The sequence below is a fragment of the Streptomyces sp. NPDC102279 genome, from assembly GCF_044766365.1.
Classification (GTDB): domain Bacteria; phylum Actinomycetota; class Actinomycetes; order Streptomycetales; family Streptomycetaceae; genus Streptomyces.
On sequence record NZ_JBIWLU010000002.1, the window covers coordinates 667,370 to 724,513 of the forward strand.

At 72.1% G+C, this 57,144-nt stretch carries 47 protein-coding genes and 3 tRNA genes; 23 read left to right on the plus strand and 27 right to left on the minus strand.

Annotation, left to right across the window (positions count from 1 at the left end; all coding sequences use genetic code 11):
* Positions 1-548 precede the first annotated feature (548 nt).
* The 8 genes from ACIRQH_RS06390 to ACIRQH_RS06425 all read left to right on the plus strand — a co-directional run bounded on the left by ACIRQH_RS06390 (position 549) and on the right by ACIRQH_RS06425 (position 11,415).
* Entirely contained in the window at positions 549-1,376 is an 828-nt protein-coding gene (locus ACIRQH_RS06390) for a cupin domain-containing protein (protein ID WP_388871086.1), read from the plus strand.
* Positions 1,377-1,383: 7 nt separating this feature from the next.
* Entirely contained in the window at positions 1,384-3,261 is a 1,878-nt protein-coding gene (gene asnB, locus ACIRQH_RS06395; protein ID WP_388871089.1) for an asparagine synthase (glutamine-hydrolyzing), read from the plus strand.
* A complete protein-coding gene (locus ACIRQH_RS06400; protein WP_388871092.1) occupies positions 3,258-4,292 on the plus strand; it encodes a PrpF domain-containing protein in 1,035 nt (344 codons plus the stop codon). Before asnB ends, ACIRQH_RS06400 begins: the two co-directional genes overlap by 4 nt.
* On the plus strand, positions 4,271-5,446 hold the full coding sequence (locus ACIRQH_RS06405) for an acyl-CoA dehydrogenase family protein (protein WP_404224501.1): 1,176 nt from the start codon (positions 4,271-4,273) through the stop codon (positions 5,444-5,446). Before ACIRQH_RS06400 ends, ACIRQH_RS06405 begins: the two co-directional genes overlap by 22 nt.
* On the plus strand, positions 5,434-6,837 hold the full coding sequence (locus tag ACIRQH_RS06410) for a dihydroorotase family protein (protein ID WP_388871098.1): 1,404 nt from the start codon (positions 5,434-5,436) through the stop codon (positions 6,835-6,837). The genes ACIRQH_RS06405 and ACIRQH_RS06410 overlap by 13 nt, the downstream gene beginning before the upstream one ends.
* On the plus strand, positions 6,834-7,361 hold the full coding sequence (locus tag ACIRQH_RS06415) for a flavin reductase family protein (RefSeq protein ID WP_358817775.1): 528 nt from the start codon (positions 6,834-6,836) through the stop codon (positions 7,359-7,361). Before ACIRQH_RS06410 ends, ACIRQH_RS06415 begins: the two co-directional genes overlap by 4 nt.
* Positions 7,362-7,499: 138 nt before the next feature.
* Entirely contained in the window at positions 7,500-7,958 is a 459-nt protein-coding gene (locus tag ACIRQH_RS06420) for a MarR family winged helix-turn-helix transcriptional regulator (RefSeq protein ID WP_388871101.1), read from the plus strand.
* Positions 7,959-8,214: 256 nt separating this feature from the next.
* Positions 8,215-11,415 carry an alpha-L-rhamnosidase gene (locus ACIRQH_RS06425; RefSeq protein ID WP_404224504.1) on the plus strand — a complete coding sequence of 1,067 codons (3,201 nt, stop codon included), beginning with the start codon at positions 8,215-8,217 and terminating at the stop codon, positions 11,413-11,415.
* Between the two features lie 174 nt (positions 11,416-11,589).
* On the opposite strand, the gene ACIRQH_RS06430 is transcribed toward ACIRQH_RS06425, so the two are convergent.
* Positions 11,590-13,497, minus strand: a complete 1,908-nt coding sequence (locus ACIRQH_RS06430) for an ABC transporter ATP-binding protein (RefSeq protein ID WP_404224568.1) — start codon at positions 13,495-13,497, stop codon at positions 11,590-11,592.
* 246 nt (positions 13,498-13,743) lie between these two features.
* Here ACIRQH_RS06430 and ACIRQH_RS06435 point away from each other — a divergent pair, with 246 nt between their 5' ends.
* From ACIRQH_RS06435 to ACIRQH_RS06445, 3 genes are all read left to right on the plus strand, one after another.
* Complete coding sequence (locus ACIRQH_RS06435; RefSeq protein ID WP_358817841.1) at positions 13,744-14,673, plus strand: lysylphosphatidylglycerol synthase domain-containing protein; 930 nt, start codon at positions 13,744-13,746, stop codon at positions 14,671-14,673.
* 106 nt (positions 14,674-14,779) lie between these two features.
* On the plus strand, positions 14,780-15,544 hold the full coding sequence (locus tag ACIRQH_RS06440) for a crotonase/enoyl-CoA hydratase family protein (protein ID WP_388871107.1): 765 nt from the start codon (positions 14,780-14,782) through the stop codon (positions 15,542-15,544).
* 360 nt (positions 15,545-15,904) lie between these two features.
* Positions 15,905-17,002: a mechanosensitive ion channel family protein gene (locus tag ACIRQH_RS06445; protein WP_388931847.1), complete on the plus strand. Its 1,098-nt coding sequence runs from the start codon at positions 15,905-15,907 to the stop codon at positions 17,000-17,002.
* Between the two features lie 56 nt (positions 17,003-17,058).
* On the opposite strand, the gene ACIRQH_RS06450 is transcribed toward ACIRQH_RS06445, so the two are convergent.
* A complete protein-coding gene (locus tag ACIRQH_RS06450) occupies positions 17,059-18,609 on the minus strand; it encodes a M1 family metallopeptidase (protein WP_404224506.1) in 1,551 nt (516 codons plus the stop codon).
* Between the two features lie 285 nt (positions 18,610-18,894).
* On the opposite strand from ACIRQH_RS06450, the gene ACIRQH_RS06455 reads away from it, so the two are divergent.
* The 3 genes from ACIRQH_RS06455 (at position 18,895) to ACIRQH_RS06465 (ending at position 23,596) form a co-directional block, all read left to right on the plus strand.
* On the plus strand, positions 18,895-21,114 hold the full coding sequence (locus ACIRQH_RS06455; RefSeq protein ID WP_388871115.1) for an NADP-dependent isocitrate dehydrogenase: 2,220 nt from the start codon (positions 18,895-18,897) through the stop codon (positions 21,112-21,114).
* 280 nt (positions 21,115-21,394) lie between these two features.
* Complete coding sequence (locus ACIRQH_RS06460; protein WP_404224508.1) at positions 21,395-22,456, plus strand: nitrous oxide reductase family maturation protein NosD; 1,062 nt, start codon at positions 21,395-21,397, stop codon at positions 22,454-22,456.
* A 102-nt stretch (positions 22,457-22,558) separates the two neighbouring features.
* The gene (locus tag ACIRQH_RS06465) at positions 22,559-23,596 is read left to right on the plus strand and encodes a methyltransferase (protein ID WP_358817783.1); all 1,038 of its coding nucleotides are present in this window, start codon (positions 22,559-22,561) and stop codon (positions 23,594-23,596) included.
* A gap of 95 nt (positions 23,597-23,691) precedes the next feature.
* Here ACIRQH_RS06465 and ACIRQH_RS06470 read toward each other — a convergent pair whose 3' ends face one another.
* The 7 genes from ACIRQH_RS06470 to ACIRQH_RS06500 form a co-directional block, all read right to left on the minus strand.
* Positions 23,692-24,024, minus strand: a complete 333-nt coding sequence (locus ACIRQH_RS06470) for a TcmI family type II polyketide cyclase (RefSeq protein ID WP_358817784.1) — start codon at positions 24,022-24,024, stop codon at positions 23,692-23,694.
* 27 nt (positions 24,025-24,051) lie between these two features.
* Positions 24,052-24,525 (minus strand): SRPBCC family protein, encoded by a 474-nt coding sequence (locus ACIRQH_RS06475; protein ID WP_358817785.1) that lies wholly within the window; start codon positions 24,523-24,525, stop codon positions 24,052-24,054.
* Between the two features lies 1 nt (position 24,526).
* Positions 24,527-24,787, minus strand: a complete 261-nt coding sequence (locus ACIRQH_RS06480; protein WP_355871026.1) for a phosphopantetheine-binding protein — start codon at positions 24,785-24,787, stop codon at positions 24,527-24,529.
* 29 nt (positions 24,788-24,816) lie between these two features.
* Complete coding sequence (locus ACIRQH_RS06485; RefSeq protein ID WP_358817786.1) at positions 24,817-26,070, minus strand: ketosynthase chain-length factor; 1,254 nt, start codon at positions 26,068-26,070, stop codon at positions 24,817-24,819.
* Positions 26,067-27,335 carry a beta-ketoacyl-[acyl-carrier-protein] synthase family protein gene (locus ACIRQH_RS06490; RefSeq protein WP_388871120.1) on the minus strand — a complete coding sequence of 423 codons (1,269 nt, stop codon included), beginning with the start codon at positions 27,333-27,335 and terminating at the stop codon, positions 26,067-26,069. The genes ACIRQH_RS06485 and ACIRQH_RS06490 overlap by 4 nt, the downstream gene beginning before the upstream one ends.
* Positions 27,332-27,814, minus strand: a complete 483-nt coding sequence (locus ACIRQH_RS06495) for a cupin domain-containing protein (RefSeq protein WP_355871017.1) — start codon at positions 27,812-27,814, stop codon at positions 27,332-27,334. The genes ACIRQH_RS06490 and ACIRQH_RS06495 overlap by 4 nt, the downstream gene beginning before the upstream one ends.
* Before the next feature lie 63 nt (positions 27,815-27,877).
* Positions 27,878-29,002, minus strand: a complete 1,125-nt coding sequence (locus ACIRQH_RS06500) for a SchA/CurD-like domain-containing protein (RefSeq protein ID WP_358817788.1) — start codon at positions 29,000-29,002, stop codon at positions 27,878-27,880.
* Positions 29,003-29,238: 236 nt separating this feature from the next.
* Between ACIRQH_RS06500 and ACIRQH_RS06505 the strand changes: the two genes are divergently transcribed.
* Positions 29,239-30,942, plus strand: coding sequence for an FAD-dependent monooxygenase (locus ACIRQH_RS06505; RefSeq protein WP_358817789.1), 1,704 nt, complete (start codon positions 29,239-29,241; stop codon positions 30,940-30,942).
* Positions 30,943-31,033: 91 nt separating this feature from the next.
* Here ACIRQH_RS06505 and ACIRQH_RS06510 read toward each other — a convergent pair.
* The 4 genes from ACIRQH_RS06510 to ACIRQH_RS06525 form a co-directional block, all read right to left on the minus strand.
* A tRNA-Pro gene (locus tag ACIRQH_RS06510) sits at positions 31,034-31,107 on the minus strand.
* Positions 31,108-31,221: 114 nt separating this feature from the next.
* Positions 31,222-31,989 carry an NPP1 family protein gene (locus ACIRQH_RS06515; RefSeq protein ID WP_358817790.1) on the minus strand — a complete coding sequence of 256 codons (768 nt, stop codon included), beginning with the start codon at positions 31,987-31,989 and terminating at the stop codon, positions 31,222-31,224.
* 273 nt (positions 31,990-32,262) lie between these two features.
* Positions 32,263-33,357: a maleylacetate reductase gene (locus tag ACIRQH_RS06520; RefSeq protein ID WP_388879776.1), complete on the minus strand. Its 1,095-nt coding sequence runs from the start codon at positions 33,355-33,357 to the stop codon at positions 32,263-32,265.
* Entirely contained in the window at positions 33,354-34,253 is a 900-nt protein-coding gene (locus tag ACIRQH_RS06525) for a dioxygenase (RefSeq protein ID WP_358817792.1), read from the minus strand. The genes ACIRQH_RS06520 and ACIRQH_RS06525 overlap by 4 nt, the downstream gene beginning before the upstream one ends.
* 244 nt (positions 34,254-34,497) lie before the next feature.
* On the opposite strand from ACIRQH_RS06525, the gene ACIRQH_RS06530 reads away from it, so the two are divergent.
* A complete protein-coding gene (locus ACIRQH_RS06530; protein ID WP_203659731.1) occupies positions 34,498-35,034 on the plus strand; it encodes an NUDIX hydrolase family protein in 537 nt (178 codons plus the stop codon).
* Positions 35,035-35,197: 163 nt separating this feature from the next.
* Here ACIRQH_RS06530 and ACIRQH_RS06535 read toward each other — a convergent pair.
* Positions 35,198-35,274: transfer RNA gene (locus tag ACIRQH_RS06535), tRNA-Pro, on the minus strand.
* A gap of 100 nt (positions 35,275-35,374) precedes the next feature.
* Between ACIRQH_RS06535 and ACIRQH_RS06540 the strand changes: the two genes are divergently transcribed.
* The 3 genes from ACIRQH_RS06540 (at position 35,375) to ACIRQH_RS06550 (ending at position 39,045) form a co-directional block, all read left to right on the plus strand.
* Positions 35,375-35,908, plus strand: coding sequence for a DUF309 domain-containing protein (locus ACIRQH_RS06540; RefSeq protein ID WP_388879773.1), 534 nt, complete (start codon positions 35,375-35,377; stop codon positions 35,906-35,908).
* A 54-nt stretch (positions 35,909-35,962) separates the two neighbouring features.
* Positions 35,963-36,733 (plus strand): precorrin-6A synthase (deacetylating), encoded by a 771-nt coding sequence (gene cobF / locus ACIRQH_RS06545; RefSeq protein WP_358817794.1) that lies wholly within the window; start codon positions 35,963-35,965, stop codon positions 36,731-36,733.
* Positions 36,734-36,960: 227 nt separating this feature from the next.
* A complete protein-coding gene (locus ACIRQH_RS06550) occupies positions 36,961-39,045 on the plus strand; it encodes an MDR family MFS transporter (protein WP_358817795.1) in 2,085 nt (694 codons plus the stop codon).
* Between the two features lie 129 nt (positions 39,046-39,174).
* Here the strand turns inward: ACIRQH_RS06550 and ACIRQH_RS06555 are convergent, their stop codons facing one another.
* From ACIRQH_RS06555 to ACIRQH_RS06570, 4 genes are all read right to left on the minus strand, one after another.
* Positions 39,175-40,758, minus strand: coding sequence for an alpha-amylase family glycosyl hydrolase (locus ACIRQH_RS06555; protein ID WP_358817796.1), 1,584 nt, complete (start codon positions 40,756-40,758; stop codon positions 39,175-39,177).
* 183 nt (positions 40,759-40,941) lie between these two features.
* The gene (locus ACIRQH_RS06560; RefSeq protein ID WP_358817797.1) at positions 40,942-41,715 is read right to left on the minus strand and encodes a sulfite exporter TauE/SafE family protein; all 774 of its coding nucleotides are present in this window, start codon (positions 41,713-41,715) and stop codon (positions 40,942-40,944) included.
* A gap of 88 nt (positions 41,716-41,803) precedes the next feature.
* Entirely contained in the window at positions 41,804-43,312 is a 1,509-nt protein-coding gene (locus ACIRQH_RS06565; protein ID WP_404224514.1) for a long-chain fatty acid--CoA ligase, read from the minus strand.
* Between the two features lie 118 nt (positions 43,313-43,430).
* Positions 43,431-44,618, minus strand: coding sequence for a thiolase family protein (locus tag ACIRQH_RS06570; RefSeq protein WP_404224516.1), 1,188 nt, complete (start codon positions 44,616-44,618; stop codon positions 43,431-43,433).
* A gap of 267 nt (positions 44,619-44,885) precedes the next feature.
* Between ACIRQH_RS06570 and ACIRQH_RS06575 the strand changes: the two genes are divergently transcribed.
* Both ACIRQH_RS06575 and ACIRQH_RS06580 read left to right on the plus strand, forming a co-directional pair.
* Complete coding sequence (locus ACIRQH_RS06575) at positions 44,886-45,230, plus strand: DUF3140 domain-containing protein (protein WP_358817800.1); 345 nt, start codon at positions 44,886-44,888, stop codon at positions 45,228-45,230.
* 148 nt (positions 45,231-45,378) lie between these two features.
* Positions 45,379-46,191: an SAM-dependent methyltransferase gene (locus ACIRQH_RS06580; protein ID WP_358817801.1), complete on the plus strand. Its 813-nt coding sequence runs from the start codon at positions 45,379-45,381 to the stop codon at positions 46,189-46,191.
* Between the two features lie 64 nt (positions 46,192-46,255).
* On the opposite strand, the gene ACIRQH_RS06585 is transcribed toward ACIRQH_RS06580, so the two are convergent.
* Together ACIRQH_RS06585 and ACIRQH_RS06590 are read right to left on the minus strand one after the other, a co-directional pair.
* Positions 46,256-48,109, minus strand: a complete 1,854-nt coding sequence (locus ACIRQH_RS06585; RefSeq protein ID WP_388879760.1) for an ABC transporter ATP-binding protein — start codon at positions 48,107-48,109, stop codon at positions 46,256-46,258.
* A gap of 274 nt (positions 48,110-48,383) precedes the next feature.
* A tRNA-Pro gene (locus ACIRQH_RS06590) sits at positions 48,384-48,457 on the minus strand.
* A gap of 178 nt (positions 48,458-48,635) precedes the next feature.
* On the opposite strand from ACIRQH_RS06590, the gene ACIRQH_RS06595 reads away from it, so the two are divergent.
* A complete protein-coding gene (locus ACIRQH_RS06595) occupies positions 48,636-49,337 on the plus strand; it encodes a transketolase (RefSeq protein ID WP_388935980.1) in 702 nt (233 codons plus the stop codon).
* 146 nt (positions 49,338-49,483) lie between these two features.
* Positions 49,484-50,395, plus strand: a complete 912-nt coding sequence (locus ACIRQH_RS06600) for a transketolase family protein (RefSeq protein ID WP_388879757.1) — start codon at positions 49,484-49,486, stop codon at positions 50,393-50,395.
* A 58-nt stretch (positions 50,396-50,453) separates the two neighbouring features.
* On the opposite strand, the gene ACIRQH_RS06605 is transcribed toward ACIRQH_RS06600, so the two are convergent.
* The 7 genes from ACIRQH_RS06605 to tdh all read right to left on the minus strand — a co-directional run bounded on the left by ACIRQH_RS06605 (position 50,454) and on the right by tdh (position 56,954).
* Positions 50,454-51,800 carry an MFS transporter gene (locus ACIRQH_RS06605; RefSeq protein ID WP_404224571.1) on the minus strand — a complete coding sequence of 449 codons (1,347 nt, stop codon included), beginning with the start codon at positions 51,798-51,800 and terminating at the stop codon, positions 50,454-50,456.
* 252 nt (positions 51,801-52,052) lie between these two features.
* Entirely contained in the window at positions 52,053-52,412 is a 360-nt protein-coding gene (locus ACIRQH_RS06610) for an MmcQ/YjbR family DNA-binding protein (protein ID WP_388879754.1), read from the minus strand.
* Between the two features lie 50 nt (positions 52,413-52,462).
* A complete protein-coding gene (locus tag ACIRQH_RS06615; RefSeq protein WP_388935994.1) occupies positions 52,463-53,029 on the minus strand; it encodes a GNAT family N-acetyltransferase in 567 nt (188 codons plus the stop codon).
* An 11-nt stretch (positions 53,030-53,040) separates the two neighbouring features.
* Entirely contained in the window at positions 53,041-53,622 is a 582-nt protein-coding gene (locus tag ACIRQH_RS06620) for a helix-turn-helix domain-containing protein (RefSeq protein WP_388879748.1), read from the minus strand.
* Between the two features lie 37 nt (positions 53,623-53,659).
* Positions 53,660-54,565, minus strand: a complete 906-nt coding sequence (locus tag ACIRQH_RS06625) for a LysR family transcriptional regulator (RefSeq protein WP_388879745.1) — start codon at positions 54,563-54,565, stop codon at positions 53,660-53,662.
* A 144-nt stretch (positions 54,566-54,709) separates the two neighbouring features.
* Positions 54,710-55,906, minus strand: coding sequence for a glycine C-acetyltransferase (locus ACIRQH_RS06630; RefSeq protein ID WP_358817843.1), 1,197 nt, complete (start codon positions 55,904-55,906; stop codon positions 54,710-54,712).
* Between the two features lie 19 nt (positions 55,907-55,925).
* Complete coding sequence (tdh, locus tag ACIRQH_RS06635; RefSeq protein WP_404224520.1) at positions 55,926-56,954, minus strand: L-threonine 3-dehydrogenase; 1,029 nt, start codon at positions 56,952-56,954, stop codon at positions 55,926-55,928.
* Between the last annotated feature and the right edge of the window lie 190 nt (positions 56,955-57,144).

The window sequence follows — 57,144 nt, forward strand, 5'->3', positions numbered from 1 at the left end:
CGGGCGGGCAGGCGGGCAGGCGGGCAGGCGGGCAGGCGGGCAGGCGGGCAGGCGGGCAGGCGGGCAGGCGGGCAGGCGGGCAGGCGGGCAGGCGGGCGCCCAACGCGCCGATCGGCGTTGGGTGTTGGCCATGGGCCCGGAGCCGAGCGTCGGCATCTCCCCCGTCCCGATCCCCTCGCCTCCGCTCCGCCGACGCCATGTCCCGGTCCCCACCGCCGTCTTCCCGTGACCGCTCCCGGGGCCGGGAGCGACGTGGGACACGACCGGGAACCCCTCGCGCGAACCTTCAACAGGAGAAGGAAGAACGACCGCGGTGACCGCACCGGCCGCCGCCCCGTCTCCACCGAGCAACCGGTCCACGACCACGCGGTGGTGACACCCCGGCCGTCCGGCACCGCTCCGCTCTCGTGCGACGGGCGCACGGTCAGCTCCCGCCGCCGGCTCCCGGCGAGGCCCCACCGGGCACCGCCCGCCACCCGCGCTCCCCCACAGCACCGGCAGGCCGACGCCACCGCGCCGGCCCTCGAACACAGGAAGCAGCCACCGGCATGCCCCCATCCACCGAAGCTCCCACCACCGCCCTCGGCGACGCCCGCATCATCACCGCTGCGGAGTTCGTGTTCCTCCCCGTCGCCGGGGCCGACCCCAACGCCCGCACCACGGTGGCGACCCCGGTCAGCCCGGCCGCCGGCGCCACCCACGTCACCCTCCACATCGTCCGGGTCGCCGCCGGTGAGTCGTACACCCCCGAGCACAGCGCGGCCGAGGAGAACACCGTCGTGGTGTACTCCGGCACCGGGACCGCCGCCGTCGGCGGCAACTCCCGCCTCGTAGAACGCGGTTCGTCCGCCTACGCCCCCACCGGCCAGGCGCTCACCCTCAGCGCCGACGGCGCCGGAATGACCGCGTACGTGTGGCGCACCCCGCTCGCGGGAGCCCCCGTCGGCAGCGCGCCCGTCCTGCACTCCTCCCTCTGGGACGACACCACCCAGCTGCGCGGCTTCGGCGGGACGGGACAGATCGATGCCGCCGAACGCCGGGCGACCATGAACTTCGTCTTCTGGCCCGGCAACGGCAGCAGCCGGCTGTGTCTGCACTGCGGCATCCAGCAGCCGGGCGAGACCTTCAGCGTCCACCTCCACCCCGACAGCGACGAGGCGTTCATCGCCTTCGAGGGCGTCGGTCAGATGTACCTGCGCGACCGCTGGATCGACGTCAGCGCGGGCGACGTGCTCTACGCGTCGCCCGGGGTCCTGCACGGCGCCCGCAACCCCCACACCGGGCCCACCGCCCGCCGCTTCGTCACCTGCGGTGGCCCCAGCCCCTACGACCCGGCGCTCTACTCCGCCGCCGGTCACTCCTCACAGGTCAGGTGAACGCAGCGTGTGCCGCATATACGGAACCTTCAACATCCACTCCGACGAGGCCGAACTGCGCCGTGTCGCCGACCTGATGCACCACGGCGGTCCCGACGCCCAGGGTGTCGCGCACCGGTCCGACTGGGCGCTCGGCAACAACCGGCTGTCCATCATGGACCCCGAGGGCGGCGCACAGCCGTACCACCTCGGCCGGGTCACCGTCGTCTTCAACGGTGAGATCTACAACCACCGTGACCTGCGTGAACGCCTGACCGGCCTGGGATTCCACTTCGAGGACCAGTGCGACGGCTCCATCCTGCCCGCGCTGTACCTGACCTACGGGGACCGGTTCGCCGAGCACCTGGACGGCATGTACTCCGTCGCCGTCATGGACCTGCGGAGCACACCCCGCATGGTGCTGGCCACCGACGACTCGGGCATGAAGCCGCTCTACTACCACTGGGAACAGGCCGCCGGCCGTTTCCACTTCGCCTCCGAACTGCCCGCGCTCCTCGGCTTCGCCGGGGTGCGGGCGGAGGAGGACGAGGCAGGTCTCGACGCCTATCTCACGTCGAAGACGCCGTTCGGCGACCGCACCATGTTCCGAGGTGTGCAGGTCATGCCGCCGGCCGCCACCGCCGTCCTCAGCCACCGGGACGGACTGCGCGTCAAGCAGCGCCCCATGGCCCACGAGCGGGGCCTGCGCCCCGACAAGGACCGCACCCTGGACGAGGCTGGCGACCAGCTGCGCGCCCTGCTCTCCGAGGAGGTGTCGCGCCTCCTGGTGGCGGACGCCCCCGTCGCCGCCGTCACCTCGGGCGGACTCGACTCCAGCCTCGTGACGGCGCTCGCCGCCCAGGCGCTGCGCGACAGCGGGGGGCACGGAAGCCTGCACACCTTCAACATCGCGTACACCGGCACCTGGCCCGGCGACGAACGCGCCTACGCCGCCGAGGTCGCCCGCGCCGCCGACACCCGACACCACCAGGTAGAAATCGATCCGGCCACCTTCCCCGACCTGATGACCGACGTGGTGCGCCACCTCGGACAGCCCAACGCCGATCCGATCACCCTGTCCACGTTCTCCCTCTTCCGCGCGGTCCGCGACGCCGGATTCAAGGTCGCCCTCACCGGTGACGCGGCCGACGAACTCTTCAGCGGCTACTCCCGTATGACCCAGGCGGTCGCCGCGCACCACGGTTCCGACTGGATCGACGACTACCTCGACCACCTCGCCGCCGTCCCGCGCTCCCTGCGCGAGAGCCTGTACACCGACGAGTACGCCTTCGCCGTGAACGCGGTCGGCTCCTCCCTGCCCTCCGACATCCGGCGCATCCTGCACGGCAGCCCCGGCACCCGGCTGCAGCGGATCGGCGCGGTGGAGCAGCGCTACCGGCTGCCGGCCTACCACCTGCGACGCGTCGACCACCTGTCGATGGCCAGCTCGGTCGAGGTGCGGCTGCCGTTCTGCCAGCCCTCCGTCGTCCGCTTCGCCTCCACCCTCACCGACGCGCAACGGCTCGTGCCCGGCCAGGGGGTGAAGCGTGCCCTGTACCGGTCGGCCCGGGGCCTGATCCCGCGCAGCGTGCTGGAGCGCCCCAAGCAGCCCTTCACTCTGCCGGTCACGGCGATGCTCGCCCCCGGCCAGCGGCTGTGGACCCTCGCCCGCGACGTCCTGTCCCCCCGGACGCTGCGCGCCGACGGACGCATCCGGCCCGAGCGGGTCGACGCGCTCTTCGACGAGCAGGCCACCCGGCCGAGCGACACCGTCTCGCTGGCCCTGTGGTCCCTGATGTCGCACCAGTTGTGGCGCCAGGAGTTCTTCGCGACGGCGGGCGCGACCGCGGGAGCCCCGCTCACCCTGCACACGCCGGCGCGGGTCCTCCAGGAGGCGGCGGCATGACCGTCAGCCTGGCCCGAGCGCACGGCACCCCGTGCCCCACCGCCGTGCTGGACGCGCGCACTCTGCCCGCCTCCGAGCCCGAACTGCTCGCCCGGCTCACCGAGTTGCGGTCGGCACTCGCCGAGCACGGAGCCGCGGACGTCCTCAAGAACGCACTCGTCCAGCCCTCCCGGCACCCCCTGTTCGACCTGGACTACCGCTTCGTCCAGTCGATGCCGGACCGTCTCGACAGCTTCGACCTGCGCGGCTCCTGCGGGCACTCCATCCTCGCCGCGGTCGAGGCGGCGGCGCGCACCGGCATGATCCAGCCCCTCGTGGCGGGCTGCCGGGTCCGGGTCAACGTGCTCAACAACGGGGACAACGTGGTGTGCGAGGCGGAGGAGACCTCCGACGGAGGCACCCGCTTCACGGCGCACTTCCTCTGCTCGCCGCCGCGCCCGGTCGACGAGCTCCTGATCACGGGTGAGCCGGTCACCGGCATCCGGTTCGACGGCCGTACGGTGCCGGTCTCCCTGGTCTCGATGGGCAATCCGTACCTCTTCGTGAACGCCGCCGAACTGGGCGTCCGCACGGTCGAGGAGCTCTTCGCCGACGACCCCGTGCTGTTCGACCGGATGACCCGGCTGCGGCTGGCCGTCTGCCGGGCGCAGGGCTGGGACACCGGCGGCGCCTTCCCGAAGGTGGCCGCGCTGCTCCCCGACGGTCCCGGCGCCCTCGCGGTCCGCGCCATCTCCGTACCGTCCTGGCACCCCACCGTGGCCCTCACCGGCGCGACCTGCCTCGCCGCGGGCGCCGCCGTCGAGGGCTCGATCCCGCACCTGCTGTCCGGCGCGGCGGAGCAGCCGGAGAACGGCATGCTCGCCCTGCGCACGCCGGGCGCCACCGTCCGCGCCTCGGCCCGCACGACGGGCGGTCCCCAGGACCGCCGGCTCGCCTGGGTCTCCGTCGCGGAGAAGCAGGTCGACTACCGCGGCCACTTCCTGCCCGCCCCCACCTCCCAGGAGTTGTCATGGCTTCCGCAGACAGCCTGACCGTGCCCGACGCGCCGGCCCTCACCGACGCGCCCCTCCCCCCGCCGGCCACCGGTCCGACCGCGGCGGTCCGCGAGCGCCTCGCCGCCTGTGCCCGGGACGCCGACCTGAGCGGCGAACCGGACCGGCGGGCCCTGGCCCTGCTGCGCGAGAGCGGTCTGCTCGGCCTGGCGCTGCCCTACGAGTACGGCGGGACCGGTGCCGACGCCCACGGACTGAACACGGCCGTCGAACAGGTCGCCCAGGTCAACGCGTCCGCCTCGATCATGCTCTTCCAGCACTACGCGGTCAGCACGCGCATCCTCGAACACGGCAGTCCGGCCCTGCGCCGCCGGCTGCTGCCCCGACTGGCCCGCGGCGACTGGCTCGCCGCCTCCGCCTGGAGCGAGACGGGTGCCGGCGCGAACAAGAAGCACCTGTCCACCACCGCCCGCCGCACGCCCGACGGCGGCTGGGTCCTCGACGGCGCCAAGTCCTTCACCACCAGCGCGGGCCTGGCCGACATCTACCTGGTGCTGGCGCAGACCGAGGAGCCCACGCCGGACGCCGCCCCCGACACGGGCTACGGCTCCGCGGGCCAGACGTTCTTCCTCATACCGGCGGACACGCCCGGACTGGAGCCGGACACCTCGCTGCGGCTGACCGGCATGCGCGGCTCGGCGACCGGATTCGTCTCCGTCCACGACTGCCACGTACCGGACACCGCGCGGCTGGGTCCGGTCGGCGCGGCGGCCTCGATCATCGCCGGTGTCCGGGACAGCGGAGCCACGCTCGGCGCCGTGTCCGTCGGCCTGGCGCAGGCGGCTCTCGACCTGGCCCACGAGCACGCCGAGCGGCGTGGTCTGACGGCGCAACAGGCCGTGCGCCACCGGCTGGTGGACATCGCGGGCGAGGTCGAGGCCGCGCGTGCGGTCGTCGAGCGGGCCGGCCGGCGTACGGCTCCCGACCCGGGGATCGCCACGCTGCACTCCAAGCTCTTCGCCTCCTCGGCCGCCGAACGTGTCGTCAACGCCGTGGAGCGGCTGCTCGGTTCGGCCGGCTACGTCGCCTCCAACGAGATCAACCGCTACGGCCGCGACGCGCGCGCCGTCGCCCTGATGGGACCGACCAACGACCTCTGCAAGGAACTGGTGAGTCTGACGTGGAACCGTTGAATCCCGAATCCGCGGACCTGCCCGCCGAACTGGTCGTCGAGGGCGGCCGGCTCGTCACCCCCGACGGTGTCCGCGACGGCACGGTGGTCGTCCGGGACGGTCGTGTCGCGGCCCTGCTCGCCCCGGACGAGCCGCTGCCCGCGGGCCCGCGTCTCGACGCCGTCGGCCGCTACGTGCTGCCGGGCCTGATCGACTCCCACGTCCACTTCCGCACTCCCGGACTGGAGTACAAGGAGGACTGGGAGCACGGCAGCCGGGCCGCCCTGGTGGGCGGCGTCACGACCGTGGTCGACATGCCCAACACCCGGCCGCCGTCGCTGGACGAGGCCGCTCTGATCGCCAAGGACGAGGTGATCCGGGGGACTTCGTGGGCCGACTACCGCTTCCATCTGGGCGCCGATCCGGACCGTCCGGAGTTGCTGGCGGACGTCGACCCGAGGATCGCGACCTCGGCGAAGGCGTTCATGGCCGGCCACCACACGGCGCCGGTCGTGTTCCGGGACGGCGAGCAGCTGAGGCGGGCCTTCGCCGCGGCGGCCCGGGGCGGGATCAGGCTCGTGCTGCACGCCGAGGACCAGCATGTCTTCGACCTGCTCGACGCGAGTTCGAGCCCCCCGGACTCGTACGGCGAGTACGAGCCGCACCGGCCGCGCTCGGGAGGCATCGTCGCCGTCGCCCAGGTCGTGCACCTCGTGCGGGAGTACGGCACGAAGGCGCACATCCTCCACGTGTCGTCGGCGGAGGAGGCCGATCTGCTGTCGGCGGCCGCCGCCGAGGGGCTGCCCCTCACCTTCGAAGTGACCGGCCACCACCTGTCGTTCACCCACGACGACACCACCCGGCGCGGTCCGCGGACCCGGCTCTCCCCGGCCATCCGCGAGTGCCGTGACCAGAAGCGTCTGTGGCGGGCCGTGCTGCACGGCGAGGCCGCCTCCCTCGGCAGCGACCACGCCCCGCACACGGTGGAGGAGAAGAACCGTCCGCCGGCCGACGCGCCGCCCGGTCTGCCCGGTGTCCAGGAACTCGCCACGGCCGTGTGGACGGGGCTGCGGAGCCGGGAGATCGGCCCGGACGAGGCCGCCTCGCATCTCGCCCGGCTCATGGGCTCTGGACCCGCCCGGCTCTTCGACCTGCCCGGCAAGGGCCGGCTCGAACCGGGCGCGGACGCCGATCTCACCCTGCTCGATCCGGTCGCGCGCTGGCAGTTCTCCGCGCACGACGTGCAGGCGCTGTGCGGCTGGTCCGCCTACGAGGGCTGGACGTTCACCGGGCGCTTCACGACGACGGTCAAGGCAGGTCGCGTGTCCTGGGACATCCGTACGGGCTTCTCCGGCCGTCCCGAGGGCCGCTGGCTCCAGGGTTCGGCCCGGCCTCTGGAGGTGGCACGGTGACTCCGGCGCTGCTCGCGTCCCAGCCGTCGACCGGCGCGGCCCAGGATCTCGCCGAGGCGTTCCGCGCCGCGATGTCCGCGCTGGCCGCCCCTGTCACCATCGTGACCTGCTACGACGACAGGGGCAGGCCGCGCGGTCTGACGGCCAGCGCCGTCAGCTCGCTCTCGCTCAGCCCGCCGCTGTTCCTCGTCTGCCTCGACCGCAACTCCCGTACGCACGAGGCCCTGACGGAGGCCGAGGACTTCGCCGTGCACCTGCTCGGACCCGGCGAGGAACACCTCGTCAGCCGGTTCATGCGGCCGGCCGAGCACCGTTTCGACGACGTCCCGCTGGCGGTGGAGTCCCTCCGGGCCCCCGTCCTGCGGGACGCGTCCCTGACCCTCACCTGCGTCCGCCACGACGTCCTGGAAGGAGGCGACCACACGATTCTGGTGGGGCGGGTGACCGATGTGGGCGGCGAGCCCGCGCACTCGGGTGGCCTGGTCTGGCACCGACGCGGCTTCGCGCACGCGCGACGGCCGTGAACCGGAGGGCGGGGGCTGCCGCCGCAGCGCGGCCGGCGGCCCCCGCCCGGCCCCCGCGGAGGACCCGTTCCTCCCTGGCTCCGCCCACCCCCGCAGGCGCCGCCGGCGCTCCTGCGCCGACAGACCGGGAGAACCCCTGTGACCACGCGTCCGCACCAGGTCTTCGAGGACCTCGCCCGTCTCGGCGCCCTGCTGTCGCAGGACATCGACGCCCGTCTGCGCGAGCAGTGCGGCCTCTCCCTGAACGGCTTCCGGGTACTCCTGACGGCCTCCGGCCGAGCCCCCTTCTGCCGCGTGCAGGAAATCGCCGACGCGCTCGCCCTCAGCGTGGGCGGTGCGAGCCAGGCCGTCGACCGGCTGGAGCGCCGTGGGCTGTGCGTACGAAGGTCGAATCCGCGGGACCGGCGCTCCAGCCTGGTCGACGTCACCCCCGCGGGACACGGACTGCTCGACGACGCGGCCCTCGTGTACGCCGACGCTCTCGACGCCCTCATCGGCGTTCGGCTCGCCGAGCCGGAGCTCGGCGAACTCGTCCGCCTCCTCGGGGTGTTACGCGTCGCAGCGGGCCCGGAGAGCCGCCTCGCGCCGGCCGGCTGAGGAACCTCACGTCCCACCGGCGTCCGCGGGCCGGGCCGGTCCGCCTCCCGCAGGTCGGACACCGTGTGCCGACTCGTCGGGACCTCGATTGAAACCGTTCAATCTCCGAGAATCGCGAACCGGCCACCTTCCCCGACACATCAGGCCAGTACAGCACCGTTACAGAAAATCCCTGCACACTCATTGACCCCCGCCTCTCACGCCCCTACCTTCACCGACGTGAATCGATTCACAACTCCGAGGTGAGGGGCCGCAATTGATCAGCAGGAGGAACATCCTGGCGAGCGCCGCGGGCGCGGTCGCCGTGACCGCCACGGGAGCGGGGGCGGCCGTGGCCGCACCGGCGTCCGCGGCGGCCGGGCAGCGCGGCGGGGCGCGGGTCACCGCGCCGACCGTCGAATACGTGCAGAACCCCTTGGGCCTGGACGCCCAACACCCCCGACTGAGCTGGCCGATGACCTCGGACACTCCGGGGATGCGGCAGAGCGCCTACCAGATCCGGGTCGCCTCCAGCGCGTCCGGCCTGTCCCGGCCCGACGTCTGGGACAGCGGCAGGGTGACCTCGGGCCAGTCGGCCCTGGTCCCGTACGCCGGACCTCAACTGGCGTCCCGTACAAGGTACTTCTGGTCGGTCCGCGTGTGGGGCAGCGACGGCGGCGTCTCCGCGTGGAGCGCGCCGTCCTGGTGGGAGACCGGCCTCATGGGCGCCGAGGACTGGTCGGCGACCTGGGTCTCCGCACCCACCGCGCTCACCGACGCGCCATCCCTCGACGGCAGTTCGTGGATCTGGTTCGCCGAGGGGGATCCGGCGAGCGGGGCCCCGAAGGGCACGCGCTGGTTCCGGCGGGTGGTCGACATCCCCGACGGCGTCACCTCGGCGAAGGTGGCCATCACCGCCGACAACGTCTACGCCCTCGCGGTGAACGGCACCGAGGTCGCCCGCACCGACCTGGCGACGGACAACGAGGACTGGCGCCGCCCGGCCGTCGTCGAGGTCCTCGCCCACCTGCGCCCCGGACGCAACGTTCTCGCCGTCGCGGCCACCAACGCGACGGAGAGTCCAGCGGGCCTGGTCGCGGCCCTCGACCTGCGGACGCCGTCCGGCGAGCAGCGGATCGTCACCGACACCTCCTGGAAGGCGACGGACGCGGAACCCGCGGCGGACTGGCGGGAGACCGGTTTCGACGACAGCGGCTGGCCGGCGGCGAAGGTGGCCGCGGCGTGGGGAGCCGGCCCCTGGGGACGGGTCGTGCCGGCGTCGTTCGCCGCCAACCAGCTGCGGCACGCGTTCACGCTCCCGCGCAGGAAGGTGGCCCGGGCGCGCCTGTACGCGACGGCGCTCGGCCTGTACGAGGCACACCTCAACGGCCGCCGGGTGGGCGTCGACCAGCTCGCCCCCGGCTGGACCGACTACCGCGAACGCGTCCAGTACCAGACCTACGACGTGACCTCGCTCGTGCGGTCGGGTGCCAACGCCCTCGGTGCCTGGGTGGCGCCGGGCTGGTACGCGGGCAACGTCGGCATGTTCGGACCCCACCAGTACGGCGAACGTCCGGCGTTCCTGGCACAGTTGGAGGTCGAGTACACCGACGGGACGAGCGAACGGATCACGTCGGGCGAGGGCTGGCGGGCCGCCGCCGGGCCCATCGTCGCCGCCGACCTGCTCGGCGGGGAGACGTACGACGCGCGGCTGGAGACCTCCGGCTGGACCTCACCCGGGTTCGACGACCGGAGCTGGCTGCCGGTGCGCGACGCGGGTGACGGCGCCCCGCCCCGGATCGTCGCGCAGGTGGACGGCCCGGTGCGGGTGGCCGGTGAGATGCCGGCCGAGAAGGTGACGCAACCGACCCCGGGCGTCCACGTGTTCGACCTGGGACAGAACATGGTCGGCTCGGTACGCCTGCGGGTGTCCGGCGCGGCCGGGACGACCGTGAGGATCAGACACGCGGAGGTCCTCAACCCGGACGGCACCCTGTACACGGCGAACCTCCGCTCGGCCGCCGCGACCGACACGTACACCCTGAAGGGCGGCGGCGAGGAGACCTACGAACCGCGGTTCACCTTCCACGGGTTCCGCTACGTCGAGATCACCGGCTTCCCCGGCACCCCCTCCGCGCGGGCCGTGACCGGCCGCGTGATGCATACCTCGGCGCCCTTCACCTTCGAGTTCGAGACCGACGTCCCGATGCTCAACCAGCTGCACAGCAACATCACTTGGGGGCAGCGCGGCAACTTCCTCTCCATACCGACGGACACCCCCGCCCGCGACGAGCGGCTCGGCTGGACCGGCGACATCAACGTGTTCGCGCCGACCGCCTCCTACACGATGGAGTCGGCCCGCTTCCTGGCGAAGTGGCTCGTCGACCTGCGCGACGCGCAGACGGCGGACGGCGCGTTCACCGACGTCGCGCCCATGGTCGGGACGGTCGGCAACGGTGTCGCGGGCTGGGGCGACGCCGGCGTGACGGTCCCCTGGGCGCTCTACCAGGCGTACGGCGACCGGAAGGTGCTGGAGGACGCCTGGCCGTCCGTCCAGGCCTGGCTGGCCTACCTGGAGCGCAACAGCGACGGACTGCTGCGGCCGGCCGGCGGGTACGGCGACTGGTTGAACGTCTCGGACGAGACCCCCAAGGACGTCATCGCCACCGCGTACTTCGCGCACAGCGCCGACCTCGCCGCCCGGATGGCGACGGAGCTGGGCAAGGACGCCACGCCCTCCTCCCGCCTCTTCGAGAGCGTCCGCGACGCGTTCCGCACCGCGTACGTCGGCGCCGACGGGAAGGTGAAGGGCGACACACAGACGGCGTACGTGCTCGCCCTGTCGATGGACCTGATGCCCGACGCCCTGCGCACCGCGGCGGCCGGCCGGCTCGTCGATCTGATCCGCGCCAAGGACTGGCACCTGTCGACCGGCTTCCTCGGCACACCGCGGCTGCTGCCCGTGCTCACGGACACCGGGCACACCGATGTCGCCTACCGGCTGCTCCAGCAGCGTTCCTTCCCGAGCTGGGGCTACCAGATCGACAAGGGCTCCACCACGATGTGGGAGCGGTGGGACTCCATCCGGCCCGACGGCAGCTTCCAGACGCCGGACATGAACTCGTTCAACCACTACGCCTACGGCTCGGTCGGCGAGTGGATGTACGCGAACATCGCCGGCATCTCGGCGGGCGGGCCGGGCTACCGGGAGATCGTCGTGCGGCCCCGGCCGGGCGGCGACGTCACCTCGGCGCGCGCCACGTTCACGTCGGTGCACGGTCCGGTCTCCACCCGCTGGACCCTGCGCTCGGGCACCTTCGACCTGACCTGCACCGTGCCCGCCAACACGACCGCCGAGGTGTGGATCCCGGCGGCCGGCCCGGAGGCGGTCACCCATACCCGGGCGACCTACGTGCGCAAGGAGGACGGCTGCGCGGTGTACCGGGTCGGCTCCGGCAGTCACCGGTTCACGGCCTAGAGACCGCGGGAGAAGGAAGGGAGAAGGAAGAGGGACGGGTCGGTCCCGGTGCGCGCTCCGCACCGGGACCGTTCCGGACACCGGGTGGGTGTCCGCGGAGGTTCGGCGGCCGCCCACCCGTTCCTCGTACCCCGCCACCGCCCGGCTTCCCGGACGCCGACCTCCCCCGGTGCCCTACGAGGTCGCCTCCACCGCCACGGCCGGCTCCGGCTCCGGGGCGTTCTCCCGCGCGGTCCTGAACTGCGTCCGGTACAGCTCCGCGTACCGGCCCCGCACGGCGAGCAGTTCCTCGTGGGTGCCCCGCTCGACGATCCGGCCCGCCTCGACGACGAGGATCAGGTCGGCGGCCCGCACGGTCGACAGCCGGTGCGCGATCACGACGGCGGTACGTCCCTCCAGCGCCTCGGCGAGCGCCTCCTGGACGGCCGCCTCCGAGGTGTTGTCGAGGTGGGCGGTGGCCTCGTCGAGGATGACGACCCGCTGGCGGGCGAGCAGCAGACGGGCGATGGTCATGCGCTGGCGCTCGCCACCGGAGAGCCGGTAGCCGCGTTCGCCGACGACGGTGTCGAGGCCGTCGGGCAGGGAGGCGACCAGCGCTTCGAGACGGGCGCGGCGCAGCACGTCCCACAGCTCGTCCTCGGTCGCGGCGGGCCGGGCGAGGAGCAGGTTCTCGCGGACGGACTCGTGGAAGAGGTGGCCGTCCTGGGTGACCATACCGAGGGTCGCGCGCATCGACGCGGCGCTGAGGTCGCGGACGTCGACGCCGCCGATCCGGACGGCGCCCGCGTCGGTGTCGTAGAGGCGCGGCAGGAGTTGCGCGATGGTCGACTTGCCGGCGCCGGAGGAGCCGACGAGCGCGACGGTCCGGCCGGGTTCGGCGCGGAAGGAGATGCCGTGCAGTACCTCGGCGCCGCCCCGGGTGTCGAGGGCGGCGACCTCTTCGAGCGAGGCGAGCGAGACCTTGTCGGCGGCCGGGTAGGCGAAGCGGACGTCGTCGAACTCGACGGCCACGGGCCCCTCGGGGACGTCGCGGGCGTCCGGCTTCTCGGCGATGAGCGGCTTGAGGTCGAGCACCTCGAAGACGCGCTCGAAGCTGACCAGGGCGCTCATCACCTCGACGCGCGCTCCGGCGAGCGAGGTGAGCGGCGCGTAGAGGCGGGTGAGCAGCAGGGCGAGGCTGACCACGGCGCCGGCGTCCAGGGTGCCGCGCAGTGCGAACCAGCCACCGAGACCGTAGACGAGGGCCAGCGCCAGGGCCGACACCAGGGTCAGCGCCGTGATGAACGCGGACTGCGCCATCGCCGTACGCACCCCGATGTCCCGCACCCGGCCGGCGCGCTCCGCGAACTCGACGGACTCCTGGCCGGGACGGCCGAAGAGCTTGACGAGGGTGGCGCCGGGGGCGGAGAAGCGCTCCGTCATGCGGGTGCCCATCGAGGCGTTGAGGTCGGCGGCCTCGCGCTGGAGCCGGGCCATGCGGCTGCCCATGCGCCGTGCGGGGAGCACGAACACGGGCAGCAGGACGAGCGCGAGCAGGGTGATCTGCCAGGAGAGGGTGAGCATCACGGCCAGGGTGAGCAGCAGCGTCACCACGTTGCTGACGACTCCGGACAGGGTGTTGCTGAAGGCGCGCTGGGCTCCGATGACGTCGTTGTTGAGTCGACTGACGAGCGCGCCCGTACGAGTACGTGTGAAGAACGCGACCGGCATGCGCTGCACATGATCGAACACAGCCGTCCGAAGATCGAGGATGAGTCCCTCGCCGAGCGTCGACGAGAGCAGGCGGCTCAGGAGACCGAGCGCCGCCTCGGCTACCGCGATGACCGCGATGAGCACGGCAAGGCGGACGACGGTGCGCTCGTCGCCGTGGGACACGATGGTGTTCACGACATGCCCCGCGAGCAGCGGTGTCGCGACGGCCAGCAGCGCGGTCGCCACGCTGAGGACGACGAACTGGGCGATCCGGCGGCGGTGCGGGCGGGCGAAGACGGCGATGCGGCGCAGCGTCGCGGGGTCGAAGGGCCTGCGTTCCCGCTGGGCGTTCATCACGCTGTACAGCTGGGTCCAAGCCGTGCTCTCCATGCTCATGGAGAGCACGGTAGAACCTCAAGCTTCATTGAGGTCAAGAGTTCCCGGGGAGGACACCCTCACGAGCGGGACGGCGTCAACCCGGGACCCGCGGGGTCCACCCCTCCCGCAGCTTGCCCGGCGTGTCAGCCGCCGTCCCCGCGCCCGCAACCTCACGTTGGTGCGGTGTGGAAAACCTCTCCCGATGTGACGACCGTACGACTCCCCCGAGCGAGGCAGGCGCTTCCCCGGCGCCTCGCCCTGCGCCCCGCCGTCCGGCCGGTCCTGTGCCTGCTACCGCTCGCCCTGGTCCTGGTGGTGGCCGTGCGCCACCGGTCCGTCCTCGCCGAGGGCTTCGGCCATCTGCGGTCCGCCGAGTGGCCGTGGCTCGCGGCCGCGGCCACCGCGACCGCCCTGACCTGGGTGGCCGCGGCCCTGACCCGTCAGGGCGCGGTCATGGAACGGCTGCCCGCACGCCGGCTGCTCGCCACCCAGTTCGCGGCGGGCGCGGCCAACCATCTGCTGCCGACCGGCCTCGGCGCCGGAGCGGTCAATCTGCGGTTCATGACGGTGTGCGGGGTCCCGCTCGCCCGCTCGTCGGCCGCGCTCGCGCTGTATCTGCTCGCCGAGTCGATCGCCCGGCTCGGACTGCTCCTCGGCCTGCTGATCGCGTTCCCCGACGCGCTGCGCCTCGGCGGTCTGCTCCCGGACGGCGCGGCCGGGCCGCTGCTGCTGGGGATCGGGCTGCTGGTGGCCGTCGCGGCGGCGACGCTGCTGCTCGTACGGCGGCTGCGCACGCCCGTCGCCTCCTTCCTACGCACCGCGCTCGGCGAGGCCCGCTCCGTGCACACCCGGCCGGCCCGTGCCTTCGCCCTGTGGGGCGGCTCGCTCGCGTTCCCGCTGCTCCAGGCCGCGGGTCTCGCGGCGGTGGGCCGCGCGCTGGGCCTGTCGGTGTCACCCGCGCACATGGTGATCGCCTACCTCGCGGCGACGGTCGCGGTCGCGCTGGTGCCGACGCCCGGTGGCCTCGGTTCGGTGGAGGCGGCCCTGACCGTGGCGCTGGTCGCGGCGGGCGGCCCGGTCGCGGTGGCCACGGCGGTGGTACTGGCGTACCGGATCATCACGGTGTGGGTGCCGTTGCTGCCGGGGGCGCTGACGCTGGGGGCCCTGGTGCGCTGGAAGGTGATCTGAGACGGGGGGCGCCCCCCTGAGACGGTGCGCACCCCGGCGAGCTGTGGTACCGAGGAGTGACCACGACGTGCGGTGAGGCGCGTCGGCCGGAGAAGGAGACAGCGCCATGCCGGTCCGGATCGAACGCCAGGGTCATGTCACCACCGTCGTCCTCTCCCGGCCGGCGGCCCGCAACGCGGTGGACGGGCCGACCGCGGCGGAACTCGCGGACGCCTTCCGGAAGTTCGAGGCCGACGAGACCGCGCGCGTCGCGGTGCTCTGGGGCGAGGGCGGCACCTTCTGCGCGGGTGCGGACCTCAAGGCCATCGGCGCCGAGCAGGGCAACCAGGTCACCGAGGACGGCGACGGTCCGATGGGCCCCACCCGGCTGCGACTGACCAAGCCGGTGATCGCGGCCGTCGCGGGGCACGCGGTGGCCGGCGGTCTGGAACTGGCGCTGTGGTGCGATCTGCGGGTCGCCGAGGAGGACGCCGTCTTCGGGGTCTTCTGTCGCCGCTGGGGCGTCCCGCTCATCGACGGGGGCACCGTGCGGCTCCCCCGGCTCATCGGCACCAGCCGCGCGATGGACATGATCCTCACGGGTCGCGCGGTCCCCGCGGCGGAGGCGTACGGGATGGGGCTCGCCAACCGGCTGGTCCCGGTGGGCCGGGCTCGCGCCGAGGCGGAGCGGCTCGCGGCGGAGATCGCCGACTTCCCGCAGGCCTGCCTGCGCAGCGACCGCGCCTCGGTCCTCGACCAGGAGGGCCTGATCGAGAAGGCCGCCCTGCGCACCGAACTCCGCTACGGCATGGACGTACTGGACGAGAGCATGGAGGGCGCGGCCCGCTTCTCCGCGGGGGCCGGGCGACACGGTTCGTTCGACGGGGTCTGACACCGGGGCCGGCGCTCGGGGCCATCGCCGGCGGCTCGCGCCCGGTTGAAGGACGTATCCCGGCCATTTCGGCGCGGGGTCGACGGGGTCCGCGACGGAGAAGAGCCGCGCGAAGGCCGAGAACGGTCACCGGGTGCTCGCACGAGGGGCGTTGACGGGCAGTTCCGGTCAATGGCGGGACTGTGCGGGACTGGTGACGGAGGGGCAGCCGGATGCGGCAGGATGAGCGGTCGCCCCGGACGACGAACACCTGTCCGGGCGAGATCGCGCGTTCCCGGATTCGAGCAGGTGGCAAGTGACGACGCAGCGCATACGGCCCGCGGGCCCTCACCCCGGTCCCGGTCTCCCGGGAGGTCATCGATGAAGCGTTCGGTCACCGTGGACGACCTGATGATCGCCGGCATAGCCGTGGCCGCGGGGCTGCTGGCGGCGTTCCTGCTGCGGATGCTGCTGCGCTGGCTGGGCAAGCACGCCGAGCGCACCCGCTGGAGCGGCGACGACGTCATCGTGGACGCGCTGCGCGCCCTGGTGCCGTGGGTGGCGATCGTGGGCGGGCTCGCGTCGGCGGCCGCCGTGCTGCCGCTGACCGCGGCGGTCGGACGGACGGTCAGCCGATCGCTGACCGTGCTGCTCATCCTGGTCACGACGGTCACCGCGGCACGGCTCATCGCGGGCCTGGTGCGGTCGGTGACCCAGTCTCGGTCGGGTGTCGCCGGATCGGCCACCATCTTCGTGAACATCACCCGGGTCGTGGTGCTGGCGATCGGTTTCCTGGTGGTCCTGCAGACGCTGGGGATCTCCATAGCGCCCCTGCTCACGGCTCTGGGCGTGGGCGGTCTCGCGGTCGCCCTGGCCCTCCAGGACACCCTCGCCAACCTCTTCGCGGGCGTGCACATCCTCGCGTCGAAGACGATCCAGCCGGGCGACTACATCAGGCTGAGCAGCGGCGAGGAGGGGTACGTCGTCGACATCAACTGGCGCAACACCACGGTCCGCCAGCTCTCCAACAACCTGGTCATCATCCCCAACGCCCAGCTGTCGGGCACCAACATGACCAACTTCACCCGGCCCGAGCAGCAGATGACGCTCACCGTGCAGGTGGGCGTCGGATACGACAGCGACCTGGACCACGTCGAGCGGGTGACGAACGAGGTCGTGACCGAGGTCATGACCGAGGTCACGGGAGCCGTCCCGGACCATGAGCCCGCCGTACGCTTCCACACCTTCGGCGACTCGCGCATCGGACTGACCGTGATCCTCGGCGTGGGCGAGTTCAGCGACCAGTACCGGATCAAGCACGAGTTCATCAAGCGCCTGCACAAGCGCTACCGCGACGAGGGCGTCCGCATCCCGTCCCCGGCCCGCACGGTCGCCCTCCAGCCCGGCGGGTCCGGGCTCCTGGAGACCGCCATCCCCCATCAGCGCGAGGCCCGGCACGAGGCCGCGCACCAGCGCTGAGAACCGGCAGGGGCCGGGCGGAGCCTCTCCGCCCGGCCCCTGCTCGTCGCCAGCGATCAGAGCGTCGCGGACGAGTCCGGGTAGTGGCCGGGCTCACGGTGGCGAGGCGCGACCAGACTCGACACGACCGGGGTGACCGTCCAGTCGGGGTGGTTCGGCATGCGCGGTGTCTTCGTCCCGTACAGCCAGTCGTTCAGGAAGCCCGACTGGTCCTGTCCGGAGATCTTCGTGGCGACCGCGATGTAGTCCGCGGTGGTCGCGGCCGAGTTGCGGTGGCGCTCCAGGAAGGTGCGCTCGATACGGTTGAAGACGTCCTCGCCGACGGCCTCGCGCAGCGCGTAGAGGACGAGGACTCCGCCCAGGTAGCGCTGGTTGTCGAAGAGGTTGACGGCGTTCGGCGCGGCGACCGGCCCGGAGGACGCCCGCCACTGGTCTCCCCTGGCGTACGTGTCCCTCATCCGGGCTTCCATGGTGAGCAGGCCGAGCGAGTCGGCCCAGCCACGCTCGTAGCGGTAGAGCAGCCCGTAGAAGTCGGCGTGACCCTCGTTGATCCACAGATCAGCCCAGTCGGCCGGGCTGACGCTGTTGCCGAACCAGGAGTGCACCAGCTCGTGCATCATGTGCGAGCCGATCTTCTTCTCCTCCTGGAGCAGGAAGTTCGGCTTGTAGAGCGTGAGCGTCTGCGTCTCCAGGCCCGTGAAGTCGAAGGCGTTCGCGGCGTCGGAGTTGCAGGGCAGCAGCCCGTACGTCTCGAACGGGTAGGCGCCGAGCCGCTGCTCCAGCCAGTCGAGATGGCCGGGGGTGAGCGCGAGCGCCGGCTCCAGCGCGGTGGCGCGCGCCGTCGGGACGACGTCCCGCAGTCTCAGCCCGTGCGGCCCCTGCCGCTCCTTGACGATGTAGTCGCCGACCGTGATCTGCACGAGTTCGGTGGCTGTAGGCGAACCCGAACGGTAGGTGTACGCGGTCCGGTCGCCGTCGAGGTTCTCCGTGCGGACCAGCCTGCCGCTCGCGACGCCGCGCAGGGTGCTCGGCACGGTGATGCGGAAGCTGAAGTCCGCCTTGTCCAGCGGGTGGTCGTTGCACGGGAAGACGGTGTGCGCCGCATTCGGCTGGGGGCACACGGCGAATCCGTCGGGGGTGGGGACCCAGGCGGTGTACGCGAGGGTCCTGGCCGGGTCGGCGGTGTACTCGACACAGACCGCGACGGCGCAGGACTCCGGCAGGGCGCGGGCCGGGGTGATCCGCAGCTTCTCGTCCACCTGCTCGAAGGTGGCCGCGGCGCCACCGACCCGCACCGACCGCACGTCCAGGCCGAGCGCGTCGAGCGAGAAGCGGGAGAGTGCCTGGGTCGACCTGATCATCAAGGTCACCTTGGCGTCGACCAGACGGGTCGTGGCGTCGTACGCGAAGTCGAGGTGGTACGCCTCGACGCGGTAGCCGTCGTTCCCGAGGGACGGGAAGACGGAGTCGCCGAGGGTCTCCGCGCCCGGGGTGCCCCCGGGCTTCAAGGCCTGGGGGCGCGCCGAGGCCGTCGGTCCGGCGGCGAGCACGGCGGCCGTGCCGAGCAGTGCGGCCGCGGGGGCCGTCACTCTGGTGCGATATCTCATGATTCGCCTTCGTTCGGGCGGCGGGGAGCCTGGAGGCCCGCCGCCGTATCACGGTGGGTGATCACCTTCAGTACGCGTGAGGAGGGAGCCCGGTTGCCTCCGGTTCACCCTTTCCCGATTTCACTCCGGTCCGCGTTTTCACTTCGGCCGGCCCGGCCCGGCGCGCCACGGGCGGCGGTTTCCCGTCGCCCTCGGCCCGCCCCGGCGCGGACCCCTGTCGAGGCCGGGTCGCTCACGAGATATCTTGATGTCGAGCAATGTTGCAGACGTGGAGCGGAGCACCCGGTGACTGACTCGACCATCATCTATACGCACACTGACGAGGCCCCGGCCCTGGCGACGTATTCGTTCCTGCCGGTGGTCCAGGCGTACGCCTCTCAGGCGGGTGTCACTGTGGAGACCCGTGACATCTCGCTGGCCGGGCGCATCATCGCCCTCTTCCCGGAGTACCTCCAGGAGGACCAGCGCATCGCGGACGCCCTGTCCGAGCTCGGTGAGCTGGCCAAGACGCCCGGCGCGAACATCATCAAGCTGCCGAACATCTCGGCGTCGATCCCGCAGCTGAAGGCGGCGCTCGCCGAGCTTCAGGCGCAGGGCTACGCGCTGCCGGACTACCCGGACGACCCGAAGTCGGACGAGGAGCGCGACATCCGCGCCCGTTACGACAAGGTCAAGGGCAGCGCCGTGAACCCGGTGCTGCGCGAGGGCAACTCCGACCGCCGCGCTCCCGCGTCGGTCAAGAACTACGCCAAGACGCACCCGCACCGCATGGGCAAGTGGACGTCCGACTCGAAGACGAACGTCGCCACCATGGGCGTCGACGACTTCCGGTCCACCGAGAAGTCCGCGGTGATCTCCGAGGCGGGCGCGCTGCGGATCGAGCTGGTCGGCGACGACGGCTCCACCACCGTGCTGCGCGAGTCCGTACCCGTCCTGCCCGGCGAGGTCGTGGACGCGTCCGTCATGCACGTCGCGCCGCTGCGCGAGTTCCTCACGGCGCAGATCGCCCGCGCCAAGGCCGAGGGCGTGCTGTTCTCGGTCCACCTCAAGGCCACGATGATGAAGGTCTCCGACCCGATCGTCTTCGGTCACGTGGTGCGCGCCTTCTTCCCCAGGACGTTCGCGAAGTACGGCGAGACGCTCGCCACCGCCGGTCTGACCCCGAACGACGGTCTCGGCGGCATCTACAAGGGCCTGGAGTCCCTGCCCGAGGGCGCCGAGATCAAGGCGTCCTTCGACGCCGAGCTCGCCGAGGGCCCCGAGCTGGCGATGGTCGACTCCGACAAGGGCATCACCAACCTGCACGTGCCGTCCGACGTCATCGTCGACGCCTCGATGCCGGCCATGATCCGCACCTCCGGCCACATGTGGGGCCCGGACGGCCAGGAGGCCGACACCCTCGCGGTCCTGCCGGACAGCAGCTACTCCGGCGTGTACCAGGTCGTCCTCGACGACTGCCGCGCCAACGGCGCCTTCGACCCGTCGACCATGGGCACCGTCCCGAACGTCGGCCTCATGGCGCAGAAGGCCGAGGAGTACGGCAGTCACGACAAGACCTTCGAGGTGCCGACCACCGGCACCGTCCGTCTCGTCGACCAGGCCGGCAACGTCGTCCTGGAGCAGACGGTCTCCGCCGGCGACATCTTCCGCGCCTGCCAGACCAAGGACGCCCCGATCAAGGACTGGGTGAAGCTGGCCGTCACCCGCGCCCGCGCCACCGGCGACCCGACCGTGTTCTGGCTGGACGAGACCCGCGCGCACGACGCCGTGCTCATCGAGAAGATCCAGCGGTACCTGCCGGAGCACGACACCGAGGGCCTGGACATCCGTGTCCTGTCCCCCGTCGAGGCGACCAAGCTCTCCGTGGAGCGCATCCGCCGCGGCGAGAACACCATCTCGGTCACCGGCAACGTGCTGCGCGACTACCTGACCGACCTGTTCCCGATCCTGGAACTGGGCACCAGCGCCAAGATGCTGTCGATCGTCCCGCTGATGGCGGGCGGCGGCCTCTTCGAGACGGGCGCCGGCGGCTCCGCGCCGAAGCACGTGCAGCAGCTCGTCAAGGAGGACTACCTCCGCTGGGACAGCCTCGGTGAGTTCCTCGCCCTGGCCTCCAGCTTCGAGCACCTCGCGACCACCACGGGCAACGCCCGCGCCCAGGTGCTCGCCGACACCCTCGACCGCGCGACGGCGACCTTCCTCAACGAGGACAAGTCGCCGACCCGCCGCGTCGGCGGCATCGACAACCGCGGCAGCCACTTCTTCCTCTCCCTGTACTGGGCGAAGGAGCTGGCCCAGCAGACCGACGACGCGGACCTCGCCAAGGCGTTCGCCCCGCTCGCCGAGGTGCTGACCGCGCAGGAGCAGACGATCGTCGACGAGCTGAACGCGGTCCAGGGCAAGCCCGCCGAGATCGGCGGCTACTACCAGCCCGACCCCGCCAAGGCCGCCGCGGTCATGCGCCCGTCGGCCACCTGGAACGAGGCGCTGGCGACCCTCGCCTGACCCACGCGCCACCCCGCGCAGGCGACTTCGCGGACGTAGCTCGACGCACACCGCCCCGGCCGGACTCCCCGGCCGGGGCGGCGTGCGTCGTGACGCACACCGCCGGGCGGCGAACGCCCTCACGAGCGCCGGACCGGTCGTCCGGCCCGCGCTTCGCCGCCCTCGCCGCCGTCGCCGTCCCGCACCGTTCCTCCCCGCTCGGCGCGTCACGGTGACAGGAGCGGGCCCACCTGGGCGATCACCGGTGGCGGGCCGCAACGCCCGTTCATAACTTCGGCCTATGACCAAACGACAGTTGGCCCACCTCGCCTGCGCGGCGGCGGTAGCGGCGTCGGGCCTGGGCGCAGCCGCCCCCTCGGCCGCCCACCGGTCGGTGCACCTGGTGCGCGCCGGCGAATCCATCCAGAAGGCCGTTGACGCGGCGAAGCCGGGCGACACCGTCGTCGTCTCCCCCGGCAACTACCACGAGAGCGTCCGCATCACCGTGTCGGGCCTGACCCTGCGCGGCTCGGGCGCACGCAACACCGTCATCGTGCCGGGCACGGCCACCGGCGACGCGTGCGCCACGGCCGGCAACGGCATCTGCGTCGCCGGGACGGACAGCAGTCCGGTCCGCCGTGTCACCGTGGCCGCGCTGACGCTCAGGGGCTTCACCAAGCAGGGCCTGTGGGCCACCGGGACGGACCGGCTGACCGTCCGCGGGGTCACCGCCGAGAAGAACGGCCAGTGGGGCCTCGCCACCGAGCGGTCCGTCCGCGCGGCGCTCGTCGGCAACACCGCCCGGGACAACGGCGACGCCGGTGTCTTCGTCTCCAACACGGTCGCCACCGAGGAGGGCGCCCGCGACAGCCAGAACACCGTCATCGCCGGCAACCGGCTGAGCGGCAACCGGATCGGCGTCACCGTACGACGGCTGCGAAACCTGACCGTCGCCCGCAACGACGCGACCGGCAACTGCGCCGCCGTGTTCGTCGTCGGAGACGAGAACAAGCCGCGGGTCGGCGCCCTGACCCTGCGGCAGAACCACATCCACGCCAACAACAAGTCCTGCCCCAAGACCGCGCGCCTCCCCTTCCTCCAGGGCTCGGGCATCGTCCTCACCGGCGCCGAGGACTCCCTCGTGACGCACAACCGGATCGAGGACAACGTGGGCACGTCCCCGCTGTCCGGCGGCATCGTGCTGTTCAAGAGCTTCGTGGGCGCCCTCAACGAACGCAACGAGGTCCGCGACAACGTCCTGCTGCGCAACGGCCCGGCCGACCTGGCCAACCGTGACACCGGCCAGGGCAACACGTTCCGGGGCAACAGCTGCGCCGTATCGGAGCCCGCCGGAATGTGCTGACCGGGGGCACGCCCCCAAGACCCCGGTCCCGCCGTCCCCGTAGGCACCGGACCGGTCTGACTCCCTCCCCCGTACAGCACGACACCAGAAGCGAGGCATCCCATGACGACAGTCGAACAGGTCGACCAGACTCCCCCACCGCCCATGCGGCTGCGGGAGCTCGTGTTCGGAGCGGCCTGCGCGGCCGCCGTACGCGCCGCCGCCCGCCTCGGCGTGGCCGACGCGCTCGACGACCGCCCCATGGAGGTGGAGGACCTGGCGGGCGCGGTGAAGACCCAGCCGCACACGCTGCGCCGGCTGCTGCGCGCCCTGTCCTGCCAGGGCGTGTTCGTGGAGAACCCGGACGGCACCTTCGGACACACGGAGATGTCCCGGCTGCTGCGCGAGGACGACCCGCACAGCCTCCGGTACATCGCCCTGTGGTGCACGGAGCCGTGGACGTGGGCGGTCTGGCCGCAGCTCGACGAGGCGGTGCGCACCGGCGACAACGTCTTCGAGAACGTGTACGGCCGGGAGTTCTTCGCCTACCTCAACGAGGAGGCGCCCGAGTCCGCGCACGTCTTCAACCGCGCCATGACCACGTCCAGCGCGCAGTCGGCACGGGACGTCGCCGAGCTGCTCGACCTCCAGGGCGTGACCTCGGTCGCGGACATCGGCGGCGGACAGGGGCAGGTCGTGGCCAGCCTGCTGGAGAAGCACCCCGCCCTGCACGGCACGCTGCTCGACCTGCCGGGCGTGGTGGACAACGCCGATCCGCGGCTGCGCGACGGCGGGGCGCTGGCCGAGCGGGTACGGATCGTGCCGGGCGACTGCCGGCAGGACATCCCGGTGCAGGCCGACGTGTACATCATCAAGAACATCCTGGAGTGGGACGACGAGAGCACCCGCCGGGCGCTCGCCAACGTCCGCAAGGCCGCGCGTCCCGGCGCCCGGGTCATCGTCATCGAGAACCTCGTGGACGACACCCCGTCGATGAAGTTCACGACCGCCATGGACCTGCTGCTGCTCCTGAACGTGGGCGGCGCCAAGCACACCCGGCAGAGCATGGTCGACCGGCTCACGGAGGCCGGCCTGGTCATCGGCGAGGTCCGCCCGGTGAACGCGTATCTGCACGCCTTCGAGTGCACGGTCCCCGCCTGATCCGGCCGGACGCCCCGAAGAACCCGGAAAACCCGAGGCCGCCGGTTCCGCTTCTCGCGGAGCCGGCGGCCTCGGGTGTGTGCCGGGGTGCCCGGTCAGGACGCGGTGGGCCGCTCCCACGTGTAGAAGCACTGGGCCATGGCGTCCTTGGGACTCCGCCACGTCTGCGGGTCGTACGCGCTCACGTACGCCGCCAGTTCGTCGCTCACGTTCCGGAACTCCGGGTGTCCCGCCACCTTCGCGATGGCCGGCGCCGGGTCCCGCTCGGACTCGATGAGGTGCAGGTACACATCACCGAACTGGAAGAGGCTGCGCCGGTTGACCCCGATGAGGTGCGGCAGTTCGCCGCGGTCGGAGGCGGCGAACACGTCGGAGATCGCGGGCGCCGAACCGGGCGCCATACGGGCGACGATCAGGGCGTGGTGCATCGGACGGTCCTTCCTGTGTGCCGTGGGTCAGCTGACGGGGGCGGTGCGGCGCTCCCGGGCGGCCTGCTCGATCTTGTCCCGGATGAGACCCATCTGCGTGGCGGAGTTCCGGTTGATGTTGTCCGTCATCCACTCGTCGTCCACGGGGGCCTCGGGCTTCATCGCGAAGTCCTGCACCCAGCGCATGTGGGTGCCTCCCGGCGTCTGCTCGTACTCCCAGCGGATGTTCATGTGCGCGAACGGCCCCGTCTCCACGCGACGGGCCCGGACGGTCCGCGCGACGCGGTCCATGGTGCGCTCCGAGACCCAGCTCCACACCTTCCCGTTCTCGTCCGGGTGCATGGTGAGGCGGAACGTCGTCGAGTCGCCGTCCCGGGAGAGGACTTCGAGCGAGGCGTACTCGCTGAAGAGCTGGGGCCAGTTCTCGATGTCGTTCGTCATGTCCCAGACGAGGTCGAGAGGGGCGTCGATGGTGATGCTGTTGTCGGTGTGTCCGGGCACGTCAGGCTCCAGCCTTGAGGGTGTCGTTGACGAGGTCGAGGAACTCGCGCGGGGTCTTGCAGCGTTCGGTGTCCGGCGGGAGGGGCCGGCTGTACCGGTTCTCCAGCTCGCCGACGATGCCGAGCAGACCGAGCGAGTCGAGTCCGAGGGTGCCGAAGGGGGCGTCGGACGCGTTCGCGAGTTCCTGGGGGTCGACGGTGATCCCGGCCGCCTTCTTCATCAGCGCGGCCAGCTCGTCGAAGGTCACTTCGGTGGTGATCATGCGTGTGTTCTCCTCACTTGCCGCCCGGACTAGCGGGCGGAGTCACCGCGGCGCACGACCAGCGCCGCGTTGGAACCCATGAGTCCCCTGCTGAGGATCAGCGCCGTCCGCAGCTCGGCGGGGCGGGCGTCCGACATCACCAGATCGAGGTCGTGGCAGATGTCGAACACGTTCGGGGTGGGGGGTACCTGGCCGTGCTCCATGGCGAGCACCGCGGCCGCGGTGTCGAGCAGGGGCGCTCCGCAGTAGGCGCGTCCGATGCCCGTCTTGGGTGCCGTGACGGGCACACGGGTCCCGTGCGCGCCGAGGGCGTCGGCGATGGCGAGTGCCTCGGCCCGGTCGGCCTCGGGGACCCCGAGGGCGTCCGCGAAGACGACGTCGATCTCCTCCGGTGCGCAGTCGGCCTCGGCGAGGGCGCCGCGGATGGCCTGCGCGAGTCCCTCCCTCGACCGCTCCCACCGGGAGGCGCCGGTGAACGTCGCCGCGTGTCCGGCCACGACGGCCCGGACGGTCGCGCCGCGTTCACGGGCACGGTGCTCGTCCTCGACGACGAACATGGCGCCGCCCTCCGCGGGAACGAAACCGCAGGCTCCCTTGGTGAAGGGACGGTAGGCGCGATCGGGGTCCTCGACGGTGCTGAGCTCGGGGTAGGCGAGCTGGCACACCATCGAGTACGGGGCGAGGGGGGCCTCCGCCGCACCGACGACCATCGCGCCGGTGCCGCGCCGGACACCGCGGGCGGCGTGGGCGACGGCGTCCAGTCCGCCCGCCTCGTCGCTCGCGACCACACCGCAGGGGCCCTTGAAGCCGCCGCGGATGGAGATCTGGCCGGTGCTGGCGGCGTAGAACCAGGCGATGGACTGGTACGGGCCGACGTACCGGGATCCCTGGCCCCACAGCTTCTGCAGTTCGCGCTGGCCGAACTCGCCGCCGCCCGATCCCGCGGCGGTGACGACGCCGATGTCGTACGCCTCCTCGGGATCGACGTCACCGAGGCCGGCGTCGTCGAGGGCGAGGACGGTCGCGGCCATCGCGAAGTGGCTGAAGCGGTCCGTCTGGACGAGGAACCGCTCCTCGATGAGGTCCGCGGCGTCGAAGGCCCGGACCTCGCCCGCGACGCGCAGCGGCAGGTGCTCGCAGCCCTCGCGGGTGATCCGGTCGAGGACGCCGAGGCCTTCCCTGACGGACTTCCAGTAGGCGTCGGTGCGCTGTCCGTTGGGGGCGATGACGCCGATGCCGGTGACGGCGGCGCGCCCGGGTCGCTGCGTACGCTGCGTGGTCATCGTGTCCTCCCAGCCGGCCCGGTCAGGAGCACGGCGGACTGGAACCCGCCGAAACCGCTGCCGACGGAGAGCACGTTCCTCAGCTTCCGCGGGCGGGCGGTGCGCGGCACGTAGTCCAGATCGCACTCGGGGTCCGGGGTCTCGTAGTTCGCCGTGGGCGGTACGACCTGGTGCTTCAGCGCGAGGACGCAGGCGACGACCTCGATGGCACCGATCGCGCCGAGCGAGTGGCCCACCATGGATTTGATGGAACTCATGGGCGTGCCGTAGGCGTGGTCGCCCAGGGAGCGCTTGACGGCGGCGGTCTCGTGGCGGTCGTTCTGCCGGGTGCCGGAGCCGTGCGCGTTGACGTAGTCGATCAGTGTCGGGTCGAGACGGGCCTGGTCGAGCGTGGTGTCGATCGCCCGGGACATCTCCAGTCCCTCACTGGTCAGACCGGTCATGTGGTAGGCGTTGCCGTAGGTGGCGTAGCCGCCGATCTCGCAGTAGATGTGCGCGCCGCGGGCCCTGGCGTGCTCGTACTCCTCCAGGATCAGTACCGCGGCGCCCTCGCCCATGACGAACCCGTTGCGGTGGGCGTCGAAGGGCCGTGAGGCGTGCTCCGGGTCGTCGTTGTCGGGCGACGTGGCCTTGATGGCGTCGAAGCAAGCCATGGTGATCGGCGAGATCGGGGAGTCGGACGCGCCGGCGATGCAGATGTCGGCCCGGCCCTCCTCGATGGTGTGGAAGGCGTAGCCGACCGCGTCGAGTCCGGAGGTGCAGCCGGTGGAGACGGTCTGCACCGGCCCCTGGGCCCCGAACTCCTCGGCGACGACCGAGGCGAGCGTGCTGGGCGAGAACGCCAGGTGCAGCTGCGGGTCGGCGGTGCGGTGGTCGACGTCCCAGCGGCTGCCGCCCTCGCTGACCTTGACGTAGTCGTGCTCCAGACGGGTGGTGCCTCCGACGGCGCTGCCCAGCGAGACGGCGACGCGCCAGGGGTCCTGCTCGGCGGTGTCGATTCCCGCGTCGCGGACGGCTTCCCCGGCGGCGACGACCGCGAACTGGATGTAGCGGTCGGCGTCGCGGACGAGCTGCGGGTCGAGTCCGTGTGCGACCGGGTCGAAGTCGCACTCGGCTGCTATGCGGGAGCGCAGTCCCGCCGGGTCGAAGAGCGTGATGCCGCGGGTCGCGGTGCGGCCGCTTGCGAGGAGATCCCAGAACGCCTTCGTCCCGGTTCCGCCCGGAGCGACCACACCGATGCCGGTGACGGCCACTCGCCGGGTCACTGTATGGCCCCACTTCGCTCGGACGGCTGTCCGTGGTCCGGCGCGGACAGGTCCGGCCCGGTGGTGGCGAACCGCGGAGCGGGCTGGCTGTCGTCCGTCTCCTCGGTGTCGACGTGGCCGAGGCTCGGGCGCGGGGCGAGCGGGCCGAGGTGGAAGACCATGCGGGCCTCGGTGTCGCCGACGTTGCGGAAGCGGTGCCGCATGTTGATCGGGATGAGCAGGCCCTGGTCGGGCTGGAGGGCGAACGCCTCGCCGTCCAGGTCGACCTCGAGGGCGCCGTTCACCACGAACACGAACTCCTCGGAGTACGGGTGGTAGTGCTCGCTGATGCGCTCGCCGGGCTGCATGATGGCCAGGCCCATGAAGCCGCTGGTGGACCCCGCGGTGGCGGGCGTGAGCATGGCCCGGACGTCCCCGCCGCGCCGGCGGTTGGGCTCCGTCTCACTCAGGTCCACGATGCGTGGATGATTGTTGATCATGCTTGGTTCCTCCGGGTGGGGCGGGGACGGGGGACGTCCGCGGACGCTGGCTGTGGGGGTCCCTCAGGAGTCCGACGCGCTGCGGTCGGTGACGGGCAGCATGTCGGCGTGCGACAGCAGACGGTTGGTGTTGCGTTCCGTCGACAGGGCGCCTTCGACGCCGATCGCCGCTCCGTCGAGCAGACGTTCCAGCTCTGCGGCCTTCTTGGGGCCCTTGAGGCCGAGCGAGGCGACGGGGTCCTGGTCGAGCTCGCCCACGATGTCGATCAGTCGGACGACGATGTCGTCGCGCTGGAAAACGGTGCTGCGGTACACAGGGCTCGCCTGGTCGTCGGCCGCCGTCTCGTCCTGCTGGGCGAGAAACTTGGCCAGCTCCGTTCCGCAGCCCGGCCGCGCCGGGTAGTACAGGGCGTGCCGGCGCAGCTGCGCCGGCTCCTCGTGGCCGGAGACCACGTGGTGCACGGCCGGCAGCGCCGCCCGGGTGAAGAAGACGCGCGCGGAGTCCGGGTCGCTCAGGTCCCGGTCCTGCTCCAGGTACGGGTTGATGGCCTCCTCCACCGCCCGCACCTCGGGCTGGCGTGCCACGTGGCGCAGGGCCGCGAGGAGGTCGCCCTCCACCTCCACGGCGCGTACGACGCGGTTGCCGTGCATGAAGAGCGAGGTGCGGCGCAGCCGGGTGTTGTCGTCGACCTGGGCCTGCGGTGACGTGTAGCCGGCCAGGAGCTCGGCGACCTTCGACTCGGAGCCGGGCTTCACCGTGAAGGTCAGGGCGTGGCGGGCGACGCCGTCACCGACGCGGGCCTCCACCTGCGGGGCCGGCGGGACGGGCCGGCCGGTGAGGGCCTGGGCCGGGTGGGTCTCGCGCAGGATGCTGTAGCGCATGGACCGGGTGTCCCGGACGCAGCTGTGCATCGGCCGTACCGTCTCGACGTGCTCCTCGCTGTTCACCCAGGCGAGGAAGGGGGGCGCGCTCTCCCACTCGCTGGTGATGAGCCACTGCGAGGGGTTCTCGATCGACTGGCACAGCTGGTCACTGATGTGGCCGGGCACCGAGGCGACCTGGTTGCGCATGAGCTCGTACGCCTCGAGGAACTGCTCCTGGGCCCCTTCGTACAGGTCCAGCAGCAGAATCACGCGAAGCCTGGAGCCGTCGAAGGCCGACTGCGAGATACGTCCCGAGATGGTCATTCCAGCACACCTCTCCTCTTGGTCACGGAAAGCGAGGAACGACCGCGGTGTCCGAAAAGGCCGGGGCCGCCATGAGCTGATCGTTGACGCGACGCCCCGACTGCGCGAGCCCCACGGGTCGGACGAGTGAACCGCGCGCCATCCGGGTGTCCCCGACGCGCGAACCGGTGCCCACAGGGCATGGAATCGGCATCCTCATCTCCCATCACGTCGCAGGCGACGCATGGAGGCAGTCAATGAACCGATTCGAAGGGGCCGGCGAGATCGGTCACCGCACGCCCGTCCTCATCGTCGGCGGCTCTCTGGTGGGGCTCTCCACCTCGCTCTTCCTGGGCCGTCTCGGCGTGCCGCACATCCTCGTGGAGCGTCACTCGGGCACCTCGATCCATCCGCGCGGGCGTGGCAACAACGTGCGCACCATGGAGCTCTTCCGGACGGCCGGGGTTCAGAAGCGCATCGAGGAGGCCGCCTCGGTGCTGGCGGACAACCACGGCATCCTGCAGGCGCCGACCCTGGTGGGCGACGCGGGCGAGTGGCTCTTCAAGGAGATCGACCCGGGCGGCGGCCTGGCCCGCTTCAGCCCGGGCGCCTGGTGCCTGTGCAGCCAGAACGATCTCGAACCGGTGCTGCTGGAGACCGCTCGCGAGCTGGGCGGCGATCTGCGGTTCTCCACGGAGCTGATGTCGTTCGAGCAGGACCCCGACGGGGTGACCGCGAAGGTCAAGAGCCGCGAGACCGGCGAGCACACCACGATCCGCGCGGACTACCTGGTCGCGGCGGACGGACCGCGCAGCCCCGTCCGTGAGGCGCTCCGTATCGGACAGACCGGGCCGGGCGACCTGTTCCACAACGTGAGCGTCACGTTCACCTCGCGCGGCCTCGCGGAGGTCGTGGGCGACCGCCGGTTCATCGTCTGCTATCTGACCGACCCGGAGGCGGACGGCGCGCTGCTGCCGGTCGACAACAAGGAGCACTGGGTCTTCCACGCCCCCTGGCATCCCGAACACGGCGAAACCCTGGAGGAGTTCACCGACGAGCGGTGCGTGGAGCACATCCGGCGGGCGACGGGCGTGCCGGACCTGGACGTGCGGATCACCGGGCGGGCCGCCTGGCACGCGGCCGAGCGGGTCGCCGAACGGTACGCGGACAGGCGGGTGTTCCTGGCCGGCGACTCGGCGCACGAGATGTCCCCGACCGGCGCGTTCGGCTCCAACACCGGTATCCAGGACGCCCACAACCTGGCCTGGAAACTGTCCGCGGTGATCGGCGGCTGGGCCGGCCCGGGGCTGCTCGCGTCGTACGACGCCGAGCGCCGGCCGGTGGCGGAGGCCACGAGCGCACGGGCCTCGTCGCGCTCGGTCGAGCACAGCCACCCGGGGTACACGCCGTCCCCCGCGGCGGGCGGCCCGGGCGGTGCCGGGGGGCCGGGGGGTCCCGGGGGTCCGGGGGGTCCCGGCGGCAGGAAGGGCGGGATCCTCAACGTGGCGCTCGCCTACCGCTACCCGCGAGGTGCCGTGGTGGGCGCCGATCCGGCGGTCCCGGTCGTGCCCGACGGCGTACGGCTGACGGGTGAACCCGGGACCCGGGCGCCGCACCAGTGGCTGACCCGGGCGGGTGAGCGCGTCTCCACGCTCGATCTGTACGAGCGGTCCATGGTGCTGCTCAGCTCGGCGGACGGCAGCGGCGGCTGGCACGACGCGGCCCTGGACGTGGCACGGCAGCTCGACGTCCCGCTGGACTCCTACCGGGTCGGCGGCAGGCCCGAGGCGGAGCTGGCGCCGGCCGCCGACACGGACTGGGCGGAGGTCCACGGCGTCTCCCGGGACGGCGCGGTGCTGGTCCGCCCCGACGGGTTCGTCGCCTGGCGGTCCACGGAGGCGTCCGACGACCCCGCCACGGCGCTGCGGGAGGCGCTCACCACGGTCCTGGACTGCGGCTGATCCTCGTCCGGGCCGCGCCTCGGCGGGCGCGGAAACGGCCGGAGGCCGTATCGGTCACCCGATACGGCCTCCGGCCGACGACTTCGTACAGTCGGGACGACAGGATTTGAACCTGCGACCCCTTGACCCCCAGTCAAGTGCGCTACCAAGCTGCGCCACGTCCCGATGCGCCGTCACCCGGTGTCCCGTGTGATCGCGCATCCGAACCCTACCGCACCTCGGTGGGTGCCTCCGCACGCACCGTCATCGTCCCAGCCCAGCGGGGGTCACCGCCCGCCGTCAGGCGTTGGGGTCGAAGGCGATGCCCGCCGGCTCGGCCTTCACCAGGTGCGCGTTGAAATTGCCGTCCTTGAGGCCGAACACGGCGCTGCCGAAGTTGTAGGCGCTCAACTTGTCGCGCAGCCCGGCGGGGTAGCCGTTCCAGCCGACCAGGGTCGGGAACTGCCAGGTGTGCTGGTGGTTCTCCGGCGGCTCGTCGTTGGTGTTCGCGGGCCGGAAGCAGTGCGTTCCGATGCCGTCCTTGTGGTACACGACCTTGGGGTGCGTGCCGTCCCAGCGGATCTGGTCCCGCCCGTAGACGTTGAAGTTGCCGTGGGCCGAGGTGGACACGTACTTGGCCTCGTTGTCCTGGACCCACACCACGACGTGCTCCCAGTCGTTGCGGTGCCCGCCGAGGCCGCTGCCCGCGACGGCCTGGTCCTTCTCGAAGTAGAGGCCGTACATGATGGCGCACCAGCCGTTGTTGCACTTCTCGCGGGAGTAGCCGTTGGTGTTGTCGAGGTCCCAGGAGTCACGGCACTGGCCGTTCAGGGCGCCGGAGGGGTTGAGGCCGCCGTTGACCGTCCCGTCGGGGCCGATGGCGGGCGTCGGATAGCAGCCGTCGGTGTCGTAGTCGAAGGCCGGCTGGAACGTCTGCTCCAGTCCGTCCGCGTTCGCGGGCAGGGCCTTGGGCGGGTCGGCGAGGGCCACGCCCGGCAAGGCGACGACCAGCGCCACGGCGCTGCCGAGGATGAGCGAGACCTTGCTGATCCGCGAGCTTCTCTTCACTGCGTCCTCCAGATCGACCGCGGCGTGGGGGCGGGGCAGACCACGCGGTCAGGTTGGCATGCCCAGATCAGCTTTCCGGGCGGGCTCCGAAAACGCCAGAGTCCGCGGGTGTCCGAGCGATGAAGGATCAGCCAATGCGGCTTCCGTGACGGACTGTTGGGGTGATCCGGACACCCCGAACGCGCAACTCGTCGCTCTGACAGCCAAGTTGCTGTCGAGCCGGTGCCGGGCAGGGGCCGGCCCCGCAACCGACGACCGTCGCCCCCGGAGCCGCTACTCGCCCCCGGCCCGCGGCTCCCATCCCTCGTACGCCGCCGTCAGCAGCCCCAGGACGCCGTGGGCCGTCACCTCGCGTGGGTTGGGGTACGCATCCACGGCGGCCTCGGTCGCCGCTCGGCTCAAGTCGGCCTCCCTCAGGCCGATCTCGGCGAGCGTGCGGGGAGCGCCGAGGTCTCCCGCGAACTGCCGCAGGGCGTGCGGCACGTCATCGGTGTCCAGCGCCCGCGACAACGCGGCGATCGCCCGCGGCGCGGCGGCCGCGTTGTAGGCCAGGGCGTACGGCAGGACCACGGTGTGGGTCTCGGCGTGCGGCAGGCCGAACGTGCCGCCGAGCACGTGGCACAGCTTGTGGTGCAGCCCCATGGTGGTCGCGCCGAGGCACGCGCCACAGAGCCAGGCGCCGTAGAGGGCACGCCCGCGCGCCTCCGGGTCGCCGGGGGCCTCCGCCACCCGCCGCAGGGCGCCGGTCATCGCGCGGACGCCTTCCTCGGCCATCAGGGAGACGAGCGGGGAGGCGTCGGGGGCGTACAGCGCCTCGACGGCGTGTGCCAGGGCGTTGACGCCGCTGGTCACCGAGAGCGGCACCGGAAGGGCGAGGGTGAGTTCGGGGTCGTAGACGACGGCGCGCGGCTGGACGGACGGGTCGCGTCCGGTGCGCTTGGCCCCGTGCTCGGTGAGACCCCACACGGACGTCATCTCGGAGCCGGAGTAGGTGGTGGGCACGGCGATCAACGGCAGGCCGGTGCGCAGCGCGACCGCCTTGCCGAGGCCGATCGCGGAGCCGCCCCCGACGGCGACGCAACCGTCCGCGCCCGCCTCCCGTGCCGCCGCGACGGCCCGGTCGGCCACCTCCACGGGGACGTGCATCCGGGCGCCCGCGTGCACTCCCGCGCAGCTGTCGCCGAGGGCGTCCGCCACCGACCGCGCGACGTCCTCGCCCCGGCTGCCGCACACCACCAGGACCCGGTGCAGACCGAGTCGCGCGGCCTCGCCCGGCGTCGCGGTCACCGCCGCGCCGGGCCGGAACACCACGCGGGCGGGCCGGGTCTCGTAGGAGAAGTCGAGCGGGCTGTCGGGGCGGGTGCTCATTCCGGCTCCAGTACGAGATCGAAGTGTGCGTGCCGGAACGGGTTCGCGACGCCGAACTCCCGTGCCAGGGAGGGGTCGTCGGTCTCGGTGAAGTCCTGCACGAGGCTCTTCTTGACGGCGAAGACGGCGTCCGCTTCGAGATACGCGCTGCCCGCCACGAAGATGTGCGTGGTGACGGGGGCGTGACCTGCCGCCGAGGCGATGAAGTGGATGTGGGCGGGGCGGTAGGGGTGACGTCCGGTGGCTCCCAGGAGGGCGCCGACCGGGCCGTCGGTGGGGATCGGGTACGGGCTCGGCACACAGGTGCGGAACCGAAAGCGGCCCTCGGCGTCGGCCGTGAAGAGTCCGCGCCCGTTGCCCGGCGGCTGGACGTCCGGCTGCTGGACGTCGTAGAAGCCCTCGCCGTTCGCCTGCCACACGTCGAGGACCGCGCCGGGCAGCGGAGTCCCGTCGCGCGCCAGCACCCGTCCGTCGATCACGCAGGGTTCGCCGGTGCCCATCAGGTCGATGTCCGCGCCGAGTTCACGCGGCGGCGACGCCGTCATGTGGAACGGGCCGAGCACCGTCGACTCCGTCGCGCGCGGGTCCCGGTGGCCGTTCAGGGTCTCCACGAGCATGGAGACACCGAGCACGTCCGACAGGAGGATGAACTCCTGCCGGGTCTCGGTGCACTTCCGCCCGGTCGCCGTCAGGAAGTCGATGGCCTGTTCCCACTCCCCCATGGTCGGCTCCGTCTCCCGGACGAAGTCGTGGAGATGCCGGGTGAGCGCGCCGAGCAGCCCGCGCAGCCGTGGGTCGGCCGTGCCCGCGAAACTGTCGACGACCGCTTCGGTGATCTCCGTCGTGAAGTCCGTACCGACGCCGGTACCGACGTCCCTGCTGAAGTCGTCCGCCATGCCGCTCCCGTGGTCCCTCGGTCGTCCTGCCAGGCACGTGCACAGGCTACGAGGCCGTCCGGGCCGGGAGCGCCAAGCCGGCGAACCCGCCACCGGTGTCCTGTCCTTCCGCCCCGCTGCGGCCTCTCGCGGTGGCCCCGACACAGCCGGGCCGACGCGCTGGATACGTGATCGCCCTTTCCGTAAGGCATGGTTGACCCGAGCAACACGCACGCACCGGACGCACGGAAAGTATGATCAAGCAATGTCTGACTTGACCGAAACCACGCCCGGCTGGCTGTCCCGCGACGAACTGGAATCGGCCCGCGCCCGCATGCCGATCCTGTACGTCGAGGCGGTGCCGGTGCGCGTCGACGACAACGGCGAAGTCACCCACATCGGGCTCCTGCTCCGTATCGGTCCGGACGGGACCGTCAGCCGGACCCTCGTCTCCGGCCGGGTGCTGCACCACGAGCGGGTCCGCGACGCGCTGCTGCGCCACCTGGAGAAGGACCTCGGCCCGGTGGCCCTCCCCCGGGTTCCCGCCTCCCTGCAGCCGTTCACCGTCGCCGAGTACTTCCCCACGCTCGGTGTCACGCCGTTCCACGACCCGCGCCAGCACGCGGTGTCCCTGGCCTACATCGTCCCGGTGACCGGCGACTGCCGTCCCCGGCAGGACGCGCTCGACCTGGTCTGGTTCAGCCCCGAGGAGGCCTCTTCGGCGATGGTCGCGGACGAGATGCCCGGCGGTCACGGGGTGCTGCTGCGGCAGGCGCTGGCCCACGTCGGATGCCTGTCCTGACAGCCGCGGGCGTCCGTCCCGACCGGGGGCCGGTATCGGTCCGATCCGGCCCGCCGGACGGCGACGGCGCACGGAGACAGGGGCACGGGAAACCAGGGCCCAGGGGCACGGAAAAGGCCGTCTTCTCACGGGTGAGAAAACGGCCTCCGACCTGCTCAAGAGCTGGTCGGGACGACAGGATTTGAACCTGCGACCCCTTGACCCCCAGTCAAGTGCGCTACCAAGCTGCGCCACGTCCCGGTGCGTTCCCGCGCGGTGAACCGCGCGATCGTGCGAACAGAACTTTACCCCACGTCGGGGGCTGCCCCGCAGGGGGCGCGGAGAGCGGGACAATCGGAGCATGAACGGACCATCGAGGACACCGCGGACACCGCAGGCCGGCGGACGTGACCGGGACCCCGAGGGCCGGGCGCGCAACGCACGGCCCCGCGACGGCCTCGGCCGCCCCCTGCCGTACGGATCGGCCGGGGTGGAGCGGCAGCCGGAGGGTGTCGTGCGCGCACCCGAGGAGTCGGTCACCGAGGCCCAGACCCTGCTGGACGCCGGACGGCCGTTCCACGCGCACGAGGTGTTCGAGGACGCCTGGAAGTCCGGCCCGGACGACGAGCGGGGGCTCTGGCGCGGGCTGGCGCAGCTCGCCGTGGGGCTCACTCACGCGGCCCGCGGGAACACGACGGGCGGCGCCCGGCTGCTGCGTCGCGGCGCCGGAGCCGTCGAGGAGTGGGGTGCGAAGTCCGGCCGGGCCCGGCCTCACGATCTGCGGATCGCCGAACTCGCGCTTTGGGCAAGGGAGTTGGCAGACTCGGTGGAGCGCGACGGCGGCCCGGTCGATGCGGCGGCGTCCTCTCCGCGGCTGCGCGGGCCCGCCGGCTGACGCGGGGCCGGACGCGGTGCGTCCGGCGTCCCGGGCGTGCGGCAGACTCCGGGGGTGCGAAAGATACATGTCATCGGCATCGGAGCGGGCGACCCCGAGCAGCTCACCCTGCAGGCGGTCAAGGCGCTGAGGAGCACGGACGTGTTCTTCATCCTGGACAAGGGCGAGGTGAAGGCCGACCTGGTCCGGCTGCGCCACGACATCCTCGACGCGCACGTGCCGGAGGGGACGTACCGCCTGGTCGAGGCGCGTGACCCGGACCGCGACCGGGCGGCGGGCGGTGCGGCGTACTCGCCGGCCGTCGGGGACTGGCGCAGCGCCCGCGGCGCCATCTACGAGCGGCTGATCGCCGAGGAACTGGGTGAGGACGAGAGCGGCGCGTTCCTGGTGTGGGGAGATCCCGCGCTGTACGACAGCACGCTCGCCATCCTGGAGGAGATCCAGGAGCGGGACACCGTGGCGTTCTCGTACGACGTGGTGCCCGGCATCAGCAGTGTCTCGGCGCTCCTCGCCCGGCACCGGACCGGTCTGAACCGGGTCGGCCGACCCGTGCAGATCACCACCGGGAGGCGCCTCGCGGAGGGCTTCCCGGAGGGCGTGGACGACGTGGTCGTGATGCTCGACGCGCAGCGGACGTTCCGGCAGTACGCGGACCAGGACATCGACATCTACTGGGGCGCCTACATCGGTACCCCCGACGAGATCCTCGCGTCCGGGCCGCTGGCCGAGACGGCACCCCGGATCGAGCGGCTGCGTGCCGAGGCCCGGGAGCGCAAGGGCTGGATCATGGACACCTATCTGCTGCGCAGGAATCCGCGGGACTAGGCCCGCCGTTCGGGCATGCGGCGGGACGCGGGGCGGGGCGCCGCATGTCGGAGCCCTCTGATCCGGACGACAGGCGCCGGCTCCGCCCCTGCCGTCTCGCCGGAGTGTTTGCCGCGAGCGGGTCCGTGGGACGGGTGTGCGCGGGCCCGGGACGCTCCTGCCGCGGCCGTACGCCGGGCGGGTGACCCCGCATGCACGGGGAGCCCACCGGTGTGAGGGTGGCGGGTGTGACGATCACCGAGGATACGGCGCCACTCGCGGCGGATGCGCCCGGACCGCCGGTGCTGGACGGCCGGCGCCGCAACATCGTCTTCGCGACGATCGTGCTGGGCATTCTCCTCGCCGCGCTCGACCAGACGATCGTGGGCACCGCGCTGCCGACGATCGTGTCGGACCTGGGCGGCGCGGCGCACATGTCGTGGGTGGTGACCGCGTACCTGCTGGCGGAGACCGTGGCGACGGTGCTGGTCGGCAAGTTCGGCGACCTGTTCGGCCGCAAGGTGGTCTTCCAGGCCTCGGCGATCATCTTCATCACCGGTTCGTTCCTGTGCGGCCTCGCCACGAACATGTCGCTCCTGATCTCCTGGCGCGCGATGCAGGGCATCGGCGCGGGCGGTCTGATGGTGACCGCCATGGCCCTGATCGCGGACGTCATCCCGCTGCGCGAGCGGGGCAAGTACCAAGGTGCGATCGGCGCGGTCTTCGGCGTGGCCACGGTGATCGGACCCCTGCTCGGGGGACTGTTCACGGACCACCTCACCTGGCGGTGGGCGTTCTACATCAACGTGCCCATCGCGATCGTCGTGGTGATCGCGGCGGCCCGCACCATCCCCGTGGTGAAGTCGGCCACCCGGCCCGTGATCGACTATCTGGGCATCGCCCTCGTCGCGATCGGCGCGAGCGCGCTGATCCTCGGGACGAGTTGGGGCGGCAACCAGTACGCCTGGGGATCGCCGGCCATCATCGGCCTGTTCGTGGGCGGTCTGATCGCGCTCGGCCTGTTCTGCTGGGTGGAGACGCGCGCGGCCCAGCCGATGCTGCCGATGCGGCTGTTCTCCAACCCGGTCTTCACGGTGTGCTCGATCCTCAGCTTCATCGTGGGCTTCGCGATGCTCGGCGCGATGACGTTCCTGCCGACGTATCTGCAGTACGTCGACGGGGACTCGGCGACGATCTCCGGGGTCCGGACGCTGCCCCTGGTGGTCGGACTGCTCATCGCCTCGATCTTCAGCGGCAACGTGGTCAGCAAGACCGGCCAGTACCGGATCTTCCCCATCGTCGGTTCCCTCGTGATGGCGCTCGGGCTGTATCTGATGTCCCTGATGGGGCCGGACTCGGGGACCTGGCTGGAGTCCCTCTACATGTTCGTGCTCGGCACCGGCATCGGACTGTCCATGCAGGTCCTGACGATCGCCGTACAGAACACCGTGGAGTACACCGACCTCGGCACCGCCACCTCCGGTGTCACCTTCTTCCGTACGCTCGGCAGCTCGTTCGGTACGGCCGTCTTCGGGACGATCTACACCAACGCCCTGAAGCCGAACCTGGCCGACGGCGTGCGGTCGGCCGCGGAGACCGGCGCGGCGCCGCCCGCTGTCGTCGCCCGGGCGGCGCAGAGCCCGGAGGCGCTGCACAGGCTGCCCGCCCAGGCGGCGCGGCCCATCATCGAGGCGTACGCCGACACCATCCACACGGTGTTCCTGTGGACGGTGCCGGTGGCGCTCCTCGGGTTCGTGGTGGCGCTCTTCCTCAAGCAGGTGGAGCTGCGGGACAGCGCCCGGCTGGGTTCGACGGACATGGGCGAGGGGTTCGCGTCGCCGGCCGGCACCGACTCCCAGCGGGTGCTGGAGGCGTCGGTCGGGAAGATCATCGGGAGTACCGAGATGGCGACCGCCCGCCGGATCGTCGAGGAGTCGGACACCCGGCTGGACGTGGCGGGCGCCTGGGCCGTGATGCAGGTGGAGTTGTTCACCCGGATGGTCGGCCACGCCAACCTCAACCTGATCGCCGGCCGGCGCCATCTGCCGCCCGAGGTCCTCGTGCCGGTGTTCAGCCGCATGGTCGAGGAGGGCTATCTCACCCGGCACGGCTCGCTCTTCTCCCACACGCCGGCCGGTGAGCGCGAGGCCCGCGTGATCGGCAAGGCCTGGGCCATGTGGCTCGCGGAACGCGTCGAGCAGGATGTCGGCCGGCCGTCCGGTACGGAACTGCGCGCCGCCGTCGACACGATCGCCAAGCGCCTGCTGGTCGAGGATCTCACCCAGGGGCTGCCCGACCGGTCGCGGGAGCTGGAGCCGGCCTCGACGGGCTGACCGTGCGCGGGCCGGCCGGCCCGCTCCGAGGACCGGCTCGTGCCGCCGAGGACGAGGACGCGGGGGACGTGGGCCGAGGCCAACGGGGGGGCGTGCCGGCGGTCCCGGGCGCGCCCCCGTCGTCGCGGGTCAGGGAGCCAGGCGGAAGACGCCGTAGGAGAACGGCTCGGTGGTGATCTTTCCGTCGGCGTGGGCCTCGACGCCGCGCGCGAGCAGGGCCGGGCCGACGGTCACGTCACTGAGCGTGCAGCTCCGCGGACGTCCGCTCGGGTTGACGGCCACGAGATACGAGTCACCGCGCGTGTAGACCAGCGGATAGCCGGAGTTGAGCACGTCGACCGGTCCGTGCGTGCCCAGTTCACGGTGTTCGCGCCGGAGCCGGATCAGGGCGCGCACCTGGTGCAGCAGGGAGCCGGCGTCGTCCCGCTGCGCGGCCACGGACGGCCGGTCGGCGGACGGGTCGACCGGCAGGTACAGGTCCTCCTCGGGCGCCGTGGAGAAGCCCGCGTTGGGTCCGTCGTCCCACTGCATCGGCGTACGGGAGCCCTGGCGTGCCTCGTCGCCGAGCTGACTGCCCTCCTTGCTCGGCAGCCCCGGCAGATACCGCATGCCGATCTCGTCGCCGTAGTAGATGACCGGCAGGGAGGGCCAGGTGAGCTGGAAGGCGAAGGCGGGCGCGACCATGTCCCGGGTGCGGGTGCCGCACACCAGTCGGGAGAAGTCGTGGTTGGCCGTGGGGAGTGCCACGTATCCCGCTCCGGCGATGGCCGTGTCGGCCTCGCGCCAGGCGTCGAGGAACTCCCGCATCGAACCGTCTCCGTCGGGCCCGAAGAAGCAGGGGTCCTCGCCCCAGACCGGGTTGTGGCTCCCCTGGGCGTTGCCCCACAGCGAGCGCAGCGGGCGGCCGACGAAGTGGAGGAAGAAGTCGGCGTGGATCCCGGCGGGTACGGAGGTCTTGGGGTCGCCCCACTCGGAGAGCAGGGCCCGGTCCGGATAGGCCTGGTCCATCCAGGCCCGCGTCTCGCGCCACAGGGCGGCGGTGGCCGAGCGGTCGGGGTCGTCCTTCACCAGGGAGAACGCCATGTCGACCCGGAAGCCCGCGACACCGCGGTCGAACCAGTACGCCATGATCTCGCGCAGTGCCGCCCGGTTGGCCCGCGGGCCCGGGGCGTCGACCGGCCGGCGCCAGGGTTCGGCCGGGTCCGGGCGCGCGTAGCCGAAGTTGAGGGCGGGCTGGACGGGATAGAAGTTGGGCAGGTAGTACCCCGGCCGGGTGCCGGGTGAGGGCACCCAGGCGGGGCTCGGGGCCTCGGGGGTGTCGGCCCAGATGTAGCGGTCGTCGCCGGGGTCGTCGGCCGAGGCCCTGAACCACGGGTGCTGGTCAGAGGTGTGCCCGGCGACCAGGTCCAGCATGACCCGGATGCCGCGCGAGCGGGCCTCCTCGACGAGGGTGACCAGGTCGGCGTTCGTGCCGTAGCGGGGTGCGACGGTCCGGTAGTCGCTGACGTCGTATCCGGCGTCCGCGAAGGGCGAGGCGAACAGCGGGCTGAGCCAGACGGTGTCGACGCCGAGCCACTCCAGGTACTCCAGCCGGCGCAGCACGCCGGTCAGGTCCCCGATGCCGTCCCCGTCGGTGTCAGCGTAGGTCTGCGGGTAGATCTGGTACATCACCGCGTCCGCCAGCCAGGCGGGCGGCGGTTGGATGTCCGCCATGGAAGCGGCCCTTCTCTCAGGCGTCGGAGGGGCAGGACGCGGCCACGGTGAGCGGCGCGCCGCGTCAAGCTAACAGGGTAGAAAGCGCTTTCCAAGAGCGTTTGCGGAGAGATGCCGGGCGGAGTCCGGACGATCGGCCGCCTTTCCCGGCGGGCGGCGGCTTCTGCTGCCGGGCGGTCCGGCTCAGTGGAGGAGCAGTTGGACGCCGCCCACCACCGTGGCCGCGATCACCAGGCGTTCGAAGAGCAGCTGGTTGATCCGGTTCACGGCCCACTTCCCGAGGAACGCGCCCGGCACGACGAAGACGGCCAGCGCGGCGTCCAGCAGCAGCGAGTGGCCGTCGATCAGGCCGAGTCCCGCACTGAAGGGCAGCTTGGTCACGTTGACGATCAGGAAGAAGAAGGCGGAGGTGCCGAGGAAGCCGAGCTTGCGGAAGCCCGCGGAGAGGAGATACATCGACATCACCGGGCCGCCCGCGTTGGCGACCATGGTGGTGAACCCGCCGAGCACGCCGTAGGAGCGGGCCTTGGCGCGGCCCGCGCGCGTGACGACGGCGTCGGGGTCGTCGTCCTGGACGGCCGCCCTGCGGCGCCACACCGTGACCGCCGCCATCAGCAGCAGGATGGCGCCGATCGAGGTCCGCACGACCGCGTCGTCCGCCCACACCAGGAACACCGTGCCGAGGACGACTCCGGCGGCGACCGCCGGGAACAGCCGCCACAGCGTGGGCCAGTGGGCATGGCGCCGGTAGGTGAGGACGGCGAGGACGTCGCCGACGATCAGGATGGGCAGCAGGACGCCGGTCGAGGCGCGGGCGGGCAGCACGGCGGCGAAGATCGCCAGGCTGACCGTGTTGGCCCCGCTCACGGCGGTCTTGGAGAAGCCGACGAGCAGGGCCGCGGCGGCCAGGGCGGCGAACTCCCAGCTGGATATGTGCCAGAGCGTCATCGTGTTCATGCGGGGACCGATGCTATGCCCACGCAACTCGCCCGCGTAAGGAGCGTCTCGGCACCCGGCCCCTGGGCCGGGTGGAACAGGCGCCGGGTCAGGCCGTGTAGCGCGTGCGCAGCTCCCGCTTGAGGATCTTCATGCTCGGGCCGAGGGGCATCTCGTCGGTGTACTCCAGGCGGCGCGGGTACTTGTGACGGCCCAGATGGTCCTTGGACCACTCGGCGATCTCGGCCGCGTCGGCCGTGGCGCCCTCGGCGCGGACCACGACCGCGCACACCTCCTCGCCGTGCAGTTCGTCCGGCAGGCCGATCACCGCGACCTGGGCGACCGCGGGATGGCGCATCAGCACTTCCTCGACCTCGCGCGGGTAGACGTTGTAGCCGCCGCGGATGATGACGTCCTTCTTGCGGTCGACGATCCGCAGGAAGCCGTCGTCGTCCTTGGTGCCGAGGTCACCGGTGCGGAACCAGCCGTCGACCACGGCCTCCGCGGTGGCCTCGGGCCGGCCGAGGTAGCCGGAGAAGACGTTGTGGCCGCGGATGACGACCTCCCCCAGTTCACCCGGGGGCAGCAGTTCGATCCGTCCCTCGATCTCGGGCCGCGCGATCTCCACGTCGACGCCCCACAGCGGGTGGCCGATGGTGCCGGCCCTGGTGCCGAACGACGGCTGGTTGACGGAGGCGGTCGGCGAGGTCTCCGACAGCCCGTAGCCCTCGTAGATCCGCGCGCCGAACGCGGCCTCGAACCGCTCCAGGACCGCGACGGGCAGCGAGGCGCCGCCCGAGATGCAGACGCGCAGGTCGGGCAGGGCCGCGGCGCCCGCCGCCGCTGCCGCCAGGGCGACGTACATCGTCGGGACGCCGTGGAAGGTGTTGACGCCTTCCTCCACCATCAGCTCGATCGCGCGCGCCGCCTCGAAACGCGGCAGCAGGACGAGGGTGGCGCCCGCGCGCCAGGTGGAGTTGAGGGAGACGGTCTGGCCGAAGGCGTGGAAGAGCGGCAGGGCCCCGAGGGCGATGTCGTCGGGGCGGATGTCGTTGGCGTCGAAGGCGTTGACCGTCGCGTTCATCACCAGGTTGAAGTGGCTGAGCACGGCACCCTTGGGGACGCCGGTGGTGCCACTGGTGTAGAAGACGACGGCTGGGTCGTCGGCGTCCCGGGTGACGTACGAGGTGAGGGGCTCGGCGTCCGCCGCGAGCTTCTCGAACTCGGCCCCGAGCGTGACGACCCGGACGCCGAGGGCCCGCGCCGCCGCCGCACCCGTCGCCTCCTGAGCCGGGTGGCAGAGCAGCAGGGTGGCCCCGCTGTCCTTCAGCACGTGCTCGACCTCCGAGGCCGACAGGAGCAGGTGCACGGGGACGACCACGCCGCCGGCCGCCGCGATCGCGTAGTAGGCGTGCGGGAACTCCGCCGTGTTGGGCGCCATGAGGGCCACGCGGTCCCCCGGCCGCACGCCGAGGCCGGTGAGCGCGCCGGCCTGGGCCAGCGCGGTCCGCCACACCTCGCCGAAGGTGAGGCGCAGGTCGCCCTCGACGAGCGCCGTCTTCGAAGGACGGCGCCGGGCGTTCTCGGCGAGGATCGCGGCGAGGGACAGGGTTGCCATGGGGGGTGGCTCCGTTTCTTGCTGGTGCGGCTCTGGACCGCAGAGGGCGGGACGGACCGGGCGCGCACACGCTGCGGTCACGTCGGGATGGGCCCCGGGCGTGCGGAAGCGGTCGGCGTCAGTGGCGCTCGACCAGGACCGCGCTGCCCTGCCCGACCCCGACGCACATCGTGGCCAGGCCGCGCCCGGCGCCGGTGCGGCGCATGCGGTGCAGCAGGGTCGTGAGGATGCGGGCTCCCGAGCAGCCGAGGGGGTGGCCGAGGGCGATGGCGCCGCCGGTCGGGTTGACGAGGTCGGGGTCGATGCCGAGGCGGTCGACGCAGGCGAGGGCCTGGGCGGCGAACGCCTCGTTGAACTCCGCCTCCTGGATGTCGTCGACGCTCCAGCCGACGCGCGCGAGCGCCTTGCGGGTCGCGGGCACCGGACCGATGCCCATGACGTCCGGGTCGACTCCGGCGGAGGCTCCGGCGACGTACCGGCCGAGCGACTCCAGATGGAGTTCGTTCAGGACCTCCTCGCTGACGAGGAGCACGCCGGCCGCTCCGTCGTTCATCGGTGAGGCGTTGCCCGCGGTGACGGTGCCGCCCGCGCGGAACACCGGCCTGAGGCGGGACAGCTTGTCGAGCGAGGTGTCCTCGCGGACGCATTCGTCGCGGTCGACGACCACGCCGTCGGGGCGCTCCACGGGCAGCAGTTCGGCGTCGAAGTGACCGTTCTTGCGGGCGTCCGCCGCGCGCTGGTGGCTGCGGAGCGCGAAGGTGTCCTGCCGCTCGCGCGAGACGCCGTACCGTTCGGCGACCTCCTCGGCGGTCTCTCCCATCGACAGCAGCCCGTGCAGTTCCTTCATCGCGGGGTTGACCAGCCGCCAGCCGAGCCGGGTGTCGACGGTCTCGATGCGGTGCGGCAGAGCCTCGTCCGGGCGCGGCAGGACGAAGGGGGCGCGGCTCATCGACTCGGAACCGCCGGCGAGCACGATGTCGGCCTCGCCGGAGGCGATGGCACGGGCGGCCGTCGTGACGGCTTCGAGGCCGGAGGCGCACAGCCGGTTGACGGTGGCTCCGGGCACGCTGTCGGGCAGCCCGGCGAGCAGCGCGGCCATACGGGCGACGTTGCGGTTGTCCTCGCCGGCCTGGTTGGCGGCGCCCCAGTAGACGTCGTCGACGCGGGCCGGGTCGAGTGTGGGCACCTCGGCGACCAGGCCGCGGACGACGCTCGCGGCGAGGTCGTCGGGCCGCACGGAGGACAGGGCTCCGCGCAGCTTGCCGATGGGCGTGCGGCGGGCGGCCGCGAAGTGGACGGGGCGCACGACAGGACTCCTGACGGACAACGACATTAATTAGCACTGCTAGTTTTGGACTATAGACCGACACCCGGCCCTTGGGAAGATCCGCCGGCGGCCGGCATCCGTGCGGGAATCCGCCCATCCGTCCCCCGCACCGGTGCCCGCATGGAGCGGGGCACGGCGGGCAGGCGTGGGATCGGGACGGCGCGCCGGGACACAGCCCGCCGCCCCGCGTCACGAGACGGGCCTGCGCACGAGACAGACCTGCGGGAGCACCGAAGGGGCACCGAGATGACCGACACCGTCGAGCTCGACGCGCTGTGGGACGAGTTCCACCGCGTGGTGAACATGACCTCCCAGGAGCTCGCGGCCTGGCTGCGGGCCGGAGAGACCGGCGAGACCGCCATGGGCAGCGAGCCGCCACCCGGGCGGCCTGGCGCGCCCACCGGCCTGCTGGTCCTCGCGATCCTGCAGAAGCGCCGCGCCGATCTCACCGACGAGGACGTCGCGACCATGTACGAGGTGATCGACACCGTGGAGGCCGAGGCGGACGGTCCGGACGCGGGAGACGGCGACGAACGCGTGCGCCACCGGCTGATGACCCTGGGCCACGATCCGCTGAGGCTGCCGCAGTGACCGCCCCCCGGCGACCCGGCAAGACGCCGGGTGGCCGGGGATCGACGGTCGCCCGGCCCGGGCCCGGCGCGGATGGCACACTGCTCGCGCACCCGGCCGGGCAGTCGCCGGCGGGGTGAACGGGCCGAGCGGAACAGGGAGTTGTCGTATGACGGGGACCGAGTCCACGGCGGACCGGATCGACACCAGCAGGCCGCATCCGGCACGGGTGTACGACTGGTATCTGGGCGGCAAGGACAACTACCCGGTCGACGAGCAGCTCGGGCAGCACATCATGTCCCTGGATCCGGGCGCCAAGCGGGCCGCGCGCAGCAACCGCTGGTTCATGCAGCGCGCCACCCGCCACCTGGTCCGCACGGCGGGAATCGGCCAGTTCCTCGACATCGGCACCGGCATCCCCACCGAGCCCAACCTCCACCAGATCGCGCAGCTGACCGCTCCGGACGCCCGGGTGGTGTACGTCGACAACGACCCCATCGTGCTGGCCCACGCCGAGGCGCTGCTGCGGGGCACCCCGGAGGGGGTGACGGAGTACATCCAGGCGGACATCCGCGAGCCGGGGAAGATCCTCGCCGAGGCGGGACGGGTGCTGGACCTCGACCGGCCCGTGGCCCTCTCCCTGATCGCGCTGATGCACTTCGTCGCCGACGAGACCGGCGCGTACGAGCTGGTGGAGACGTTGGTGGACGCGCTGGCCCCGGGCAGTTGCCTCGCGCTGTCCGCGATGACCGCCGACTTCGAACCGGAGAACGTACGGCGCGGCATCGAGACGTACGCGCGCGGCGGGGTCACCCTCGTGGGCCGTTCGCACGCCGAAGTGGGCCGCTTCTTCACGGGACTCGACCTCGTCGAACCGGGGATCGTCTCCGTGAAGGACTGGCGTCCCGAACTCGCGGAGGACGAGACCCCGATCGGCGACGAGCCGGTGTCCCTGTACGGCGGGGTCGGCTTCAAGCGCTAGGGGGCATCCAACCCCCATGCGCCCGAGCCCTGTTGGCTCCCGAACGCCCCCGGCCGCCTCGTGTTCAGCGGCGTTCGGCCGGTACGGTGCCGGCCTCGGCCGGTGCGCCCAGGTCGGCGGGAGCCGGGCCGTCGTCGATGAAGCCGCCCGACTGGTGGCGCCACAGCTTGGCGTAGGCGCCTTCGGACGCGAGCAGTTCCTGGTGGGTGCCCTGTTCGACGATGCGCCCGTGGTCGAGGACGACGAGCCGGTCCATGGTGGCGACCGTGCTCAGCCGGTGCGCCACCACCAGCGCCGTGCGCCGCTCCATGAGCCGCCACAGCGCCTCCTGGACGAGGATCTCGCTCTCGGAGTCCAGGGCGCTGGTCGCCTCGTCGAGCAGCAGGATCGGCGCGTCCCGCAGGATCGCCCGGGCGAGGGCGACCCGCTGGCGCTGCCCGCCCGACAGCTTGATGCCCCGCTCCCCCACCATCGTGTCGAAGCCCTCGGGCAGGGCGTCGGCGAACTCGGTGACGTGTGCCGCCCCGGCCGCGCGGCGGATCTCGGCGTCGGTGGCTTCCGGGCGGGCGAAGGCGATGTTGTCCCGCAGGGTGCGGTGGAACATCGCGGGGTCCTGCGGCACGTAGGCGATCAGGCTGCGCAGGTCCGCCTGGCGCAGCCTGCTGATGTCCTGGCCGCCGATCAGGATGCGGCCCGCGTCGATGTCCGTCATCCGCAGCAGCAGCCGGGTGAGCGTGGTCTTGCCGCCCCCGGACCGGCCGACCAGTCCGACCTTCGCGCCGCTCGGCACCTCCAGTTCGAGCCCCGCGAACAGCGGCTTCGCCCCTCCGTGCGTGAAGTTCACCCGCTCGAAGCGGACGTCGGCGGCCCGGGACCGCAGCGGCTCCGGCGCGACCGGGTCGAGCACGGTCGGCGGCGTCAGCAACAGCTCGGTGAACTGCGCCGCCTCCGTCATCGAGCTCTCCAGACGCCGGTAGATCTGGTTGAACTCGAACATGATCCGGGTCGCGTTGGCGTAGTACGTGAAGGCGACGACGACGGCCTCCACACCGTGCCCGCCCCCGGCCAGCGCGACCGCGAGCAGCAGGCCGAGCGCGTTGGTCAGCACCGACATCGGCGCGACCAGGGTGTCGATGCGCAGGTTGCCGTAGTCCCAGGACCGCAGGGTGAGCCGGCGGGACGCGGCGACCCGCGAGCGGTGCTCGGCCGCCTCCCGCTCCTCCGCCGCGAAGGCGCGGACGGTGTCCATGTTCATCAGGCTGTCGGCGACATGACCGGAGACCCGGGCGATGGCCTCCTCGCGCTGCGCGACGATGGCCTGCCGGCGGCGGATGAGCGGCACCACGCACAGCCCCGTCACCGTGATCATCGCCAGCAGTCCGACCACGAGCAGCGGCTCGTAGCGCCACAGGACGACCGAACCGAACAACAGAGGCACGAAGCTGCCGACGACCTGGAAGGTCATCGTGTCGACGAAGTCCTCGAAACGGGAGGCGAAACTCAGCACCCGCTTGGTCAGCGACCCGGCGAAGTTGTCGTGGAAGAACGACGCGTCCTTCGCGAACAGTTCGTCCATGCCGATCACGTAGAGGTGCTCGATGCCGAGGGCGTCCAGGCGGTTGAGACAGTGCAGGCCGAGCCGCCACAGGGCCTCGGCGAGCAGCAGCACGCCGCCGAATCCGAGGACGTACGGCATGGCCGTACCGACGGAGACGGTCCTGTCCTCGGCGATGCGCCCCACGAGCTTGGCGACGATGAGCGGCGCGACGTAGTTGATGCCGATGTTGCCCAGCGCGGGCAGCAGCAGGGCGGGCCCCGTCAGCCTGCGGAGCCGGCGCAGCTCCCGTCCGTAGTGGCGGAGGGCGAGGAGCACCGAGCCCCTGCCGGGTAACGCCCCGCGCGATTCAGGTGAAGTCATCCCCAACCCCGTGTCGTCGTGGGCAGCCCTGTCAGCGCGTCTGCGGGGGAGCTGCCGGTGCGTGAAAGGACCGTGCTCAGTGCGGTACGGGCCGGCCGGCCGCTTCAGTGTCCCGTGGCGGCCTCAAGGCGGTCCACGCGTTTTTCTCGGCCACCGGGGCACGGCCCGGCGCTGCGGGGCCGCGCGGAGGGGAGAGCGTGCGACGGCGCGCGGATACGCCGAAGGCCGCTTCCTCATCGCTGAGAAAACGGCCTTCGGACCACGACTCTTCGAGTCGGGACGACAGGATTTGAACCTGCGACCCCTTGACCCCCAGTCAAGTGCGCTACCAAGCTGCGCCACGTCCCGCTGCCCGTCTGACCTGGGGTTTCCCCTGGTTGGACGTGCACGGAAACAATACCGCACTCGTACCCGTGGTCGCGCACCCGTTTTGCGCGGGGCGGTCGCACGAGGGCGTCCGAAAACGTTCGGGAGATCCTCGTCCGCACTTGACCTGAAGTTTGGTTGAGGTTGCACGATCGGCTCCATGACGATCACCGCGAAGCACAGCCACACCTACGCCGACCTGCCCCGACTCATGGCCCTGATGACGGGCGACGAGAAGCACGGCCCGGCGGCGACCTCCACGCTGGACGCGCTGTGGGTCCTCTACGACCGGGTTCTGCGCGTGAGTCCCGGTGGGACGGACGACCTGGGACGTGACCGGTTCCTCCTGTCCAAGGGGCACGGTCCGATGGCCTACTACGCGGTGCTCGCGGCGAAGGGCTTCCTGCCGGTGGAGTGGCTTCCCGGCTTCGGCTCCTACGACTCGCCGCTCGGGCACCATCCGGACCGGCTGCTGGTGCCCGGCGCCGAGATCGGCAGCGGGTCGCTCGGCCACGGACTGCCGATCGCGGTCGGGACGGCGCTCGGGCTGCGCGCGCAGGGGCTCGACGATCCGCGGGTGTGGGTGCTGATCGGCGACGCGGAGCTGGACGAGGGCAGCAACCACGAGGCGATCGCGTACGCGGGACCGGCCGGGCTGGACCGGCTGCACACCGTCGTGATCGACAACTCCTCGGCCAGTCACGCCCGCCCGGGCGGGATCGCGGCCCGGTTCGAGGCGGCCGGCTGGTCCGCCGCCACCGTGGACGGCCGCGATCACCAGGCCCTGTACGCGGCCTTCACGGCCGCGCATCCGGGCCGGCCGCGGGTGGTCGTGGCACAGGTCGAACCGAAGAACCCGTGACCGGGCCGGCACCGGCGATCCCTCGCCCCTCTCCCTCGCAGCCCCTCCCTCCGCACCCGGCCTCTGCACTGCACCCCCGCACCCCGCGGGCAGCAGTCGGCCATCGGCAAACGCCACCTCATCGCCCCCGGAAAGGACCCGCACTCATGGACACCATGCGTGACCGTTTCGCCCCTGTCGTCTCGCGACTGCTCGACGAGGACCCGCGCGTCGCCGTCGTGCTCGCCGAGATCGGCGCGGACGGCTTCGCCGAGGCCCGGCACAGGCATCCGGACCGGGTGATCAACGTCGGCATCCGGGAGCAGTTGCTGATCGGAACGGGCGCGGGACTGGCGCTGACCGGCCTGCGCCCCGTCGTGCACACCTTCGCGAGCTTCCTGGTGGAGCGGCCCTTCGAGCAGGTGAAGCTGGACCTCGGGCACCAGGACGCGGGCGCCGTCCTGGTCAGCGCCGCGGCCTCCTTCGACTGGCCCGCGGGCGGCTTCACGCACATGGCGCCGGGCGACGTGGCTCTGCTGGACACCCTCGACGGCTGGACCGTGCACGTTCCGGGGCACCCCGACGAGGCGGAGACGCTGCTGCGGCACGCCGTCGCCGCCGGGGACGACAAGGTGTACGTCCGGCTGTCCGTCCAGGCGAACGCGCGCCCGCTCGGGGTCGACGGATCCCGTTTCCGCACCGTCCGGGAGGGGCGCGAGGGCGTGGTGGTCGCCGTCGGACCGATGCTCGACGCCGTGCTCGCGGCGACCGAGGGACGCGACGTGACCGTGCTCTACGCGACCACGGTCCGCCCCTTCGACGCCGCCGCGCTGCGCGGCGCCACCGAGGCGGCAGGCACCGATGTCGTCCTGGTCGAGCCCTACTTGGCCGGCACCTCGACGGCCGCCGCGGGTGACGCCCTCGTCGACGTGCCCCACCGAGTCCTCGGTCTCGGCGTCGGCCGCCGTGAACTGCGGCGCTACGGGACGATGGAGGAGCACCTGGTCGCGCACGGTCTGGACGCCCGGTCCTTGCGGGAGCGGATCGACGCCTTCCTCGCGGTCCGCGTGCGGGTCTGAGACGCCGGTCGTCCGCCGCCCGCGCTCGGGCCGGTCGCTGCGCCCGGCCGGCCCGGCGTCACTCCTTCCGGGCCGGTGCGGCGAGGGCGGCGGCCCCGAGCCGGGGCACGGGGCCCTCGACACGGACCAGCTCTCGGATCGCCGGCACCGAGAGCAGGGCCGCGGCCACGACGAGGCTCATGACCCCGCCGATGAGCAGGACGCGGTCGGCGCCGAGCGCGGCGGCCGCGGGTCCCGCGAGCGCCTGTCCGACGGGCATCATCGCCAGGGAGCCGGCGACGTCGTAGGCGTGGATGCGGTTGAGGACGTCCGGTGCGACCTGCGTCTGCACGCTGGTCGCCCACATGACGCCCCAGACGGACATCCCCGCGCCGGCTATCACCGCTCCGGCGCAGATGGCCCCCACGCCCAGCCCGGCGCCGACGGAGGCGGGGAAGCACGCGAAGGCGAAGAGGGCGAACGAACCCGCGCGCAGCATGCGGCGCGGACGCAGGCGCAGTGCGACGAGCCCGCCGATGACGGTGCCCGCGCCGAGCGCGGAGTTGATCAGCCCGTAGGCGCGCGGGCCGTGCTGCTGGACCACCTCGGTCGCGACCAGGGGGACGGTCGGACCCCAGACGGCGATCATGTAGACGCACCAGATGACGATGACGCCCCACAGCCAGGTGCGGGCTCTGAACTCCCGCCAGCCCTCGACGAGATCGGCGCGGAAGCCGGCGCCGTGCGTCCGGCTACCGGGAGCGGCCGGCGGCAGGCGGAGCAGCACCAGGCACAGGGCGCTGAGCGCGAAGGTGGCCGCGTGGGCCACGAAGACCCCGCCGGCGGAGGCGAAGGCGACGAGCAGGCCGGCGAGGGCCGGGCCGCCGAGCTGCGCGCCGGACTCGGCGATGCGGATGGCGCCGTTCGCCGCCTGCACATCGGCGGCGAGGCGCGGCACGGTGCTCGCGACACCGGGCTGGAAGACCGCGCCCGCGACGCCGTTGACGGCGCCGATCACGCAGATCTGCCAGAGGACGACGTGGTCGGTGAAGAAGAGCGCCGCCGCGATGGACTGCGTCACGAGCCGCACAAGGTCGGCACCGATCATCAGCTTGCGGGTGCTGAACCGGTCGGCGATCACGCCGCCGAAGATGACCAGTCCGGCGAAGGAGGCGACCGACGCGGCCATGGCGAGCCCGACGGCGCCCACCCCGTACCCGTACTGGAGGAGTCCGGCGGCGAGGGCCACCGGCAGCATGGTGTCGCCGAGCCGGGCGAGGGCCCGGGCGACGAAGAAGAGGGCGAAGTCGCGCGACCAGACGGACCGTGGCGGCCGGTCGGCAACGATGTCGGCCCGGAGCGCGCCGGCGCCCGAGGAACCCTGAACGCCGACCTGCTTCTCAGGAAGCTCACTTGACGACGGCAGCCCGCCCCGTGACGGTTCGTGGACGTCTCGCAACGCCGGGGGCGACGCGCCCCACTCCTCGGTGGCACGCCCCTGCGCCACGCGGCCCGACGGCCCCGCGCACCGCGGCTCCTCACCCGATGACGTCCTGGTCATCCTGCTCACACCCCTCCCCCGGCCCATGCCCCACGACTCCCCCACGAAGTCGTCCGCCCCGCACCCCACTCCTGTTTCCGGATCATGCCACGGGGCACCGACAACGCCGGAGGCATTTCAGTCGGCGGACGGGCGCCCCAACTCGGTGTGGGCCTCGATCAGTCGGGGCGGGGCCGCCTGGCGCCAGGAGTCGGCGAGGATGTCGCGGAGTTCGTCGTCGTCCTCCAGCGCGGAGAGCCGGGCGCGGACCCAGGCGAAACCGGCCTCGTGGTCGGCGATCCAGAACTTGTCCGGCTCGGCCAGGACCAGTTCGTCGCGCTCTTCCTTCGGACAGCGCACGGCGATGGAGGTCTCGGCCTCGGGCATCGTGGCGAACATCTTCCCCGCGACCCGGAACGTGGGCATGCTCCAGGCGATCTTCTCCGTCGTGTCCGGCAGAGAGAGGGCGATCCGTCGTACGTCTTCGGCATCCGGCATGGGACGCACGCTAGCCAACGGCACTGACATCGACGGGCAGAAGCACCACGTCAGAGGGCGGTCGTGCGGGGACCCGCCGGACGGGCGCCGCCCGCGGCGTCCGCTTCCAGCCGCTTGTAGAAGATGGTCGTCGGACGCAGCTCGCCCGTCGGCGTCGCGGCGTAGTCGGGGATCGCCCCGAGGCGGGTCCAGCCGGCCGAGAGGTAGAGGGACTCGGCGGGACTGTCCGTCTCGGTATCCAGGTGGAGGAGGGTGACGCCCGCCGCGGCGGCCCCGGTCTCCGCGGTCATCAGGAGCGTACGGCCGAGTCCCTGACCGCGGCCGTCCCGGTGCACCATGAGTTTGACGAGTTCCGCGCGATGGCGGCTGTTGGGCTTGTCCGGGCGGACGAGGCTCACGGTGCCGAGCAGCCGGTCGGCGCGACGGGCCGTCCAGACGTCGAGGTGGCCCGCCGCGACTGCGGTCGCGCGCTCCTGCCACCAGGCGGCGGCGTCCGCCCCATCGAGCGGCGCGAGGAACCCGATCGAGGCGCCGCCGGCCACGGTGTCGGTGAGCAGATCGGCCAACTCGACGGCCTCCGAGAGGAGTTCGGCCGCGGTGAGCCGGGACACGGTGATCGCGGGGCCGGTCACGGGAGCACCACCGCCAGCGCGTACCGCACGCCCTCGGGTCCGGGGCAGCGAAAGCGCGTCGGACCCCACACCCGCAGCCGGAGACAGTCTCCGGGGCCGAGCCGGTGCTCCACGTCCTGCGCGCTCACGTCGAGCGATCCGTCGAGGACCCAGATGTGCTGCTCCAGACCGGGCACGGGAGGCCGGTCGTAGGCGATGTCGGCGCCGGCCGCGAGCCTCCCCTCGACCAGTTCGCCCCGCAGTCCGGCGTGCGGCGGCGACACCGACCGCCGCTCGAAGCCGGAGGCCCGGTCCGTCCAGACCGCCTGGTCCGCGGCGCGGACCAGCAGCGCCGGTTCCGCCTCGACCTCGCTCAGCAGCTGGGACATGGTCCGCCCGTACACATGGCAGAGACGGTTCAGGAGGGAGGCCGTAGGGCTGATCTCGGCACGCTCGGCGCGGGAGAGGGTCGAGCGGCTGATGCCGCTGCGTTCCGCCAACTCGCCCAGCGGCCAGCCCCGTTCGGCTCTCAGCTCGGCCAGTCGGGCCCCGAGCCGGACATCGACCGCGTCGACCGTGTCGACCTCATCGCTTCCCATATCCGGGATACTATCCCATATTCGGGAACTCGCGATCTCAGTCGACCGTCGCCGCGTGCGTCAGCGCCTCCAGTACGGGCCGGATCAGCGGGTGGCCCTCCGCGCCGCGGCGGACGGCGGCGAAGACGCGGCGGGTGGGCGCGACACCGTCGACGGGGCGGACGACGACGCCCGTGAGTTCCATGCCGCGCAGCGCCGAGCGGGGCACCAGGGCGACACCGGCGTCGGCGGCGGCGAGGGCGACGACGGCGCGGAAGTCGTCCGAGGAGTGTTCGAGTCGCGGCTGGAACCCGGCGTTCTCGCAGGCCAGGACGACCACGTCATGGCAGGGGTTGCCCGGGTAGGGGCCGATCCACGGATCCTTGGCCAGTTCGGCGAGCGGCACCTCCTCGGCGTCGGCCAGCCGGTGCGTGACCGGGACGACCGCGTCGAAGGGTTCGGCGTAGAGCGGCACGTGCGTCAGACGCGGGTCGTCCGCGTCCGGCGCCCCCCGGTATTCGACGGCCACCGCGATGTCGACCTGCCGGTCGAGCACCATGGGCAGGCTGGCGTCCCCCTCGGCGTCCTGGACCCGGAGACGGATTCCGGGGGCGGCGACGGCGAGGCGGGACAGGGCGGGGCCCACGACCAGGCCGATGCCGGTGGCGAAGGAGGCCACCGTGACCGTCCCGGCCGACCCCGAGCTGTACGCGGCCAACTCGGCTTCCGCCCGCTCCAGTTGTGCGAGGACGGCGTTGGTGTGGCTGAGCAGGATCTCTCCGGCGGGTGTCAGCCGCACGCCCTTGGCGCCGCGCTCGACGAGCCGGTGGCCCGTCTCCTGCTCCAGGGCGGTCAGCTGCTGCGAGACCGCCGAGGGGGTGAGATACAGCGCGGCGGCTGCCGCTGTCACCGTGCGGTGGTCGGCCACCGCACGGAGGATGTGGAGCCGCCGCGCTTCGATCATGTGACCGATTCTCTCAGGTCACGCGGGTTTTCCGGTCATCGGGCGGACCGGAGCCCGGCAGGTGTGCGGGACTCCGAGGGGGCCGTCGCCCCACGCTCCCGGAGTGGCTTCCGCCATCCCGGGACCGCGGGGCGCGTACCCGCGTCAGGCGGCGTCGAGTTCCGTCCGCGCCGACACGAAGGCGTCCACGACACGGTTGACGTCCTCGGTGGAGTGCCCGGCGGACAGCTGCACCCGGATACGGGCCTTCCCCTGCGGGACGACCGGGTACGAGAATCCGATCACGTACACGCCGCGCTCCAGGAGCAGCTCCGCCATCCGGCCGGCGACGGAGGCGTCACCGATCATGACGGGCGCGATGGCGTGGTCGCCCGGGAGGATGTCGAAGCCCTCCGCGGTCATCCGGGAGCGGAACAGGGCGGTGTTCTCGGCGAGCCGCACCCGCAGGTCGTCGGCGGACTCCAGCAGGTCGAGGACCTTCAGGGAGGCCGCGGCGATCACCGGGGCGAGGGTGTTCGAGAAGAGGTACGGGCGGGACCGCTGGCGCAGCAGGGCGACGATCTCGGCGCGGGCGGCGGCGTAACCGCCGGAGGCGCCGCCGAGAGCCTTGCCGAGGGTGCCCGTGATGATGTCGACCCGGTCCATGACGCCGTGCAGCTCGGGGGTGCCGCGGCCGCCGGGGCCGACGAAGCCGACAGCGTGCGAGTCGTCGACCATGACCATGGCGTCGTAGCGGTCCGCGAGGTCGCAGATCTCCTTGAGGGGGGCGACGTAGCCGTCCATGGAGAACACGCCGTCCGTGACGATCAGCCGGCGGCGCGCGTCGGAGGCCTCCTTGAGCTGCGTCTCCAGGTCGGCCATGTCGCGGTTGGCGTACCGGAAGCGGCGGGCCTTGGAGAGGCGGATGCCGTCGATGATCGAGGCGTGGTTGAGGGCGTCGGAGATGACCGCGTCCTCGGCACCGAGCAGGGTCTCGAAGACACCGCCGTTGGCGTCGAAGCAGGAGGAGTAGAGGATCGTGTCCTCCTGGCCGAGGAACGCGGACAGCCGCGCCTCCAGCTCCTTGTGCACCTCCTGCGTACCGCAGATGAAGCGCACGGAGGCCATGCCGTAGCCCCAGCGGTCGAGGGCCTCGTGGGCGGCGGCGACGACCTCGGGGTGGTCGGCGAGACCGAGGTAGTTGTTCGCGCAGAAGTTCAGGACCTCACCGGGGCGGCCGCCCGCGGTGACGCTCACGGTCGCGGACTGCGGACTGCCGATGACCCGCTCGGGCTTGTACAGGCCGGCGGCGCTGATCTCTTCGAGGGTGGTGCGCAGGTCGTCACGGACGGAGTCGAACATCATCAGTTCCTTAGAGTCCTCAGAGGGTCCAGTCGAGGATGACCTTGCCGCCACGGCCGCTGGCGGCGTCGGCGAACGCGTCCTCGTAGTCGCGGAATCCGTACCGCCCGGTGATCACGGGGGCGAGGTCGAGGCCGCCCTCCAGCAGGACCGACATCGCGTACCACGTCTCGAACATCTCGCGGCCGTAGATGCCCTTGATCGTGATCATGGAGGTGACGATCCGGGACCAGTCGACCGGGAACTCCTGGGCGGGCAGGCCCAGCATCGCGATCCGACCGCCGTGCGTCATGTTGGCGATCATGTCGCGCATGGCCTCGGGGCGGCCAGACATTTCCAGGCCGATGTCGAAGCCCTCGCGCAGGCCGAGGGTGCGCTGGCCGTCCGCGATCGTCGAGCCCGCGACGTTGAGCGCGAGGCTGACCCCTATCTTGCGGGCCAGTTCGAGGCGCTCCTCGCTGACGTCGGTGATGACGACGTTGCGGGCGCCCGCGTGACGGGCCACGGCGGCGGCCATCAGGCCGATCGGTCCGGCTCCGGTGATCAGGACGTCCTCGCCGACCAGCGGGAAGGACAGGGCCGTGTGGACGGCGTTGCCGAACGGGTCGAAGATCGCGGCGACATCGAGGTCGACCGGGACCCGGTGCACCCACACGTTGGCGGCGGGCAGCACGACGTACTCGGCGAACGCGCCGTCGCGGCCGACGCCGAGGCCGACCGTGGCACGGCAGAGGTGGCGGCGTCCGGCGAGGCAGTTGCGGCACTTGCCGCAGACGAGGTGGCCCTCACCGCTGACCCGGTCGCCGATGTTGATGTCGGCGACGTCGCGGCCGGTCTCGACGACCTCACCGACGAACTCGTGGCCGAGGACGAGCGGCGTCGTGATGGCCTGCTGCGCCCAGCCGTCCCAGTTGCGGATGTGCAGGTCGGTGCCGCAGATGCCGGTCCTGAGGACCTTGATCAGCACGTCGCCGGCGCCTGCCTGCGGCTCGGGGACGTCCGTGAGCCAGAGCCCGGGCTCCGCCTTCTCCTTGACCAGCGCCTTCACGCGACCGCTCCTGTGGGTGAGGTCCCGGGAAAAGGCGCGCCGAAGGCAGCCCGTGCCGGGGAGAGGGGTGAATTCCCTGAGGAATCTGCCCTACGACGGTACCTCCGGTCCATCGAGGATTTCTTAAGCGCGGCCCCAGCTTTCCTTCACGCCCGGGATTTCCCCGGCCCCTTTTCCGCCCTTCCGCGTT

What these genes read in the sequence shown, in the direction of transcription:
- ACIRQH_RS06390 (WP_388871086.1), top strand. Translation starts at nt 549, where the DNA reads ATGCCCCCATCCACCGAAGCTCCCACCACCGCCCTCGGCGACGCCCGC.
- ACIRQH_RS06400 (WP_388871092.1), top strand. Translation starts at nt 3,258, where the DNA reads ATGACCGTCAGCCTGGCCCGAGCGCACGGCACCCCGTGCCCCACCGCC.
- ACIRQH_RS06405 (WP_404224501.1), top strand. Translation starts at nt 4,271, where the DNA reads ATGGCTTCCGCAGACAGCCTGACCGTGCCCGACGCGCCGGCCCTCACC.
- ACIRQH_RS06430 (WP_404224568.1), bottom strand. Translation starts at nt 13,497, where the DNA reads ATGGAGAGCACGGCTTGGACCCAGCTGTACAGCGTGATGAACGCCCAG.
- ACIRQH_RS06440 (WP_388871107.1), top strand. Translation starts at nt 14,780, where the DNA reads ATGCCGGTCCGGATCGAACGCCAGGGTCATGTCACCACCGTCGTCCTC.
- ACIRQH_RS06445 (WP_388931847.1), top strand. Translation starts at nt 15,905, where the DNA reads ATGAAGCGTTCGGTCACCGTGGACGACCTGATGATCGCCGGCATAGCC.
- ACIRQH_RS06450 (WP_404224506.1), bottom strand. Translation starts at nt 18,609, where the DNA reads ATGAGATATCGCACCAGAGTGACGGCCCCCGCGGCCGCACTGCTCGGC.
- ACIRQH_RS06460 (WP_404224508.1), top strand. Translation starts at nt 21,395, where the DNA reads ATGACCAAACGACAGTTGGCCCACCTCGCCTGCGCGGCGGCGGTAGCG.
- ACIRQH_RS06465 (WP_358817783.1), top strand. Translation starts at nt 22,559, where the DNA reads ATGACGACAGTCGAACAGGTCGACCAGACTCCCCCACCGCCCATGCGG.
- ACIRQH_RS06470 (WP_358817784.1), bottom strand. Translation starts at nt 24,024, where the DNA reads ATGCACCACGCCCTGATCGTCGCCCGTATGGCGCCCGGTTCGGCGCCC.
- ACIRQH_RS06480 (WP_355871026.1), bottom strand. Translation starts at nt 24,787, where the DNA reads ATGATCACCACCGAAGTGACCTTCGACGAGCTGGCCGCGCTGATGAAG.
- ACIRQH_RS06485 (WP_358817786.1), bottom strand. Translation starts at nt 26,070, where the DNA reads ATGACCACGCAGCGTACGCAGCGACCCGGGCGCGCCGCCGTCACCGGC.
- ACIRQH_RS06495 (WP_355871017.1), bottom strand. Translation starts at nt 27,814, where the DNA reads ATGATCAACAATCATCCACGCATCGTGGACCTGAGTGAGACGGAGCCC.
- ACIRQH_RS06500 (WP_358817788.1), bottom strand. Translation starts at nt 29,002, where the DNA reads ATGACCATCTCGGGACGTATCTCGCAGTCGGCCTTCGACGGCTCCAGG.
- ACIRQH_RS06505 (WP_358817789.1), top strand. Translation starts at nt 29,239, where the DNA reads ATGAACCGATTCGAAGGGGCCGGCGAGATCGGTCACCGCACGCCCGTC.
- ACIRQH_RS06520 (WP_388879776.1), bottom strand. Translation starts at nt 33,357, where the DNA reads ATGAGCACCCGCCCCGACAGCCCGCTCGACTTCTCCTACGAGACCCGG.
- ACIRQH_RS06525 (WP_358817792.1), bottom strand. Translation starts at nt 34,253, where the DNA reads ATGGCGGACGACTTCAGCAGGGACGTCGGTACCGGCGTCGGTACGGAC.
- ACIRQH_RS06530 (WP_203659731.1), top strand. Translation starts at nt 34,498, where the DNA reads ATGTCTGACTTGACCGAAACCACGCCCGGCTGGCTGTCCCGCGACGAA.
- ACIRQH_RS06540 (WP_388879773.1), top strand. Translation starts at nt 35,375, where the DNA reads ATGAACGGACCATCGAGGACACCGCGGACACCGCAGGCCGGCGGACGT.
- ACIRQH_RS06555 (WP_358817796.1), bottom strand. Translation starts at nt 40,758, where the DNA reads ATGGCGGACATCCAACCGCCGCCCGCCTGGCTGGCGGACGCGGTGATG.
- ACIRQH_RS06560 (WP_358817797.1), bottom strand. Translation starts at nt 41,715, where the DNA reads ATGAACACGATGACGCTCTGGCACATATCCAGCTGGGAGTTCGCCGCC.
- ACIRQH_RS06565 (WP_404224514.1), bottom strand. Translation starts at nt 43,312, where the DNA reads ATGGCAACCCTGTCCCTCGCCGCGATCCTCGCCGAGAACGCCCGGCGC.
- ACIRQH_RS06575 (WP_358817800.1), top strand. Translation starts at nt 44,886, where the DNA reads ATGACCGACACCGTCGAGCTCGACGCGCTGTGGGACGAGTTCCACCGC.
- ACIRQH_RS06580 (WP_358817801.1), top strand. Translation starts at nt 45,379, where the DNA reads ATGACGGGGACCGAGTCCACGGCGGACCGGATCGACACCAGCAGGCCG.
- ACIRQH_RS06585 (WP_388879760.1), bottom strand. Translation starts at nt 48,109, where the DNA reads ATGACTTCACCTGAATCGCGCGGGGCGTTACCCGGCAGGGGCTCGGTG.
- ACIRQH_RS06595 (WP_388935980.1), top strand. Translation starts at nt 48,636, where the DNA reads ATGACGATCACCGCGAAGCACAGCCACACCTACGCCGACCTGCCCCGA.
- ACIRQH_RS06600 (WP_388879757.1), top strand. Translation starts at nt 49,484, where the DNA reads ATGGACACCATGCGTGACCGTTTCGCCCCTGTCGTCTCGCGACTGCTC.
- ACIRQH_RS06610 (WP_388879754.1), bottom strand. Translation starts at nt 52,412, where the DNA reads ATGCCGGATGCCGAAGACGTACGACGGATCGCCCTCTCTCTGCCGGAC.
- ACIRQH_RS06620 (WP_388879748.1), bottom strand. Translation starts at nt 53,622, where the DNA reads ATGGGAAGCGATGAGGTCGACACGGTCGACGCGGTCGATGTCCGGCTC.
- ACIRQH_RS06625 (WP_388879745.1), bottom strand. Translation starts at nt 54,565, where the DNA reads ATGATCGAAGCGCGGCGGCTCCACATCCTCCGTGCGGTGGCCGACCAC.
- ACIRQH_RS06630 (WP_358817843.1), bottom strand. Translation starts at nt 55,906, where the DNA reads ATGTTCGACTCCGTCCGTGACGACCTGCGCACCACCCTCGAAGAGATC.